The organism is Halobacillus ihumii (assembly GCF_902726645.1).
GTDB lineage: Bacteria > Bacillota > Bacilli > Bacillales > Halobacillaceae > Halobacillus_A > Halobacillus_A ihumii.
In genome coordinates, this window is sequence record NZ_CACVAO010000001.1 from 1,209,562 (window position 1) to 1,267,232 (window position 57,671).

General features: G+C 38.7%; 61 protein-coding genes and 2 pseudogenes (2 of these 63 only partly in view). 27 read left to right on the top strand and 36 right to left on the bottom strand.

Annotated features, from left to right (window positions below; genetic code table 11):
• Window positions 1–733 carry the 3' portion of a TerC family protein gene (locus G6R08_RS06115; RefSeq protein ID WP_163527170.1) on the top strand. The gene continues 32 nt to the left of window position 1, outside the view, so the window shows 733 of its 765 coding nt (coding positions 33–765); its start codon lies off the left edge, out of view; it ends in the stop codon at window positions 731–733.
• A gap of 110 nt (window positions 734–843) precedes the next feature.
• Here G6R08_RS06115 and G6R08_RS06120 read toward each other — a convergent pair whose 3' ends face one another.
• Entirely contained in the window at window positions 844–1,500 is a 657-nt protein-coding gene (locus tag G6R08_RS06120; RefSeq protein WP_163527171.1) for a carboxymuconolactone decarboxylase family protein, read from the bottom strand.
• Window positions 1,501–1,826: 326 nt separating this feature from the next.
• Here G6R08_RS06120 and hmpA point away from each other — a divergent pair, with 326 nt between their 5' ends.
• From hmpA to G6R08_RS06160, 8 genes are all read left to right on the top strand, one after another.
• Entirely contained in the window at window positions 1,827–3,047 is a 1,221-nt protein-coding gene (hmpA, locus tag G6R08_RS06125; protein WP_163527172.1) for an NO-inducible flavohemoprotein, read from the top strand.
• A gap of 46 nt (window positions 3,048–3,093) precedes the next feature.
• Window positions 3,094–3,249: a hypothetical protein gene (locus tag G6R08_RS06130; protein ID WP_163527173.1), complete on the top strand. Its 156-nt coding sequence runs from the start codon at window positions 3,094–3,096 to the stop codon at window positions 3,247–3,249.
• 249 nt (window positions 3,250–3,498) lie between these two features.
• Window positions 3,499–3,807, top strand: a complete 309-nt coding sequence (locus G6R08_RS06135) for a transposase (protein WP_163527174.1) — start codon at window positions 3,499–3,501, stop codon at window positions 3,805–3,807.
• Window positions 3,804–4,715, top strand: a complete 912-nt coding sequence (locus tag G6R08_RS06140; protein ID WP_163527175.1) for an IS3 family transposase — start codon at window positions 3,804–3,806, stop codon at window positions 4,713–4,715. The genes G6R08_RS06135 and G6R08_RS06140 overlap by 4 nt, the downstream gene beginning before the upstream one ends.
• Before the next feature lie 574 nt (window positions 4,716–5,289).
• Window positions 5,290–6,111, top strand: coding sequence for a pyruvate, water dikinase regulatory protein (locus G6R08_RS06145; protein ID WP_163527176.1), 822 nt, complete (start codon window positions 5,290–5,292; stop codon window positions 6,109–6,111).
• On the top strand, window positions 6,104–8,770 hold the full coding sequence (ppdK, locus tag G6R08_RS06150) for a pyruvate, phosphate dikinase (protein ID WP_163527177.1): 2,667 nt from the start codon (window positions 6,104–6,106) through the stop codon (window positions 8,768–8,770). The genes G6R08_RS06145 and ppdK overlap by 8 nt, the downstream gene beginning before the upstream one ends.
• A gap of 328 nt (window positions 8,771–9,098) precedes the next feature.
• Window positions 9,099–9,293, top strand: coding sequence for a hypothetical protein (locus G6R08_RS06155; protein WP_163527178.1), 195 nt, complete (start codon window positions 9,099–9,101; stop codon window positions 9,291–9,293).
• A gap of 313 nt (window positions 9,294–9,606) precedes the next feature.
• Window positions 9,607–10,560 (top strand): D-2-hydroxyacid dehydrogenase, encoded by a 954-nt coding sequence (locus G6R08_RS06160; protein ID WP_163527179.1) that lies wholly within the window; start codon window positions 9,607–9,609, stop codon window positions 10,558–10,560.
• Between the two features lie 122 nt (window positions 10,561–10,682).
• Here the strand turns inward: G6R08_RS06160 and gltC are convergent, their stop codons facing one another.
• The gene (gene gltC, locus G6R08_RS06165; RefSeq protein ID WP_163527180.1) at window positions 10,683–11,588 is read right to left on the bottom strand and encodes a glutamate biosynthesis transcriptional regulator GltC; all 906 of its coding nucleotides are present in this window, start codon (window positions 11,586–11,588) and stop codon (window positions 10,683–10,685) included.
• A gap of 166 nt (window positions 11,589–11,754) precedes the next feature.
• On the opposite strand from gltC, the gene gdhA reads away from it, so the two are divergent.
• Complete coding sequence (gene gdhA / locus G6R08_RS06170; protein WP_163527181.1) at window positions 11,755–13,134, top strand: NADP-specific glutamate dehydrogenase; 1,380 nt, start codon at window positions 11,755–11,757, stop codon at window positions 13,132–13,134.
• A gap of 263 nt (window positions 13,135–13,397) precedes the next feature.
• On the top strand, window positions 13,398–14,609 hold the full coding sequence (locus G6R08_RS06175) for a cystathionine gamma-synthase family protein (RefSeq protein ID WP_163527182.1): 1,212 nt from the start codon (window positions 13,398–13,400) through the stop codon (window positions 14,607–14,609).
• 148 nt (window positions 14,610–14,757) lie between these two features.
• On the opposite strand, the gene G6R08_RS06180 is transcribed toward G6R08_RS06175, so the two are convergent.
• From G6R08_RS06180 to G6R08_RS06200, 5 genes are all read right to left on the bottom strand, one after another.
• Complete coding sequence (locus tag G6R08_RS06180; protein ID WP_163527183.1) at window positions 14,758–15,717, bottom strand: alpha/beta hydrolase; 960 nt, start codon at window positions 15,715–15,717, stop codon at window positions 14,758–14,760.
• Complete coding sequence (locus G6R08_RS06185; RefSeq protein ID WP_240339654.1) at window positions 15,717–16,352, bottom strand: GNAT family N-acetyltransferase; 636 nt, start codon at window positions 16,350–16,352, stop codon at window positions 15,717–15,719. Before G6R08_RS06185 ends, G6R08_RS06180 begins: the two co-directional genes overlap by 1 nt.
• 145 nt (window positions 16,353–16,497) lie before the next feature.
• Window positions 16,498–17,802 (bottom strand): hypothetical protein, encoded by a 1,305-nt coding sequence (locus tag G6R08_RS06190; protein WP_163527184.1) that lies wholly within the window; start codon window positions 17,800–17,802, stop codon window positions 16,498–16,500.
• 227 nt (window positions 17,803–18,029) lie between these two features.
• A complete protein-coding gene (locus tag G6R08_RS06195; protein WP_163527185.1) occupies window positions 18,030–18,872 on the bottom strand; it encodes an aldo/keto reductase in 843 nt (280 codons plus the stop codon).
• A 178-nt stretch (window positions 18,873–19,050) separates the two neighbouring features.
• Window positions 19,051–19,317 (bottom strand): biotin/lipoyl-containing protein, encoded by a 267-nt coding sequence (locus G6R08_RS06200; protein WP_079527858.1) that lies wholly within the window; start codon window positions 19,315–19,317, stop codon window positions 19,051–19,053.
• On the opposite strand from G6R08_RS06200, the gene G6R08_RS06205 reads away from it, so the two are divergent.
• The 3 genes from G6R08_RS06205 to G6R08_RS06215 all read left to right on the top strand — a co-directional run bounded on the left by G6R08_RS06205 (window position 19,306) and on the right by G6R08_RS06215 (window position 20,586).
• Window positions 19,306–19,578 (top strand): hypothetical protein, encoded by a 273-nt coding sequence (locus G6R08_RS06205; RefSeq protein ID WP_163527186.1) that lies wholly within the window; start codon window positions 19,306–19,308, stop codon window positions 19,576–19,578. The two genes, G6R08_RS06200 and G6R08_RS06205, sit on opposite strands and share 12 nt — an antisense overlap.
• A 200-nt stretch (window positions 19,579–19,778) precedes the next feature.
• The gene (locus tag G6R08_RS06210; protein ID WP_240339655.1) at window positions 19,779–19,988 is read left to right on the top strand and encodes a PepSY domain-containing protein; all 210 of its coding nucleotides are present in this window, start codon (window positions 19,779–19,781) and stop codon (window positions 19,986–19,988) included.
• A 214-nt stretch (window positions 19,989–20,202) separates the two neighbouring features.
• On the top strand, window positions 20,203–20,586 hold the full coding sequence (locus tag G6R08_RS06215) for a hypothetical protein (RefSeq protein WP_163527187.1): 384 nt from the start codon (window positions 20,203–20,205) through the stop codon (window positions 20,584–20,586).
• Between the two features lie 79 nt (window positions 20,587–20,665).
• Here the strand turns inward: G6R08_RS06215 and G6R08_RS06220 are convergent, their stop codons facing one another.
• The 8 genes from G6R08_RS06220 to G6R08_RS06255 all read right to left on the bottom strand — a co-directional run bounded on the left by G6R08_RS06220 (window position 20,666) and on the right by G6R08_RS06255 (window position 25,919).
• On the bottom strand, window positions 20,666–21,343 hold the full coding sequence (locus tag G6R08_RS06220; protein WP_163527188.1) for a GumC domain-containing protein: 678 nt from the start codon (window positions 21,341–21,343) through the stop codon (window positions 20,666–20,668).
• Between the two features lie 187 nt (window positions 21,344–21,530).
• Window positions 21,531–22,589 carry a nicotinate-nucleotide--dimethylbenzimidazole phosphoribosyltransferase gene (gene cobT, locus G6R08_RS06225; protein ID WP_163527189.1) on the bottom strand — a complete coding sequence of 353 codons (1,059 nt, stop codon included), beginning with the start codon at window positions 22,587–22,589 and terminating at the stop codon, window positions 21,531–21,533.
• Window positions 22,590–22,658: 69 nt separating this feature from the next.
• Window positions 22,659–23,027, bottom strand: a complete 369-nt coding sequence (locus G6R08_RS06230; RefSeq protein ID WP_163527190.1) for a DUF1801 domain-containing protein — start codon at window positions 23,025–23,027, stop codon at window positions 22,659–22,661.
• 20 nt (window positions 23,028–23,047) lie between these two features.
• Entirely contained in the window at window positions 23,048–23,443 is a 396-nt protein-coding gene (locus G6R08_RS06235; RefSeq protein WP_163527191.1) for a VOC family protein, read from the bottom strand.
• A 134-nt stretch (window positions 23,444–23,577) separates the two neighbouring features.
• The gene (locus G6R08_RS06240) at window positions 23,578–23,748 is read right to left on the bottom strand and encodes a hypothetical protein (protein WP_163527192.1); all 171 of its coding nucleotides are present in this window, start codon (window positions 23,746–23,748) and stop codon (window positions 23,578–23,580) included.
• Window positions 23,749–23,878: 130 nt separating this feature from the next.
• Window positions 23,879–24,799: a phosphotransferase family protein gene (locus G6R08_RS06245; protein ID WP_163527193.1), complete on the bottom strand. Its 921-nt coding sequence runs from the start codon at window positions 24,797–24,799 to the stop codon at window positions 23,879–23,881.
• Between the two features lie 38 nt (window positions 24,800–24,837).
• Window positions 24,838–25,392, bottom strand: a complete 555-nt coding sequence (locus G6R08_RS06250; RefSeq protein WP_420810378.1) for a GNAT family N-acetyltransferase — start codon at window positions 25,390–25,392, stop codon at window positions 24,838–24,840.
• A 98-nt stretch (window positions 25,393–25,490) separates the two neighbouring features.
• Window positions 25,491–25,919 (bottom strand): group-specific protein, encoded by a 429-nt coding sequence (locus G6R08_RS06255; protein WP_163527194.1) that lies wholly within the window; start codon window positions 25,917–25,919, stop codon window positions 25,491–25,493.
• 313 nt (window positions 25,920–26,232) lie between these two features.
• Between G6R08_RS06255 and G6R08_RS06260 the strand changes: the two genes are divergently transcribed.
• On the top strand, window positions 26,233–26,886 hold the full coding sequence (locus tag G6R08_RS06260) for a pyridoxine/pyridoxamine 5'-phosphate oxidase (protein ID WP_163527195.1): 654 nt from the start codon (window positions 26,233–26,235) through the stop codon (window positions 26,884–26,886).
• An 80-nt stretch (window positions 26,887–26,966) separates the two neighbouring features.
• Here the strand turns inward: G6R08_RS06260 and G6R08_RS06265 are convergent, their stop codons facing one another.
• The 18 genes and pseudogenes from G6R08_RS06265 to istA (G6R08_RS06345) all read right to left on the bottom strand — a co-directional run bounded on the left by G6R08_RS06265 (window position 26,967) and on the right by istA (G6R08_RS06345) (window position 42,298).
• Window positions 26,967–27,440 (bottom strand): GNAT family N-acetyltransferase, encoded by a 474-nt coding sequence (locus G6R08_RS06265; protein WP_163527196.1) that lies wholly within the window; start codon window positions 27,438–27,440, stop codon window positions 26,967–26,969.
• Window positions 27,441–27,519: 79 nt separating this feature from the next.
• A complete protein-coding gene (gene ddlA, locus G6R08_RS06270; protein ID WP_163527197.1) occupies window positions 27,520–28,617 on the bottom strand; it encodes a D-alanine--D-alanine ligase in 1,098 nt (365 codons plus the stop codon).
• 526 nt (window positions 28,618–29,143) lie between these two features.
• Window positions 29,144–29,989 carry an SDR family oxidoreductase gene (locus G6R08_RS06275; protein ID WP_163527198.1) on the bottom strand — a complete coding sequence of 282 codons (846 nt, stop codon included), beginning with the start codon at window positions 29,987–29,989 and terminating at the stop codon, window positions 29,144–29,146.
• 473 nt (window positions 29,990–30,462) lie between these two features.
• Window positions 30,463–31,056, bottom strand: a complete 594-nt coding sequence (locus G6R08_RS06280; protein WP_163527199.1) for a YdeI/OmpD-associated family protein — start codon at window positions 31,054–31,056, stop codon at window positions 30,463–30,465.
• 445 nt (window positions 31,057–31,501) lie between these two features.
• A complete protein-coding gene (locus G6R08_RS06285; RefSeq protein ID WP_163527200.1) occupies window positions 31,502–31,876 on the bottom strand; it encodes a DoxX family protein in 375 nt (124 codons plus the stop codon).
• A 111-nt stretch (window positions 31,877–31,987) separates the two neighbouring features.
• Window positions 31,988–32,536 carry a hypothetical protein gene (locus G6R08_RS06290; RefSeq protein WP_163527201.1) on the bottom strand — a complete coding sequence of 183 codons (549 nt, stop codon included), beginning with the start codon at window positions 32,534–32,536 and terminating at the stop codon, window positions 31,988–31,990.
• 54 nt (window positions 32,537–32,590) lie between these two features.
• The gene (locus tag G6R08_RS06295) at window positions 32,591–33,115 is read right to left on the bottom strand and encodes a DUF6241 domain-containing protein (protein WP_163527202.1); all 525 of its coding nucleotides are present in this window, start codon (window positions 33,113–33,115) and stop codon (window positions 32,591–32,593) included.
• A gap of 331 nt (window positions 33,116–33,446) precedes the next feature.
• On the bottom strand, window positions 33,447–33,983 hold the full coding sequence (locus G6R08_RS06300) for a DUF5412 family protein (RefSeq protein ID WP_163527203.1): 537 nt from the start codon (window positions 33,981–33,983) through the stop codon (window positions 33,447–33,449).
• Window positions 33,984–34,116: 133 nt separating this feature from the next.
• Window positions 34,117–34,896, bottom strand: coding sequence for a hypothetical protein (locus G6R08_RS06305; protein ID WP_163527204.1), 780 nt, complete (start codon window positions 34,894–34,896; stop codon window positions 34,117–34,119).
• A 188-nt stretch (window positions 34,897–35,084) separates the two neighbouring features.
• Window positions 35,085–35,525: a lipoprotein gene (locus G6R08_RS06310; protein ID WP_163527205.1), complete on the bottom strand. Its 441-nt coding sequence runs from the start codon at window positions 35,523–35,525 to the stop codon at window positions 35,085–35,087.
• A gap of 442 nt (window positions 35,526–35,967) precedes the next feature.
• Entirely contained in the window at window positions 35,968–36,552 is a 585-nt protein-coding gene (locus tag G6R08_RS06315) for a hypothetical protein (protein WP_163527206.1), read from the bottom strand.
• A gap of 86 nt (window positions 36,553–36,638) precedes the next feature.
• Window positions 36,639–36,920 carry a hypothetical protein gene (locus G6R08_RS06320; RefSeq protein WP_163527207.1) on the bottom strand — a complete coding sequence of 94 codons (282 nt, stop codon included), beginning with the start codon at window positions 36,918–36,920 and terminating at the stop codon, window positions 36,639–36,641.
• A 123-nt stretch (window positions 36,921–37,043) separates the two neighbouring features.
• Window positions 37,044–37,304, bottom strand: a complete 261-nt coding sequence (locus tag G6R08_RS06325) for a hypothetical protein (protein WP_163527208.1) — start codon at window positions 37,302–37,304, stop codon at window positions 37,044–37,046.
• Window positions 37,305–37,917: 613 nt separating this feature from the next.
• Window positions 37,918–38,388, bottom strand: coding sequence for a DUF1648 domain-containing protein (locus G6R08_RS06330; protein WP_163527209.1), 471 nt, complete (start codon window positions 38,386–38,388; stop codon window positions 37,918–37,920).
• Between the two features lie 894 nt (window positions 38,389–39,282).
• Window positions 39,283–39,609, bottom strand: a complete 327-nt coding sequence (locus tag G6R08_RS22350) for a His/Gly/Thr/Pro-type tRNA ligase C-terminal domain-containing protein (RefSeq protein WP_338035452.1) — start codon at window positions 39,607–39,609, stop codon at window positions 39,283–39,285.
• Window positions 39,610–39,645: 36 nt separating this feature from the next.
• Window positions 39,646–39,972: pseudogene (locus G6R08_RS22355) on the bottom strand (ATP phosphoribosyltransferase regulatory subunit); the annotation flags it as partial.
• Between the two features lie 29 nt (window positions 39,973–40,001).
• The gene (gene istB, locus G6R08_RS06340; RefSeq protein ID WP_079526737.1) at window positions 40,002–40,754 is read right to left on the bottom strand and encodes an IS21-like element helper ATPase IstB; all 753 of its coding nucleotides are present in this window, start codon (window positions 40,752–40,754) and stop codon (window positions 40,002–40,004) included.
• A complete protein-coding gene (gene istA / locus G6R08_RS06345; protein WP_163531148.1) occupies window positions 40,754–42,298 on the bottom strand; it encodes an IS21 family transposase in 1,545 nt (514 codons plus the stop codon). Before istA (G6R08_RS06345) ends, istB (G6R08_RS06340) begins: the two co-directional genes overlap by 1 nt.
• Before the next feature lie 841 nt (window positions 42,299–43,139).
• On the opposite strand from istA (G6R08_RS06345), the gene G6R08_RS06350 reads away from it, so the two are divergent.
• The 8 genes and pseudogenes from G6R08_RS06350 to istB (G6R08_RS06385) all read left to right on the top strand — a co-directional run bounded on the left by G6R08_RS06350 (window position 43,140) and on the right by istB (G6R08_RS06385) (window position 49,594).
• Window positions 43,140–43,418, top strand: a complete 279-nt coding sequence (locus tag G6R08_RS06350) for a hypothetical protein (protein WP_205439398.1) — start codon at window positions 43,140–43,142, stop codon at window positions 43,416–43,418.
• 188 nt (window positions 43,419–43,606) lie between these two features.
• Window positions 43,607–43,891 carry a hypothetical protein gene (locus G6R08_RS06355; RefSeq protein ID WP_163527211.1) on the top strand — a complete coding sequence of 95 codons (285 nt, stop codon included), beginning with the start codon at window positions 43,607–43,609 and terminating at the stop codon, window positions 43,889–43,891.
• A gap of 384 nt (window positions 43,892–44,275) precedes the next feature.
• On the top strand, window positions 44,276–44,731 hold the full coding sequence (locus G6R08_RS06360; protein ID WP_275897949.1) for a GNAT family N-acetyltransferase: 456 nt from the start codon (window positions 44,276–44,278) through the stop codon (window positions 44,729–44,731).
• A 270-nt stretch (window positions 44,732–45,001) separates the two neighbouring features.
• Window positions 45,002–45,643, top strand: coding sequence for a CPBP family intramembrane glutamic endopeptidase (locus G6R08_RS06365; protein WP_163527212.1), 642 nt, complete (start codon window positions 45,002–45,004; stop codon window positions 45,641–45,643).
• A 146-nt stretch (window positions 45,644–45,789) separates the two neighbouring features.
• Window positions 45,790–46,203 (top strand): NUDIX hydrolase, encoded by a 414-nt coding sequence (locus G6R08_RS06370; RefSeq protein WP_163527213.1) that lies wholly within the window; start codon window positions 45,790–45,792, stop codon window positions 46,201–46,203.
• Window positions 46,204–46,536: 333 nt separating this feature from the next.
• Window positions 46,537–47,181 (top strand): annotated as a pseudogene (locus G6R08_RS06375) (ATP phosphoribosyltransferase regulatory subunit); the annotation flags it as partial.
• Between the two features lie 101 nt (window positions 47,182–47,282).
• Window positions 47,283–48,827: an IS21 family transposase gene (gene istA / locus G6R08_RS06380; RefSeq protein ID WP_163531148.1), complete on the top strand. Its 1,545-nt coding sequence runs from the start codon at window positions 47,283–47,285 to the stop codon at window positions 48,825–48,827.
• A complete protein-coding gene (gene istB / locus G6R08_RS06385; RefSeq protein WP_163531154.1) occupies window positions 48,827–49,594 on the top strand; it encodes an IS21-like element helper ATPase IstB in 768 nt (255 codons plus the stop codon). Before istA (G6R08_RS06380) ends, istB (G6R08_RS06385) begins: the two co-directional genes overlap by 1 nt.
• Window positions 49,595–50,323: 729 nt before the next feature.
• On the opposite strand, the gene G6R08_RS06390 is transcribed toward istB (G6R08_RS06385), so the two are convergent.
• Window positions 50,324–51,004, bottom strand: coding sequence for an MBL fold metallo-hydrolase (locus tag G6R08_RS06390; RefSeq protein ID WP_275897950.1), 681 nt, complete (start codon window positions 51,002–51,004; stop codon window positions 50,324–50,326).
• A 229-nt stretch (window positions 51,005–51,233) separates the two neighbouring features.
• Between G6R08_RS06390 and G6R08_RS06395 the strand changes: the two genes are divergently transcribed.
• Entirely contained in the window at window positions 51,234–52,469 is a 1,236-nt protein-coding gene (locus G6R08_RS06395; protein WP_163527216.1) for an IS110 family RNA-guided transposase, read from the top strand.
• A gap of 228 nt (window positions 52,470–52,697) precedes the next feature.
• On the opposite strand, the gene xerA is transcribed toward G6R08_RS06395, so the two are convergent.
• A complete protein-coding gene (gene xerA, locus G6R08_RS06400; protein ID WP_163527217.1) occupies window positions 52,698–53,540 on the bottom strand; it encodes a site-specific tyrosine recombinase/integron integrase in 843 nt (280 codons plus the stop codon).
• A gap of 194 nt (window positions 53,541–53,734) precedes the next feature.
• A complete protein-coding gene (locus G6R08_RS06405; protein ID WP_163527218.1) occupies window positions 53,735–54,355 on the bottom strand; it encodes a flavin reductase family protein in 621 nt (206 codons plus the stop codon).
• 210 nt (window positions 54,356–54,565) lie between these two features.
• Here G6R08_RS06405 and G6R08_RS06410 point away from each other — a divergent pair, with 210 nt between their 5' ends.
• From G6R08_RS06410 to G6R08_RS06420, 3 genes are all read left to right on the top strand, one after another.
• A complete protein-coding gene (locus tag G6R08_RS06410; RefSeq protein WP_163527219.1) occupies window positions 54,566–55,252 on the top strand; it encodes an ArsR/SmtB family transcription factor in 687 nt (228 codons plus the stop codon).
• 382 nt (window positions 55,253–55,634) lie between these two features.
• Complete coding sequence (locus G6R08_RS06415) at window positions 55,635–56,870, top strand: IS110 family RNA-guided transposase (RefSeq protein ID WP_163527220.1); 1,236 nt, start codon at window positions 55,635–55,637, stop codon at window positions 56,868–56,870.
• A gap of 205 nt (window positions 56,871–57,075) precedes the next feature.
• Window positions 57,076–57,671, top strand: partial view of a hypothetical protein gene (locus tag G6R08_RS06420; RefSeq protein ID WP_163527221.1) — the 5' portion only. Its footprint extends 253 nt past the window's final position; only the first 596 of its 849 coding nucleotides appear in the window; its start codon is at window positions 57,076–57,078; the stop codon falls past the right edge of the window.

Here is a 57,671-nt window from a genome sequence, read left to right on the forward strand (position 1 = left end):
ATTATTAATATTAATCGGTCTGGAAGGAATTTTATCTGCTGATAATGCACTCGTTATTGCGGTAATCGCCAAGCATTTACCTGATGAGCAAAAGAAGAGGGCCATCAATTATGGTATTTTAGGGGCGTTTGTTTTTCGCTTTGCTTCGATTTTTCTCATCTCATTTCTGGCAAATGTTTGGCAGGTTCAGGCAATCGGTGCGGTGTATCTAATTTACATTGGGGCCAAGCATGTATATAAGGAGTACTTACGTTCGAATGATGAGCAAAAAGAAGATCGCACTGACAAGAAAAAAGCCGGTTTTTGGCCGACAGTAGCACAAATTGGCCTGGCCGATATTGCCTTTGCGATTGACTCGGTCCTTGCGGCTGTTGCTCTTGCTGTCACATTGCCGCAAACAAACCTGCCTCAATTTGGCGGCTTAGATGGCGGACAATTTGCGATTATCGTTGCCGGTACTGTAGCAGGATTAGTTTTAATAAAATTCGCAGCTGACTGGTTTGTGAAACTTCTCGACAAACGTCCTGGTTTAGAAACCGTAGCTTTCCTTATCGTTGCATGGGTCGGCGTCAAATTGGCAGTGATTACACTTTCCCATGAAAACGTTGGGATATTACCTCATTCATTCCCCCATAGTACGGGCTGGACCATTATTTTCTGGGGTATACTCATTGGTATCGCTGTAATTGGATGGTTTTTATCAGGAAAAGGCTCCTCGGAGAAAGATGCTTAAAGACGGGGACATTTTATGGTTTCAGTCAATGACGTTCCGAACAAACCACAATTTTAGACACAAACATACTTATCCCACTTGATGAAGCATCAAGTGGGATAAGATTTCCTTTATTCATCAAAAGCATTTAAGGCGTTCACACCATGAGCAAGCGCTGAACCCGCTTTTAGTGCAGTGGCAACCATGATCGCTTCGGCAATTTCCTCTTTCCCTGCCCCTTGCTTTTTCGATCCATTTGTATGGATTCCTATGCAGTACGGGCAGCCCGTCGTATGAGCAACCGCAAGAGCAATTAGTTCCTTCTCCATGGCTCCAATTAAACCAGGTTTCATCGCTTGCTTGTCGAAGTCAACAAACGCCTTAAAAGCGTCGCCGTTCAACTCAGAGAATTCTTTCAATCTTTTGAAGTATTCTTTACGGTAAAGTTCCTCTTGACCATTTCCATCATAGGCATTTAGTGCGTTTACCCCATGGGCCATCGCAGACCCGGCCTTCAATGTTGTGGCTACCATAATCGCTTCAGCAACTTCCTCTTTGGAAGCCTCTTGTTTTTTCACATTTTTCACATGAAGGTCAATGCAGTACGGACAGCCGGTCGTGTGGGCAACAGCCACAGCGATTAACTCCTTTACCTTTGCCGAGAGTTTTCCAGCAGCTAAAGCCTTTTTGTCAAAATCTCCAAAGGCGCGAAAGGCATCAGGTGCAAGTTGTTCGAACTCTCCAAGTCGTTTGAAATTTGATTTTTGATACAAGACATCTTGACTCATGATTTCCCCTCCAATAATTTTCTGAAAAGATTTACTTCTTGTTTAAGAATACTATCAACTATTTTACGAGACAAATTAAAGACCTCAGTGTGAGTGAGGCGGTCATCTGATTCCAACTAAAACTATGATGCCTTGAGCAATAAGCCATACAAACTTTTTCATTTCCTCCGCTATCCATTCCTATCTGCTGAATCTTTTCCTGTGAAATTGTGAACGTTTTTTAAAGATGTATTAATAATACTTCTTTTTGAATGAAATATGATTTAGCCTTTTAAGTGAGGGTAATAATAAAAAGGTCATCCTACTTACATGGAAGGAGATTTTTTATGCTAGAGACAAAGACAATCGAAGTTGTCAAATCGACCGCTCCCGTATTGCAGGAGCACAGTCAGGAGATTGGAGAAAGATTTTATGAGTTGTTATTATCGCGTGTCCCTGACTTGTACAACATGTTTAACCAAACAAACCAAAAACGTGGCATCCAGCAAGGTGCGCTGGCGTACGGCGTGTATTTAGCTGGAGCTAACATTGACAATCTTGAAGAAATTCAATCTATGGTGGAGAGAGTGACCGAGAAGCACCGGGCGTTAGGGGTTCACCCTGATCAGTACCCGATCGTCGGGGAAACGTTACTTCAAGCTGTGAAGGATGTGCTTGGAGATGCGGCGACAGACGAGGTCATAGAGGCCTGGGAAGAAGCCTATCAAGCTATTGCAGACATTTTCATTGATATAGAAGACAAACTTTATCAGGAAACGGAAGAACAGCCAGGTGGATGGATCGGAAATCGGTCTTTTTATGTAGACAAAAAAGTGAAAGAAAGCGAAGTCATTACATCATTTTACTTAAAACCTGAAGATGGGACCACGATTCCCCCTTATCAAGCCGGGCAATACCTTACTTTACAAGCCGATATCGAAGGTGAAAAATATTCCCATATGAGACACTATAGCTTGTCAGACGCTCCTAATGAGGAATATTACCGCATCAGTGTCAAACGTGAGGATCCTCAAAACGGTGCACCTGCCGGAATTGTATCGAACTATCTTCATAATCAGGTTTCCGAAGGTGATTCATTAAAGGTCGCCGCACCTGCTGGCGATTTCACGGTTTCGACCGAGAAGAAGCCAATTGTCTTATTGAGCGGCGGTGTCGGAATTACACCGATTATGAGTATGTTTAATACGTTGGTAGAAACAGATCCAGACCGTGAGATCACGTTTATTCATGCAGCCGCGAATAGTGAAGTTCATGCGATGAAGGATCACGTCGAGGCATTAGCGACGGAATATCCGAATGTCACCTCTTTCGTCTGCTACTCCGAACCAACGGAGCAGGACCGTGCTGAAAACCGTTTTGATAAAGAAGGACTGATTGACTTGGATTGGCTGCAAACTGTGCTTTCCAATAGCGAGAAAGACTTTTACTTTTGCGGCCCTCTTCCCTTTCTAAAAGCGATAAATCAGGCGCTTAAGGATTGGGGAGTTCCAGAAGAATACCGCACCTTTGAATTATTCAGCCCAATGAGCACGCTTGAGGAAAAATAAATTTTTCACCAAACATAAATGGCCATTAGGAGAGGAGAATATTCAAATGGAAACAAAAGAAGATCCAAGGGCACTCCGCTTAGAAAAAATGTTGCAGGATGCGCTCAATCCGATTACAACAAAATTGGAGCACCTCGAACAAGAAGTTGAATCGATGCGCAGAGAACAAAAAGAACTTAAGAAGATGTTAGAAGAAAAATAATTGTCGGACGTTGTGAGCGTCAAACCCGGACAAGGAGAGCCCCTCCTAGTTCGGGTTTTTTACGTTAGGTCAGAATCTTCTCATCGTTTCGGCCGGTTCTCAGGCGTTAAGTCGAATCTTCTCTTGTCAGGGCCGAATCTTACCGCGTTAGGGTCGAATCCTCCCGCGTTAGTAAAGTTAGTATAAAAAGTGGACACACGTATTGAGCCATGTTTTAATCATTACAACCCTTTAAAGGACGTGTTCACATTGACCAAAAAGTACAAAAGTTATGATCCCGAGTTTAAGCTTTATGTTTTGAAGTTAATCGAATTGGACGGCCACAAAATGAAGGATATTAGTCAGAAACTCGATATTCCCTACGGCAACCTTAAAAGATGGATGAGAGAATATCGTGATCAAAAAAAGAAGGAAGAAAAAGAAGCGCAGAATCAACTGTTGACCGCCTCTGAATACAAAGAAATGTATGAAAAAGAGAAAAAAAGTAACGTAGAACTTCAGGAGGAAGTCGACATTTTAAAAAAGGCCATGCACATCTTCAATCAGGAAAAGAAGTGAGGTTCAAGTTCATTCATGAACACCGACACGAACACACCATTTCGAGGATGTGCCAAGTTCTTGGTGTGTCTAAATCTGGTTATTATGATTATTTGAATCGTCTGGACAGAGAAGAAACGGAAAGAGAGGCTTGGAACCGTTATATCGATGAACGGATCCTCTTCCATTATCATGATAATTATGGGTGTTACGGCAGCCCTCGCATTCACTTTATGCTTCGAGAAGTGGATCAGATTGAGGTTTCTCAAAAGAAAGTGACGAATCGAATGAGGGAACTGGACCTTTATGCCACACCACCTAAGAAGTTCATCCATACAACAGACTCTGATCACGATAAAACCATTCACTCCAACCATTTAAACCGTGACTTTCTTCCAGAGGGTCCAGACCAGGTTTGGGCTACCGATATTACTTATATTCATACAGGAGAAGGTTTTTTATATCTGAACCCTGTCATCGATTTATCTTCCCGTCGAGTGATTAGCTACCAAGTAGATGACCATATGAATCATACCCTGTGTTTGAAAGCTTTGGAAAAGGCTTTGGCCATTCGCAACCCTAAGTCGGGTTGGATTCACCATTCAGATCGTGGCTCTCAATACTGTTCCAAGGCCTATTTAGATACGCTTAAGGAGGCAGAAGCGACCATAAGTATGAGTCGGAAGGGAAACCCCTACGACAATGCGTGTGCAGAGAGTTTCTTCGCCTCTCTGAAAAAAGAATACCTATATAAACATGTCTATGAGACAAAAGCAGAAGCCAAACTAGCCATTCAGTTTTACATCAAGTTTTATAACCAAAAACGAATCCATTCTACATTAGGCTATTTAACACCATTAGAAAAAGAAAAGAGCTATAAAATGGACCATGATAAAAAGCTCAAAAAGAACCAAATGTCCTCTGCCTAAAGGAATGAATTGGTTTTTGATTCTTTCCTTTAGGCGGAGGCGTCCAAGCGTCTCGAAAGAGGACGCGCGGAAGAAACAGAATGGTCCAAATACCGGTCCATGAATGTCCACTATATTGACAGATCTCCATTAGGGCAGAATCCTCGAGCCTTAGGGGCGAACCTCGATGCGTAAAGTTACAACCCTCATGCTTTAGGGGCGAACCTCGATGCGTAAAGTCACAATCCTCATGCGTTAGGGTCGAATCTCGGTGCGTTAATAATAGATCCAAAAAGACACACCTAGATCCTCTCCTGTAAAACACCATCATAGTTTCATAAAAAAGATTGTAACGAATCAAAATTAATGATAATATACTATTCAACTAAACAGTATGACATATTAAAACACAAACCCCAAATTAGTATGTCACTTTACTTTATCCAGGCAAATTTTTTAAATTAAGTAGCCTTCGTTTACTTTAAATGGTACATACAAGGTGCTTATCTAGCAGACTAGCAAACCACCACATACTACCAAGAACAGCTTAACTAAGTGAATAACACAAAACTCTAAAAGAATGGGAAGGTCGGATGTGAAAAATAAAGAAATCGTCTATGTCGTTTCTGATTCCGTTGGGGAAACGGCCGAGTTGATGGTAAAGGCTGTTTCAAGTCAATTTAAGAGAGATGTTCAGATCCATCACATTTCCTATGTGGAGGATACACAGGACCTGAATAATGTCATTGCTGTCGCAAAATATAGCCATGCCATCATTGCCTACACGATCGTCATTCCAGCATTAAAGCAATACCTTGATCAGAGAACACGTGAGGAAGGGATAATTGCGGTAGATTTAATGAACCCATTAATGCAGGCATTTATGCAAAAGTTTGAGGCGACTCCCGAACGGCAGCCAGGGCTAATGAGAAAGTTGGATGATAACTATTTTCGAAGAGTTGAAGCCATTGAGTTTGCGGTCAAGTATGATGATGGCCAGGACATACGGGGGATTAAGCGGGCAGACATTGTCTTAATTGGAGTATCTAGGACATCCAAGACTCCCCTCTCGATGTATTTGGCTCATAAAAAGTTCAAGGTGGCCAATGTACCGCTAGTACCGGAAATTCCGCCTCCTGATGAACTTTTTGATATCCCCAAAAACAACTGTATTGGCTTAGTGATCACGCCAGATAAGTTGAATGAAATTCGTGAGGAACGATTAAAACATTTAGGATTAACAACCCAGGCAAACTATGCAAACTTAGAACGGATTCTTGAAGAGCTGGATTATTCAGAGAAAATTATGAAACGGATAGGCTGTCCGATCATTAACGTCTCCAATAAAGCAGTAGAGGAAACAGCCGATTTAATATTAGCGATGCTAAAAAAGAGGGGAGTTATGAATTATGAGTAAATTTGTCTATATGTTTGATCAAGGAGGAAGCGACAAAAAGGAGCTGCTAGGCGGCAAGGGTGCCAATTTAGCCGAAATGACCCGAATTGGCTTACCCGTTCCTTTTGGGTTTACCCTTACTACCGAGGCTTGCAATTCGTACTACGATGCAGGGGAATCTATTCCCGCTGAAATCGAAATTCAAATACTGGAATCACTCCAAACTCTTGAAGAACAAACAGGGAAAAAACTCGGGGACCCATCTGATCCCCTGCTCGTTTCCGTTCGTTCCGGTGCCGTACATTCCATGCCGGGAATGATGGATACTGTTTTAAATTTAGGCATGAACGACGAAACGGTAAAAGGTGTCGCACACCTTACAGACAATGCTCGTTTTGCTTATGATTCTTACCGCCGTTTCATTCAAATGTTCAGCGATGTTGTCCTTGATGTCGATAACTTTTATTTTGAACAATTATTAGAAGAATATAGGGAAGAAAAAGGCTATGCCTCAGATCCGGAAATGTCGGCAGAAGATTGGCAGGAAGTCATTCAAGGATACAAGGATATTGTCAAAAAACACACGAAGCGAAAATTCCCGGAGAACCCAAGGGAGCAATTATTCCTTTCCATTCGAGCTGTTTTTGATTCCTGGAATAATCAGCGTGCTGTTGTGTACCGCCGTCTGCAAAAAATTCCTGGCCACCTTGGAACTGCTGTAAATATCCAAAGCATGGTGTTCGGAAATATGGGCAACGATTCCGGAACAGGGGTTGCTTTTACCCGTAACCCGTCTACGGGTGAAGCAAAACTTTATGGTGAATACTTAATCAACGCGCAAGGTGAAGATGTAGTGGCCGGCATTCGCACACCTCAGCCGATCGCGACCCTTCAGGATGAAATGCCAGACGTCTACCAGCAGTTTGTAGAGACTTGTAACCTGCTTGAAGCACACTATCAAGACATGCAGGACATTGAGTTCACAGTCGAACGCGGCCAGCTGTTTATCCTTCAAACACGAACAGGGAAACGAACGGCGCAGGCAGCGATTACGATTGCCGTTGAATTAGCGGAAGAAAATATTATTAGTAAAACTGAAACGCTGCTGCGTGTTGACCCTGATCAGCTTAGTCAGCTGCTTCATCATCGAATTGATGATGCTTATGAACGGAAACAGCTAGCCAAAGGCCTCCCAGCTTCTCCTGGAGCCGCAACAGGTCAAGTTGTGTTCGATGCAGATGAAGCGGAACAGTTAGCGAATGATGGCAAAAAAGTAATTCTCGTCCGTCCCGAAACGACTCCTGATGATATTCATGGGATTGTTGCCTCTCAAGCCACGATCACAAGCCGCGGCGGAATGACGAGCCATGCTGCTGTTGTAGCCAGGGGTATGGGTAAAGCCTGCATATGTGGCTGTGAAGCTTTATCAATTGATTTAAAAGGAAAGCAGTTTAAAGTAGGCGATACGATCGTAAACCAGGGGGATCAGATTACCATTGATGGTTCAACCGGCGATATCATGTTAGGTGAAATTCCGATGATTGAACCACAGCTGTCTGCAGACTTTCAGCAGTTGCTTGAGTGGGCAGATGAAGAGCGAAAGCTTGGGGTCAGGGCTAATGCCGATAACCCAGCCGATGCTGCCAAAGCCCTTGAATTCGGGGCAGGTGGAATCGGGTTATGCCGGACAGAACATATGTTTATGGATGCCCGCCGCATTCCTATCGTTCAAGAGATGATTCTGGCTGAAACCTACTCAGAGCGGGAAAAAGCTCTGGCCAAACTATTACCGATGCAGCAGGAGGATTTTGAAGGAATCTTTGAAACGATGCAGGGCCATCCGATCACGATTCGTTTACTGGATCCCCCTCTTCACGAGTTTTTACCTGATAAAGAAGAACTGATTGTTGACGTAACCAAGCTGCAAATCACAGATCCAGACTCTAAGGAATTAAAAGATAAGGAAGAGCTGTTAAGAAAAGTCCGTCTGTTAGATGAATCGAATCCAATGCTCGGCCACCGTGGCTGCCGATTAGGAATGATTTATCCTGAGATATACGCTATGCAGGCAAGAGCCATCTTTTATGCCATTTCCAAAGTGACGGAAAAAGGAATACACGTTAATCCGGAAATCATGATTCCTCTAGTCGGCCACGTTAACGAGTTGAAAGAAATGCGTCAGCTGGTGATTAATACAGGTGAGCGTATTCAAGAGGAAACAGGAGCGCACTACGATTATCTCGTAGGTACGATGATCGAAGTTCCGCGAGCCGCCCTCACCGCAGACCAAATTGCACAAGAGGCAGACTTTTTCTCCTTTGGTACCAATGATTTAACGCAAACGACGTTCGGATATAGTCGTGATGATGCAGAGGGTAAATTCTTGCAAACCTATATGGAACACAAAGTGCTGCCGGAAAATCCGTTCGCCTCTCTCGATCAGGATGGGGTTGGAAAACTGGTAGAGACAGGTGTAAAACTCGGAAGAAACACAAAACCGGGATTAAAAACAGGCATTTGCGGAGAACACGGCGGGGAAAAAGATTCGATCCAGTTCTGCCATGAAACAGGTCTGAATTACGTAAGCTGTTCCCCCTACAGGATCCCGCTTGCACGTCTTGCAGCAGCTCAAGCCACAATTAAACAAGAACAGAAGCAGGCCGTTAAGGAACTTATATAAAAGGATGGTTTACTAGACGAAAAGATAAAATAGAGTACTACAAGCAAACCAGGCAAACCGTTAAGAAGAGAAATTCACTCCCCTTTTTCAACCTTAAAACAAATCCTAAAAGAAGGAATCCCGTACCACTTGAAATAGTGATACGGGATTCCTTGTCTATTTAATCATCAAAAACTTCCTATTTATTTAATAGAATTTTTCTCCGAAGGTAATGTATTGCCGTCAGATGTAATACTTATAATATATATCACTAAACAATGTATTCTTTGCACATATTCCGGAAACAATGAAACTATCAATTACAGTTTACAAAGGAGATGTGGATAAAATGAAGACGGTAGATTACACATTAGCTGATACCGGTTTATCGCTAAGTCAAGAAGAGCGGGAAAATCTCCTTCCGGAAGAAGAGTATTGGGTTCTAAATGGAAAGTTTGTCCAGGCCCTTCGCAATGTAGATGCTTTATTTCAATCACAACACAGAGACCCTCAAGAACTGTACCGTCCTTTTACAAAATCCTAATTTTCTAATCTACCACTTTGAAGAGACCTTATCCAATAATGGAGCTATTCTTGGATGAGGGCTTCATGTGAAGGTGGCCGCCACGAAGCTGATGAGCTGCTTAGTCGGCAGCTCCCTTCACAAGGTGTTTCCGCGGTGATTCTTAAGTAACGTGATGGAATTCTTAAATAACTAAGATTATTCTTAAATAACCAACTAGGATTCACAAATATCTGATGTCAGCTTCTGCACAAACCATAGTTTCATAGTTCAAAAGAGAATCTCTACCCTTTATAATGAGTAGTTAGAACAGAAAGACAAAAGGAGAGATTCAATGAATACATACCAGCCTGACATTCTTGTGTTTCACCCCGAACAGTCGGAAGAATATGCTGCCTGTATCCGCGATTACGGGTTCACTTCCGTACGGATAGCCTCAACTCTGGAAGAGGCGGAAAACCAATTACCTGGTACTGAAGTTATTCTGGGCTGGAATTTTCCTACCCCATTATTAACTAAACCTGGTGCTTCCTCCGTCCGCTGGTTTCAGTCGATCGGAGCAGGAGTTGACGATTTAATCGCTGATTCATCAATTCCTGAGAGCATCACACTCACCCGAATTGTCGATCAGTTTGGTGCTTATATTTCTGAGTATGTCTTTACGTTTCTTTTGCACCTATTAAAAGATGTGCCTCGCATAACCCAAGCACAAATAGACCGCCGCTGGGATCCTTTCACCTCTGAATCTTTAGCCGAGAAAACAATTGGGGTGGCCGGGATCGGATCAATCGGAGCCGAAGTTGTCCGCAAAGCTAGAGCGTTTGATATGAATGTACATGGGTTAAGTTTCAGTGGAAAACAAGCTCATCTAGTGAACCGCCATTTTACACCGGATGAATGGGGAGATTTTGTAAAAGAGCTTGATTATTTAGTCTTGACGCTCCCTCTTACAAGTTCAACTCACCATATCGTTAACCGTGACGTTCTTTCAGCCATGAAACCAAATGCCTGCCTTGTCAACGTCGGTCGGGGTGAATTAATCGATGAAGAAGAGTTACAAACCGTGATGCGCTCAGGGCATCTACAGGCCGCCGTCCTGGATGTTTTTGAAAAAGAACCGTTACCAGCAGACCATCCCTTCTTCTCGATACCAAATGTGTATGTGACTCCTCATCTATCAGGACCAAGCACCACAGAGGGAGTCAGTCGTTTTTTTGCAGAGAATGTAAAACGATATGTAAATGGACAGTCTTTACATGGAGTAGTGGATCGGCAACGCGGATATTGACTCGAAGTTTCAGGCGAGAAGGCTCCCGCCCTCAAGGAATGCGAAGCGTGTAGTCCCGACAAGTGGTGGGAGGTGAATCGCCTTTTTTAGCGAATAAACATACATACCCGTCATAGAATACCTTAATTTCTAAAGCCTTCTAGCCTTGTGAAGAATTGCTGAAGAAATTGATAAAACCTTTGTTCAGTAGGAAGTAACTGACGTTCGCTTGAACTGATTACCCCAACCGTCCGGGTCATTTTCGGTTCATGCAATTCAATTTTGACTGTGTCTCTAGGTAAATTGTCAACCAAAGTTATTTCAGGAATAAGAGTTATGCCAAGTCCAGCAGACACTAACCCTTTAATCGCATCAATATCTTCCCCTTCGAAAGAAACATTTGGCTTAAAGCCATGTTTTATACACGCTTCAAATGTAATGTCACGTAATATGAATCCTTCAGGAAACATAACAAAAGCCTCTCCCTTCAAATCACTAATGTCAATGGCTGATTCGCCAGCGAGTGGATGGTCAACCGGCAATAAGGCAACTATATTTTCTGAAAAAAGAATATCACCTTGAATTTTTTCTTTTTTACTAGGAACAGGAGCCAGTAAAGCCATGTTTACATCGCCCTTCACAACCTTGTCTATGAGCTGGTGATAGGAGCCTTGACTTAAATTGAATTTAACCTCCGGGTAACTCCTCCGGAAAGCGGATATAGCCATTGGCATAGTAAACGCGGCCATACTGCTCGGAAAGCCAATATGTACCGTACCTTTTGCCGGCTCCAAGTACTCCATTACTTCTCTACGGGCGTTTTCGATGACCATTGTGGCATTTTTCATATGTTCATAAAATATTCTTCCGACCTGGGTCAGGCGTACACTCCTCCCCTCACGAATAAAAAGATCTACTTCTAGTTCGGACTCCAAATTGAAAATCTGCCTGCTTACCGCAGATTGTGCAATATCTAAATGGAGTGCAGCTTCTGTCACATGCTCACGTTCCGCTACTTCCATAAAATATTTGATTTGTTTTAATTCCAACCCAAATCCTCCTTTTGCTGATTGATCTAATTATAGCATCAATTTCATCTTTTTATTATATTGATTAGATTAGTTATAAACTGTAAAATATTTTGGTAACTGTAGAAATTATTTAATTTATCTATATATTCAAAAAATAGATTGAATCGAAAGGAGTCCTCCCTTTATGGCTATTCAAGGAGAACTTAAAAATCCTGAGACACAAGTGGCGGAAAAATACGTAGAAAAAGTACTGGAAAAGGTTAAGCAGCGCAGCCCGCATGAACCGGAATTTCATCAAGCAGCGGAAGAAGCGCTCCACTCATTAGTTCCAGTTTTAGCTAAGAAACCCGAATATATGGAACACGGCATCCTCGAAAGATTAGTTGAACCCGAACGAGTAATCAGCTTTCAGGTACCATGGACAGATGATCACGGAAAAGTACAAGTGAACCGCGGATTCCGCGTTCAATTCAATAGCGCCATCGGTCCTTATAAAGGGGGAATTCGTTTTCATCCGTCTGTTAATTCCAGTATTGTAAAATTCCTTGGCTTCGAACAAATTTTCAAAAACTCCTTGACCGGGCAGCCCATCGGTGGAGGAAAAGGCGGATCTGACTTCGACCCTAAAGGAAAATCAGATCAGGAAATCATGCGTTTTGTCCAAAGCTTTATGACGGAACTATCTAAACATATTGGTCCGGACATTGATGTTCCTGCCGGGGATATCGGTGTTGGCCCACGTGAAATTGGCTATATGTTTGGCCAATACAAAAAGCTTCGCGGTGCTTATGAAGCAGGTGTGTTAACCGGTAAGGGGCCAGGCTATGGAGGAAGTTTAGCACGTACTGAAGCGACAGGATATGGAACGGTCTATTTTGTAGAAGAAATGCTTAAAACGAAAGCGTTAAGTTTTGCCGGAAAAACAGTAGTCGTCTCCGGGTCTGGTAATGTTTCAATCTTTGCCATGGAAAAAGCCCAACAGCTTGGCGCCAAAGTAGTCGCATGCAGTGACTCTGGCGGATACATCTACGATGAAAATGGTCTTAACCTGGAAACTGTGAAACGACTGAAAATCGATCGCAATGAACGAATTAAACAATATATTGATGAGCATCCAAACGCCTATTACTTTGATAACTGTCATAATATTTGGTCTATCCCTTGCGACATTGCTCTGCCCTGTGCAACTCAAAATGAGATTGATGCTAAAGCAGCAGCTGTTCTTGTTTCAAACGGGGTAACTGCTGTCGGTGAAGGGGCAAATATGCCTTCTACTCTTGATGCGATTGAAGTTTTTCGTAACAATGACGTGCTGTTCGCACCGGCAAAAGCAGCAAATGCCGGCGGGGTAGCTGTATCAGCCCTCGAAATGGCTCAAAATAGTGCACGCCTCTCCTGGTCTTTTGAAGAAGTGGATGCACGCTTGTACGAAATAATGGTTAACATTCATGAAAACAGTGTGAAAGCAGCAGAAGAGTACGGGCATCAAGGGAACCTTGTAATAGGTGCTAATATCGCTGGGTTCATTAGAGTAGCAGATGCTATGGTCATGCAAGGAGTATAAAAAATATTACAAATTGAATAAGCAGCAGGAAATGGTGCGACTTGGTTTCCGAAAGATTGCGTGCCATCCCTTCCATTGACGTGGGTTCATTGATTAGAAGCCCGCGTCATTTTAATTTTCACCAAAAGTGCAGATAAAATATTGTGTCTAGTTTCTATGCGTAATATTCATACACTTTGTCGTATTGATGATTCAGTATAAACCGGTACACTTAAGGTGTATCCATATGCTGGGTCATTTACTATTACAAAGGAGTGGTATGGATGACAAGGAAAGAACAGTTAGCAAATGTGGGCACTCGATCTGTATGGGCTGGTGAAAAGAAATACCTGGTTCATGGTGCCACACAAGTTCCTGTTGTTCATAGTGTATCTTTTGGCTACGACGATATGGACCATTGGTTTCAAGTCGCGACCGGCAAAGAAGAGGGCCATATTTATGGCAGGAATACCAATCCGACAGTTCAAGCATTTGAGGATAAAGTTAAAGATCTGGAAGATGCCAAAGCAGTTACAAGTTTTTCAACTGGAATGGCAGCGATCAGCAATGCACTGGCGGCGGTATTAGTTCCCGGGGACCGGATCGTTTCCATCAAAGACACGTATGGCGGGACGAACAAAATCTTTTCTGAATTTTTACCGAAACTCAATATGGATGTCACGTTATGTGAGACGGGAAATCATGAAGCAATGGAGGCCGAGGTAAGGAAAGGCTGTAAACTTCTTTATTTAGAGACCCCTACGAATCCAACAGTTAAAATCACAGATATCGAACGAATGGTAAAGGTCGCCCATGAGGTAGGTGCACTTGTGTTTGTCGACAATACCTTCGCCACACCTATACTACAAAATCCGCTTGAATTTGGAGTTGATCTTGTACTTCATAGTGCAACGAAGTTCTTAGGCGGCCATGCAGATGCTCTTGGAGGAGTGGTCTGTAGTAATGACGAAGATTTAGTGGAGAGAATTTATCACTATCGTGAAATCAACGGTGCAAGCCTTGATCCGATGGCAGCCTATTTACTTCTTAGAGGCATGAAAACACTCCATTTACGAATTAAGCAACAGTGTGAAAGCGCAGAGAAAATTGCCCATTTCTTACAACAACACGAAAAAATTGAGGCCGTATTCTACCCTGGATTAGAAACACACTCAAATCATGAAATTGCCAAAAAACAAATGCGAGGATTCGGCGGGATGCTAAGCTTTGCTGTCAAAGGTGAGTTAGATGCGGTTCGTCAATTTTTACCACGTTTAACCTATGCCAATAAGGCTGCAAACCTCGGTGCGGTTGAAACAACTGTTGGTCCTGCTCGAACAACAAGTCATATAGAAAATACACCTGAAGAACGCGCAGCCCTTGGGATACCGGAAGGCCTTGTCCGTTACTCGGTCGGAATTGAGGATGTGGATGATCTAATTCATGACTTAGAGCAAGCATTAAGTTATATCAACTTGCCAGAAAAAATGAAGTAAAACGATCGAGCAGAGGGATTTACTCCCTCTGCTTCCAAAGTTCCATTGGATTTTCCTGCCCTTCAAAATAAATACTGTATTATTACCATATATAAATTTGAAAGTTATAACAACCTAATAGTAACTTTTCCATGGAGGTACCTTAGCTTCAGTTATGCAGCAACTCACGAAGTTTTATCGTCATTTCATCGAGCGCTTGTTTCGCCCCGTCTACAGTCCCGACCATATTAATAAAACTGTGAACCAAATCATCGTAATGCAATAGCTCTACATTCACCCCTGCCTTTTTCAAACGTTCTCCGTAAGCGAACCCTTCCTCTCTTAGAGGATCATATTCAGCAGTTACCAGTAACGTTTCTGGCAAAGATTCCGCACAAGTCACCTTAAGAGGGGAAACGAATACATCGGAGCCTTCAGAAGAATCGTTCAAGTAGTGACCCCAAAACCATCTCATCTTCTCATTGGTCAGATTGAACTTGTAGTTCGCCTGATATGACAGCGTGTCAAAGTTGTAATCCAATACCGGGGTAATCAGAAATTGATGGGACAGCTGAAAGTGTTCATCACCTTTTAAAAAGATGACCGCTGCAGCTGCGAGGTTTCCACCAGAGCTTTCACCTCCAACCGCAATCCGTCTTGCGTCGCCATTCAACTTGTTCACATGGCTAAACGCCCATTTCACGGATTCGATCGCATCATGAAAGGCGGACGGGTATTTATGTTCAGGGGCTAAGCGATAACTAACCGAGACAACGACGATGTCAGCTTTACTTGAAAAGTAGCGACATACATTATCCGCACTATCCAAGTCTCCAAACACCCAACCTCCTCCATGAAAGTAAACGAGAACCGGAAAAGGACCTTCCCCTGGAGGTGTGTAAATCCGCGCTGGTAAATCGTGTCCCTTTGCAGAAACGATGGAAGTATGTTCTACCGTTACACCATCGACCGGAATCGATATGAAATAACTTCTGGCGGCTTGATAGAACTCCCTTGATTGTTCTGGTGTCAGCACATCCAGGGGTGGATGCTTCAGTTCAATCATTTTTTCACTGATGGTCTTCAGCAACTGAGTTACTTGCGGATTGACTGCTGTTTTAACCCCCATCAGACCAGTTCACTCCCAGGTACAGCAGTCTTGTTTGTCATCTCAACTCGTATGCCATGTTCTTTCAATTTTTCCTCAACAGGTAGTCTCCCCCCAACGATTAAGGAGGCTTTCTTTTGCGGCAAATCGATCCGATCTATCACTCTTCCACCTAACTTTTTCAAAATAGGTATGACGATTCGATTGCGGATATCCGGTTCCCCGATAATTCTGTCCGCCCCATATTGATCAAACAAGAAGATAATCATCGCCCTGATGATAGAAAGTCCGTCTTCCTTATTTAAAAATGAACGTGGCCCGACTAGCAGGTGCATGCCTAAGTCACCTTTTTGATAGTCGTAATAGTTTCGAATTGGATCCTCCTTGACGGAGTAAGCAATCAGATAGCACACAGGGGTGCCGTTGAACGTGCCAATGTAAACATCCTTATGTTCCGCTTCAATTGATTTATGTAACCATTCTTTGAACTCGGCCATTGGCAGATTTAGTTTCCAAAACGGTGCAATGTGTTTCTGGTGCATCCATTCATAAAGCATCTCCAGGTCTTTTTCATAGTCAACTGGGCGGAATATAAATTTTTCTACCTTCTTTCCATCTATAACAGAAAATTCCGTTTCACTTTTCATGTTGAGCATGACTTTCCTCTCCCTTAACTCAATATGTTGATAATGATTATCACTATCAACTATAAATGATTTAGGAGATAAAGCCAACCTTTAACCTGTTTTAAAAAAATCAGAGCATCACCACTTATGGCAATGCTCTGATTTATTCCTCACATTATTCTATTGCTTTCGCCGCTGCCTTCACAAGCTCGACCCCTTGATCGACAATCACCCTGCGCTGCTGTTTCAATGCTTCATCAATATAAGCCATCGGATCTTCAGGGTAATCAAGTGAAGCTACGTGTAGATGTCCACCTGGAAGCTCCTCTGCACCGAAACCAAGCCGGAGACGATTCGAGCGATAGCCTACTTCATTCGATAGATAGCTTCCACCACCACCAGCACGTGCCTGTGAATTCGGGGCAGGACCATCGTCACTGCACACATACGGTTCAGATTTATAGTCAGGCGCGAGCCATTCACACACATGGTCATCACGTTTAACAGGCAGCGGCCCTGTATCCGCTTCGACCATCGCCTCAGCAGGAAGAGTTGTTTCAATAAATTCCGGAAGCTCTTCAGGCATTGGCCAATCGTTGACGGTCGGTATTACGCCTTCTCTCCATTTACCATTATTATCTGTTCCTACATGCCATCTGCCATGGTACCCCTCAATTTCCATATCACCAGGGCCACCCTGGCTGATCGTCATCATCAGATCCAGCTGCGGCAAGTAAGGACCAAATGCATCCTCAACAATTCCTTGTTCAAAATCCTTCCAACGGACTGGGAAATTCACAGCCTGAACAACAGCTGGACCTTCCTCCGTTTGAACACGAAGACCATCGAGCTGTAAAGCAATAGCACCAGACGGATTGCTGTGGCGAGCACCATATTCTGTCCCAAACCCGTATGGATCAAAACCACTAACCAGAATCCGCTGTACTCCATTTCCTTTAGGAAACTGAACAGAAGTAATCCCTCGCGACGTATATTCGAGCTGCTTGATCAACGCTTGACGCTGGTCGTCCGTCACCTCAAAGTTTGGACTCCATTGCCTTAATGCCCGCGTCATAGACAAACGAGCCCAATAAAGGGGACGATCATCATATTGGTCTAAATCACCCATATTCGGACGCTCGCCTTGCGCACGAGCGACAGCCGCCTCCCATATTTGGGAACCATGCTTGTCAATAATGTTCTCCGCATTCTTTACATTTGGAGCAGAACAAAGCTGCTTCTCAAACTTCTCTACGAATTGGTCAAATTGACTAGCTTGAAGGATAGCTTTTGCATAAGGACCCCCTTCCGTAATACGCTGCTCCTCAAGCGTCAACGAAACACTAGAATCATAGCAGTCAGCCTTCTCTTTAGCGGAAGACTTCACAGGTAAAAATACGAGAAATACTAAGGAAACGAAACTTAAACAAGCCAGCACCTTGTAAACTGGCTTTTGTAACCAACGACTCTTTGAAACCATATAGATCCTCCTTTTAAAAATGAGAAAATTACTAGAAATTCTCTAGCAAAACAAACTAAAAGTCTGCTTCACAAGACAAATTGTGGCATCTATTCATAGTTTCTCCATGGGGATCAGTGATTCCTTGCGTCGAAAGTTGGCTTTTGGGATGAGGCTTTTGATAGATTTTTGGCATAAAAAAGCCCGCCACTTATCCAAACAAGTGGCGGGCTGTTCATTTCATCTCGTTAAAACTCTTCATAAGCAGCTGGATCCAGATCGTTCATTCTGCCATCCGGTCGAGTCAACTCTGCAATCATGCCCATTTCAGTCTCGTCTAGTGAAAAATCAAAAATTGATAGATTTTCAATTTGACGTTCAGGAGATGAAGATTTAGGAATTGAAATAGAGCCTAGTTGATAATGCCAACGCAAAATAACTTGTGAAATCGTCTTATTATGATGCTCGGCAATCTTGCTGATCGTTTCATTTTGTAACACGTCATTAGCTCGAGCTAACGGACTCCAGGATTCCGTTTTAATATTATTTTCTTCGTGCCATATTCTTTGTTGTTCCTGATTGAAAAACGGGTGTAATTCAATTTGATTGATGCTCGGCTTAACACCGGTTTCCTTTTCTAGTTGCTCCATATGCTCGGGCAAAAAGTTACAAACACCAATCGAACGAATCAGTCCCCATTTTTTAGCGTCTATCAATGCTTGCCAGGCTTCAACATAAAGACCTTGCTTAGGATTTGGCCAATGAATCAAGTATAAATCATAATAATCGAGATTAGCGCGATACAAGGATTCCTGAATAGCAGTGACAGCTTTATCATATTCCTGATAACGACCTGGTAGTTTAGAGGTGATTCTTAATTCTTCCCTTGGAATCGGACTGCGCCGTACGGCTTCACCTACAGTGCCTTCATTTTCATAATTATAAGCCGTATCAATCAGTCGATACCCTGTATCAATTGCACTATTGATCGCCTGGGCACCTGCATTTCCATTAAGCTTGTATGTACCCAATCCTATAACTGGCAAAGTTACACCATCATTAAGGGTAATCTCTGGGATAGATCTACCCATGACCCATCACTCCTTTCTATTATATGTAAAGATTATCACCTACCTGGGTCGAAAAACAATTATTCGTCACATGAAGATACTTAAAACGAACAAGAGTTGTCCCGCAAGTCGTAAAATAAGACTTGCGGGACAGCACCCATTTTGAGATCTATTCTATTCCTCAAACTTGCGTGTTTGATTAATCCAAGTCGTCTCTAATAAAAATCAACCCATGCCCATGGATCACCATATCTCCTTTCTGAACGTTCAACGCATCGATTACACCAGTGATTCCAGCTGCAATTTGCTCTAAACCACCCTGTTCCTTTTTTATGACTAATAAAGGCTGCCCTTCATAAATTCTCTCCCCAAATTTGACACAGACGTCTTCAACTTTCCCGATAATAGGGCTGGTTACAATCTCCCTGCTATCCCACTTGATGGGCATCACTTCATGAATCGTCATGGGGCTCACCTTCCTTTTACTAAGATCTTCACTGCACTAGACTACATCGTCCATATTTACATATTTATGTTTTCCAATCCTGACAAATCCCTCTCCTTTTTAGAAATTTGCTTAAATCCTATATCCAAAATTATGAATCTTATTACAAGTGAAATGAAATTATTCAACATTGGAAAGAACTTATTTTTTCAGGTGATTGAGGATCAAGCGATCTCCAATGAAGAATTTTCCGCTCATTTAATTGAACGAAAAACAGTTTAATTTTTCCTTACTTGGTGAGGGATGTGTCAAAGGATCTAAAGGGGAGTCTTTTGCAAGAGGCTATCAGTGTTGCTCGACCATAAAAATGTTCCTTCTACAGAGGTACAACGGAAAAGAACCAGCTTTGAGTTGCACTTGTAATTTGCCCATTACATATGATGAATGACTACATTTTTTCAAATGAGGAGGCTTAAGCTTTTATGTTTAGGCAAAGGTTAACGATGGAACAAGCACAAGATATTGCTCTTCAAAGGATACCTGGACAAATTCTTCACATCGATATGGATTTGGAACATGGGGTTTTAGTTTATGAAATTTTCATACTAACATCACAGAATAGAGTGTATGAAGTAGAAGTGCATGCAAGTAATGGAAATATTATAAAAATCGAACAAGAAGATTTCGATTAATAAAGGTTGGATGAAGGGGAGCAGTCCTATTGAAGTGTTCCTATTCATTATCCGGGCGCTTTTCTATAATAAGGATTAGCGCTCTTTTTCGTTTAAAAAGGGTAGATTGTGTAGGAGATCCATACCATAATTAACTACTATGTTCTCTTTTACTTCTCGATAACAACTCTTGGACATACTATATACTAACTATCCGGATGAAATGGGGTTTAGGATGAAAAAAATCCTTCTTGGAGTTTTAGCAGTTAGTTTGATTCTTGGAGTTATGTTCATCTTTATGAATAAAGATGAGACACGACATAATCAAGTTAATGCAGAAAACTCTACAGAAATTGAAAGTGTAGATAAAACTCACTCTGCTCTTAGGAAACAATCTGAATTTGTAAAAGCAGTTTCTGATAAATTAAAATCTAAAGGTTATGATTCGACTGGGGTAATCATGAGTCAGGACTATGGAAAAAAGGTAAACTATATTGTGCTAATCTCCAAAGTTGAACATAAAGGTGAAAAAAGTGGAAAGATTATAAAACAATCCTTTGAGGAAGTAGCTAAATTATATGATATTAAGCCATTTACTGTTCAGTTGCAGCAAAAGTAATAGAAACTTTAGGCGAACAAAGAATATAAGGAAGCCTTAGGGGATGAGGGTTTCTGTAAGCCTTTGGTTAAAGAGCATTTTATGATTGTTTTAACTTATATATGTCTTTTTCTAATTGCTGAACTTTGCTGGATAAAAACTTCAATTCATTAGAATGATTTTCAATTACAGCATTACTTGTTTGTTTCGTGAGTAAATCTATTTTCTCGTTTAACTTCTTGAATCCAGCCTGTGTTTCTTGTCTAAAATCATTTATTTTTTGACTAAAACCGTTCATTTCTAACTTTGTGTCTTGCCTAAAATCTTTCATTTCTTGTCTGGAATCATTTAATTCTGTTTTGGTTTCTTGTCTAAAGTCACTCATTTCCTGCCTAAAACCATTCATTTCTATCTTTGTGTCTTGCCTAAAATCATTCATTTCTTGCCTGGAATCATTTAATTCTGTTTTGGTTTCTTGTCTAAAGTCACTCATTTCCTGCCTAAAACCATTCATTTCTATCTTTGTGTCTCGCTTAAAATCATTCATTTCTTGTCTGGAATCATTTAATTCTGTTTTGGTTTCTTGTCTAAAGTCACTCATTTCCTGTCTAAAACCATTCAATTCTAACTTTGTGTCTTGCCTAAAATCATTCATTTCCTGTCTAGAATCATTCAGTTCTAGTCTAAAATCGTTCATTTCCGCTTTGAAGTCCTGCTGTCCTTTTTCCAGTGTTTCTAATTTTTCAAAGATACGACTCACCAATGTTTCATTTTCCAACAAAATCACCTCCCTGTTCATATTTTATATTATTCTACTCCAGCATTCCAGCTGAATTGTGAAAAGAAAATTCTAGATAGACCTTTGATGAATCCATATAAAGAGGAATCCATTTTGCTCAAAGTGGATTCCTTTTTCAGAAGATATAATGTTAACCAGCCAATTCATGTGTGATCTCCCATCCTACTTACTTGTTGTCTTTTGAAGAAACACCTGCCGATTCAAATGTGGCCATTTCTTTCAACAATAAAGTAGCTGACTTTAAGATAGGGAATGCAACTGCTGCTCCTGTTCCTTCGCCAACTCCCATCCTCATATTGATCAGTGGCTGCTTTTCAAGTAATTCAATCGCTTTTCTATGACCAGGTTCAATAGACTGGTGACCGACAAACATATAATCTATTACTCTCGGCGAAATCATTTTTGCAATAACCGCCGCTGTCGTTGAGATAAAGCCATCCACCAGTATTGGAACGCGGTAACTGGCTGCAGCAAGCATGGCTCCCGCGATACCGGCAATTTCCAACCCACCAACTTCCGATAATAAATCAATCGGGTCATGTCGATTAGGTTTTCTGTCTTCAATCGCCTTTTCTATGATGTTCTTTTTATGTACTAGGCTTTCTTTTGTAAGACCTGTTCCCCTGCCTATAAGAGTATCAATCTGTTCACCGCTCACCACTGAAATAATAGCCGAACTAGCAGACGTATTTCCAATTCCCATATCACCGAGAATCAGGCATTTCGCCCCTTGTTCAATCATCTTCTTCCCTTGCTCATAACCTATTTCCAACGTTTCGATGGCTTCATTCCGTGTCATAGCATTTTCTTTTGCAAAATTCCCTGTCCCACGTCGTACCTTTTTAACAGTCAATCCTTTCCCAGCGAAATCCGAATCAATCCCAATATCGACAATATCAAAATAAGCGTCTATGGACCTGCTTAGAACATTTATAGCCGCTCCATCGTTTAGAAAATTGCGGACCATTTGTTCGGTTACCTCTTTTGGATAAGCCGAAACTCCTTCAGCCGTCACACCATGATCGGCTGCAAATACGATTACACCAGGTCTTGAAACTTCCGGAAATGCACTTCCGGTCATCTCAGCCAACTCGACGACCAACTCCTCAAGCCGACCTAAGCTGCCAAGCGGTACAGTGAGCGAGTCTACATGGCTTTTCACTCGTCTACCGACATACTTATCCAATTCAGGGATGGAAAAAGCCGATAATTTAGTTGCTGTCAATCTAATCCCCTCCAAAATCTGAATCCTTCAGTAAAAAAAGGAGTCGTAGAAACTACTCCTTAAACTAAGCTAATTCTCGTTCAAAGCTATCGCTTCTTGAATGAGTGAAGTATAAGCTTCTGGCTGAATATCTTCAGCCTTCTTTACTTTTATATGTCGCATTGTTTTCCCTGTACCTTCTAATAACTCGTTCATGTCCTTATCTTGAAGTTCATTTCCTCTGTGAAAACCCAGATTAACATGTTTCTTGGCAGGTTGAAGATAACAAACTAAGCCATTATACGAATAGTTGGGCATAGACCATTTGTACTCTTCTATAAGCTTAGGTGAAGAATTAAGGATGATCTTTCTCAAAGAAAGTACAATAGTTTGTATATCATTTGGCAATCCTTCAATCAACTGATCAACTTCTTCAGTTGTTCTTTCTTTATCAGCCATCTTTTTTCTCCTCCACCATATTATTTTGTAAAGTTCAATTCCCAGGAGATTCCGTTTCTGTCCTTAACAATAGCATGTTTCGCTCCCCAGAATGTATCTTGCAGTTCCATTTGAACTTCTCCGTCCTTCGCAAGCTCGTCGTAAATTCTGGTGATCTCTTCTTCGCTATCGAGGTCAGGGCCAAGAAGGAGGTCACTGCCTTGAACAGTTTTCTTACCGAATACATCAGCCATGTATAAGATGCAATGCTCGTTGATATGTAACTCTGCGTGAATATACTTCCCCTCATGGCCTTTAAACATTTCAATGCCGTCAGATAGCTGTGTATTCTTAATTTCTCCACCGAACACTTTTTGATAGTACTCAATTTCTTCCTTACAATTCTCGATTCTGAGATGAGGTACAATTTTTTTCATTACTTTTTCCTCCCTTGAAAGTTTTATGGTCCATTGTACTATGCATTATATAGAACATTATCTTCTAATCAAAATTTTGTTGAGAAAAATCACTTCCTAATCCAGAACAACGAGCAAATTACTAAGCTCCGCCCTTAACGATAAATAATCGTAATGGCAAAATAAAAAACCATGACTACGGTGATAAACGTGATAGCTTCAATAGTCTCATGTGTCGTATATTCCGATAAGTATAATAGAAAATAAAGTATCCAGGAAACGTATGAAACGCCGCCTAGTATGTAAAAAAACTTTTTATCCTTCATAACGATACCCCTTACAACTCTAATAATTGCTGCTAGTAGGATATACGATCGAATTTCACATCGGTTTCGTTATTTTTCTCCTGGTCATGGTGAGGGAATGAGAATAACCTGGTTGCATATAGGAAGAAAGCTATTTCATCATTATTCTTCTAATCTCACCAATTTTAAATTCGGTTATTTTTTTAATTTCATCTTCAGATGTATACCCTTGAAAATACTTCTCTATTTCCCAAGCCAGCATCATTGTTGTATGGTCTACATAAAGAAACTCAAAGTCTTTTTTGTAATCTTCTTTTTCAATAAAATACTTCTTAGCCTCTAAAATATCTCTATAAGATTCAAACACAAATTGAATCAAGTCAGGGTTATAAATGTCCTGTAATAAAATCGTTATGTCCCTCAAGGGTGAACCATATGCCGCCCACTCCCAATCAATTAACCAAATCTGGTCTTTAGAACGGAATATATTTTCTAAATGAGGATCCCCATGTGTTAAAACTAAAGGACTTCTCACTTCAAAGTTATATAAATCTAGTTGTTTATAAGTATCTTCTAATGTTTGTACCCATTCAGGTTCTGCCCATTTATGATGAGCACACAATTTCTCCGTTTCCTCTATACACCAGTTACGCCATTCTGATGTTATTCGGTGAGTAATTAATTCACTATCAGGCAGGTTGAGATTTGTGGTATGTAGATCTGATAACCTTTGTAAGATTTCTACAATTAAACTTCTCTTATCTTTTATAGATAATTGGTCAAAAGTGATTTTTAGAGATGACCCTAGATCACACATAAGAATGGCTTGAGGAGAGGAATCCCAAACTTCAATTAACTTACTGAACGGCGTAATATGATTTGATAGTGCCCCGTATATACCTACCTCATTATTCCGTTCAGCTGCGAATTCTTTATATATGTATGTTCCTCTTTTATTTTCCTCATCTAACACATCAATTCTGAAAATACGACCTGCATGAGCACCGTCAATAATTTTTTTGTGAAGAAGCTCCCATCCTTTTTCTTTAATTCTCTGTTCTAAATGTGTCAAAAAACCTTTCCTTTCATTTTAGTTGATACAGATGTTTTCTACTCAATCCGTTCGTGTTCCAAAACACTATATAGTAAAGAATCTCTCCAGCCATCCTTTATTAACATATCCTCACGAATTCGCCCTTCTTTAGTCATTCCTACTCTTTCTAATACCTTTATTGAGCCTATATTCCTAGGGTCACAAGTAGCATATATGCGATGAAGATTCAGTTCTTCAAAACCAAAATTAATCAATAGTCTGGCAACATCTGTCGCTATTCCTTTTCCCCAATAATCTGGATGAACAATATAGGCAATTTCCCCGGTTTTATTGGTAAAATCCCTAATATTAACCTCGCCAGCCCCAATCATTTCTTCACTATCCTTATTAACTATAGCAAGTACATACCTTGTTCTTGATTCTTTATTTGCATCGTTTAGGATTTGATTAACAAAGTATTGTGATTCCTGTTCTGTATTAGGCCCCCATGGTTGATATTGACAAACTTTCTCTTGTGATGCATATTTATGGACTTCTACCCAGTCATTTTCGCTAATCTCTCTTAACAATAATCTATCGTTCGAAAGTGAAATTGTGTAACGGTTGATCAAGATCCCCTCCATTTAGCCCAGTTTACAGAACTAGCAACACTATCATAATTCAGTTGAAAAGCTACTTAGTTAGTAGAGAAATTATTGACTCAATCCTCTTACTTAACTGAGTGGACGTGCTTAGTGTACTTGAAGGTCTCCTCTGCATTAGCTGTTAAAAATTCAACTAACCCATCTAACGAACCTATAAACTTTTCAACCTCAGACAGCTGATAAAATGTGCTAGTGGTAGCAAAGTTATCAATTTCATTGCTGGGTGAATAAAGGATAACTCTTTTATTGAGTCCCAGTGCTAATCCTAATTCAATATGACTCCCTTTTCCCGCCGGTAATAACAAAACGATAAAGTCAGACTCAGCCACAGCATTTTTTTCTTGTTGACCAATTTCCTTAAGGTCTTCAAGTGTTGATACTTTTTTATGCTGGGTCCAATCATATGTTTGTACATACCCTTGACTTTTCAACTGTTCACTCAAGTACCGTACGTTATCTATATTTTTGAAACTTGACGCAACATAAAACTTCATCCTTACCCTCCGTTTCTATTGCCCCGTAACCCCATAATTGCTCCATATAAATTTTGTAAGTATCAGACATTCTATAGAATGGTTCGACTTACCTACTCAAAACTCCTTTATAAAAAAGCTTTGAACCTTAATCTCGAATGAATTTTTTCAAATCCCACCATCTGCACAATTACTCCACCGCATCACCCTTCATCCAACTAGGGAGTACCCCCTTTTCCAAAAATAGTCTATTACTATTTAATTCTATAATGGATTTAAAAAATGATTTCCTTTACATTAATATAGGAGACAATAGTACAGAAGGGGTGAGAACATGAAGCAAACAAAGGATTTATTAAGAAGCTTAAAGTCTTTGGCCGGCCCTTTCCCTGATTTTCACAATGAAGATTTAACCGATAACCCTACAGATTTATTCTTGCAATGGCTGCATCTTGCGATTGAGGAAGGTGTTCATGAACCTCATGCGATGACATTATCTACTGTTGATGAGAATGGGGCACCTGATGCGAGGGTCCTCATTCTAAAAGATGTTTCTCGTAATGAATGGTACTTTTCAACATCATCCACTAGTAGAAAAGGCGAACAATTGCAATCAAACCCAAAAGTTGCCTTAACGTTTTATTGGCCAGAAATGGGGAGACAGGTTCGGATACGCGGAACTGCTTCCGAAATGGCCACAGAGGAAAATTCAAAAGATTTCTTGGAAAGGTCAAGCGAGGCTCGGGCTCTAGCTTTACTAAGAAAACAAAGCAAAGAAATGATACAACGCGAAGATCTGGATGAAGCATTATTGGGAACGAATGAATGGTTAAAACAAAACCCCAATATGGTAAGCCCAAACTGGAAACTGTTTGCTGTCCTTGCAGATGAGGTGGAATTTTGGCAAGGGGATCCAGGCCGCAAACACAAAAGGGTACAATATCTTCGTAATGGTGGTCATTGGAATCATCGTTTGTTATGGCCTTGAAAGTTATAAAAATCCCCCTCATAAGACAAACGCGCCCGCATATGTAAGTTAGGAAGTTACCTTTATTGAAGGTAACCTCCTCAATTAATCAATAAACTATAATAAAAATGTTTCTCATCCTTCTCATACCCAATTAATTCATATAAATGTTGTGCCTTATGATTGCTGCTGGCTGTTTCAAGTGTTAATTCTCTTGCACCTGATTCTAAGGCGTGTTCTTTGGCCTTTTGCATTAAACTCTTAGCTACTCCCATTCTTCTCGCAGATTGATCAACGTACAGATCATTTAAGATCCATATTTTTGCTAGGTTGACTGATGAAAAGGATGGATAAAGCTGCACAAATCCTAATGGTTTTTCAAAGCTTTCTTGTTTTTCGATGGCCAGAAAAATCACGGATTGTTGATGTTCCATTCTTTCACGAATAAACTTTTTTCCTTCCTCTACGTTTGATGGCTGTTCGTAAAAGACCCGATATTTGTCAAAAAGTTCGGCAACTAAATCTATTTGATCCAGGTCTGCTTTTATAAGCACAATGTTTTCATCATTAGTCATAGTATTTCCTCCAAGGTTAAAGTTAAGGGTTAATTTGGATGGTTTGCAAGTACTGATAACATTAGAATAACTAACATACTTAGTCCACAGAATTTTTTAACTCATGGTCTGCTTTATGGCGCTCTATAGCCAATTCGATTAACCTTTCAATCAGTTCAGGATACTTGATTCCACTTATTTCCCACAGCTTAGGATACATACTGATTTTTGTAAAACCAGGCAACGTGTTGACCTCATTAATCACAAGCTCTCCATTTTCCAAAAGAAAGTAGTCGACTCTTGCTAGGCCTTGGCATTCTAAAGTTTCAAATGCCTTCACAGAGTTTTCGCGTATCATATCCTCTTGTTCTTTGCTTACATCGGCTGGTATTTTTAATATAGCTCCACTCTCATCAATGTACTTTGTCTCATACGAATAAAAGTCCCCATTCGTAAGAATCTCGCCGGGTAATGATGCTTCGGGGTCTTCATTACCTAATACCCCGCATTCTATTTCTCGACCTATCACGTTTTCTTCAAGCAATACCTTGTGGTCATATAACATAGCCGTCTTTAATCCATTTAGGTAATCTGTTTCGTTTTGCACTTTACTTACACCAACTGAAGAACCTTGATTTGCAGGTTTAATAAAAAACGGCGTACCTATTTTCTCTTTCACCTGTTCAAATGCAGGGTATTTTTTCTCGGACTTTTTCACAGATATCCATTTAGCCACTTTGAATCCTGAGGCAGCTAAAAGCCTTTTTGCTAAATCCTTATCCATACAGATAGCTGAGCTAAGAACATTAGGACCCACATACGGGATATTGGCCATACGAATCATGCCTTGCACACTTCCGTCCTCACCTAAAGGACCATGTAAAATAGGAAAGATAACATCTAATTGTTCAAAAGCCTCCGAACTATTCACATTGAGAATTTGATTATTTTCCCTGCCTGGTACAACTGCAATATTCTTATTTGTTTTGTTTAGTTCAATAAATTTAGGATTATCTTCATTGAGTAAGTACTGTGTGTTGTTCGTTAAATGCCAGTTCCCTTGTTTATCAACGCCAATGAGTGTAACTTCATATTTTTCATGATCAATGGCTTCCATAATGTTTTTAGCAGATTGAAGTGACACTTCATGTTCTGAAGATTTCCCTCCAAACAGTAAGCCAACTTTAATTTTCCCCATTTTATCTGACTCCTTTTTCGTTAAAATGCTCACAAATAAAGACTTCTACATACAAGCTTACTCCACAGGACTTCCCGCTCTTAATGTACTTATTCAAATTATGCAGTTGCCATTCTCCTTATTTTGTTCCCCTAATCATGTGCTTAGATTTTACTTGCCACATAAAATCCCCGTGTGTCTGTAACTTACAACTTTGATTAGACAGGTATTCGAGAAACAGATCAGATTTAATATTACTGCAAATTTTATTGTGTTAATATCACTTCAAATGACTTAAAAGATGGTAGTGATGATAAATATCAGATTATACTGTTTACGAAAAGCTCAAATAGCCCACTTTAGTGCTCACACTCCGCCCAACTTCGCTCCGCTCCCTGATGCCCATAAACTCTTATCTATAGGAAATCAACCATTATGTGGGCTGTACATGATTCCGATGCTTTTTCTAAATGAATTAGTGCCTTCATTTTCTAAACCATAAGCGTCCGTAAATGTAGGGTGGGAGTTCACCGCCGCAAATGAAACCTCAATTGCCCAAGCCTACTTGTTGCTCGCTCCAGTTCCATAATTTTTCTGCCATTTCTTTGCTTTGTGCTTTTGCCGGTAAAGAGTTGGTTTTCTTTTTATAAAAATATTCACCGCTTATATGTTTCACTTCCGGGCTTGTGGCTAAATAAACTGCCGTCTCTGCTCCTTCTGCCGGAGTGAGAAAAAATGGCCTTAACAGAGCATGGATTGTTTTACCAAACCCTGTTTTTCTATTGACACCAAGACTCGTTCCAACAGCACCAGGATGAAGGCAGTTCGCTGTTACATTTGTGTCTTTTAATTGATCTGCCATTTCTTTTGTAAATAAAATGTTGGCCAGTTTGGATTGTGCGTATCCCTTCCATACACTAAAACGATTTGAAAGATGAGGGTCATCAAAATGAATGCGTCCAGCCTTATAAGCTCCCGAAGATACCACAACAATTCTCCCTTCTGAGGCCGACTTTAATGAATCAAGCAGCAGGTTGGTCAACAAAAAATGTCCAAGATGATTTACTCCCATCATCGATTCAAACCCATCCGAAGTAGTTTCCCGCTTCAGCGACACAACACCCGCATTGTTAATCAGGACATCCAGCTGACAGTAACGTTCCAAAAAAGTATTCGCAAATGCCCGGATGCTCGCCAATGAACCCAAATCACAGATCATCAACTCAATGTGGTCGGTGCCGCTCTCTGTCTTAGCCTTTTGCAATGCATCTTCTCCACGTTCAGGGTTTCGGCAAACCATAATAACCTGGAACCCTTTCTTAGCCATGGCCACGGTTGTGGCTAGCCCCATTCCTGAATTTGCACCAGTAATTATGGCGATTTTGTCCTGCATGATCTATCCCTCCTCTAAAAAATGACACCACGGTCAATGCCTGCATAGTATTTATTTCTTCAATAGGTCCCTTGCCAAAAGGCAAACCAGTACAAAAATAATGAAGAACATAGAAATCCAAAAAGGGACAAATTTTAACAACCAAAACGAAACAGTGATCGTTGCAACCCCTAAGTAACCTATCATTTCTTCATGTTCCCAATCTTTCCGGTGAAGAAAAACATGAATATAACCAATGGGCGGCGTAACAAAACATAAAATATAGATCCACCCTTTCTTCAAATACCACGGCTTTTTTTGCATTGTATGTATTCACCACAGCTTACCTATAAGTATATAAAGATCATCTCAAAAAACAGCTTAGTGATCCATGTGAAAGTTGAAATATTATAATTACCCCTCACTAAGACTGCATCAAAAATAAAGGAGAATCCAATAGACAGGACTATTAAGGATTCTCCTTATCCTATATACTAATCGTTTAATCCCTTTCCATCGAGAATGTGCGGCATATATTTTTCAACTCTTGACTCTCGAGTTTGGGGTTTTTTGGCTTTAGAAAAATAAAGAATGTAGGCTCTTTGCCGTCCAGGCGTCAATTCTTCGAAGGCCGTTTTCAAGGCAGGGACCTCGTCGAATTTAGCTTGAAGTTCTTCAGGAATAGTGAATTTTTTATCCTTTTTAGGAACTTCCAACCCGGCTTTTTCAACTTCAATCGCTTCATTAATATATTCTTTTAAGATGGCTTCCTTTTCCACTATTTCTTGCATATTGGTGAACCGAATCTGGCGCGCCGACTGTACATTCTCCGTTTGTTGGATTAAAATTCCTTGAGAATCCCGTAATAAAGCACCTTTGTGAAACAGAAACGCACAATATTCCTTAAAGCCGTGAATTAGAACTATGTTTTTTCCATCAAGGGTGTAACAAGGATGGCCCCACTTAAATTCTTCGGTCAGCTCATCACAATCAAGAGCGATATTTCGCATCTTCTCAAATTCTTCCTGCCATTTGGCAGCCTTTTTTAAATAGTCATCTACCTTAGGATTCATTTTACTATGTGTCATTAAGAACACCCCTTTTATTTTTCACGATTATCCGACAGTGATCATTCTCTAATTATTTCGGCTTCTTTTTAAAAATATCCTGCCCACCTTCAGCAGAAAGGCACTCCAGATGGAAATTCAGCGCTAATACTTTTTACAGAAAAGTGCCCGTGTCTTTAATTAAGAGGCTAAGAAAAAATGATATTTACTATGACTAAACCTATTAGAGAAAAGCTATACAATGACCAAGCAATTCTTCTATTAACTTTTGGTACCTCTTTGTTTCTTAGCACCTTAACAAATTTATAGGTTAGAAATACCAATGCTAGAATTGAAACTAAAATCAATTCATTCATCTTATTTTACCTCCAACATATCCAACAATTGTGTTCCACTTCCATAGTTTCCTACAAACACATACACTATAGGCTTGGTCTCTATTATTGTTTCACCGATCCTGGCATAGTTATCCGTTACCTTTTCTTCCCAGCGTTAACGCCCCAACAATCAGTGGAAGTTGCAGAGGTAAACGCAGCCATAGGATCCAAGGATTCGCTTCTTCTCCGGGCCGGAATGATATCCTTCTCACAGCCATATACACATTTGCTGGAAAAACAGCGGTCATAAAAAGTGCTAAGAGTTTTCCGGTGATATCTTGTCCTTTTTTCACCCAGAGCAAGACAGAAAAAATCATTTCAAAAATACCTGAGACTAGTACGATAGTTCGTCGTAAGGGAAGTGTTTCCGGAACACTCCTACGGAAACTTTGTTCATGGGTAAAATGCAAGACACCCGCTCCAAATAAGAGGATCGAATATAGTGATCGTAAAAATAACTTCATATGTACGCACCCTTTTCATTTACAATTTATTACTCCTGTTACTTCGGAAGACCACCTGTCTGCTGTAACTCTTCAATGGTCTACATACATCTTTATAAATTAATCCCCACATTAAGCCATGATCATAATAAATGTGATAAAGAAAAAGATATTGAGTAGAATGAGCCCCCATTCCTTCCACCCTTTTACCCAGAAAGCACTAATAAAGCCAATCAATGGGCTTAGGAACAGTATCACTATCCAAAGAAAACCAATCCACCCGCTAATATAAGAGTGAAGAAAGAAGATACTCAAATAAGTAATTAAAAACAGGGCAGTGAAAAACAAAGAGACATGAAAGCTTTTTAAGATTCTGCCTGCCCAGTTTCTAGCTACCCGTAAATGAAATTCCTGCTCATCCTCTTCAAATAGGCAGCGATTTATTACAAATGCCTTTATTAATTTTCTAGTTGATTTAGTTGAACCTGGTACTGGCCCTTTGGTAAGATCTTCATTCAGTTGATGAGAATCAATAAAGGTTTGTCGTGCTCGTCTCATTAAGTTTTGGATGTCTTCAAATACATCCATCTTTTTAAGTTTATCACCATACATAGTGAATAAAAGCTTTAATAGAAACCTCATAAAATCTACCATAAAATTGGAATAAATCTTTTTAATCATATAATCTTACCTACCTTGTCTCTGCAGACCTCCCCAAAAACATTGTAGAGGACCTCATTTTTCACTATTAATATAGACTCTTTCTTCTTCTTCGCTTAGGATTCTTGTGGCTTTACCCACAATTCCATCTTCTAGTCCCCAAATAAAATTATGGTCTTCAACAACCTGAGAGAAGTCTCCCTCTTGCCACCTTTCAAGGATCACTCTGTATAATTCATCATTACTAATATCTGATTCATCTAAACTATGTAATAACCATTCAATTCGTTGATCGCTAATCTCATAAAACCACCATTTTTCGTTAGCTTTCACCTTTTGATGTGACATCCCGTGAATGTACCTTCTAAGATCATCACCTGTTAGCTCATCTACACCTATATTTTGACCAAATGGGTTTTCCTCATTAGATTGTTTTCCTTCTTCTTTAGTGCCTGGATCGCCTGTAATCTCTCCAGATTCTTCTGCAGACATGTCTTTCTTTTCCTCAGCACTTGAAAATAAATTTCCTTGTGCCGCCCAAACTGTTCCAACCATCATTAAAACTACAATTGTTAAGACTGATATAGCGATTTTCATCATATTGTCTTGCCCCCAATTTCACTGACCAACCATAGTCGTGCGCCTGTTTCACAAGACCATGTGGTTAACTTAAAATAGTTACATCTTCAATTTCTCTTTATTCACTTTAAGTATCTCCTTTAATGTGGAATGAATATTTTGCAGGCAAGTTAGAATAAATCCCAGCATAATAAATGTCACTATTTCTCCAGTGAATATAGAAGCTAATGCTAAGAGTAGAGCATATAAACTATAAAGCCATTTTTTCACTTTATAACACCTCGATCGTTAAAACTCCGTTCATTTTAACATTTAAATAAGAAATACCTATAAAGAGTATCCAGTTATCATTCTAATAACCATATGTATCTCCTTTATCCAAATTCAAAATATGATTATTTATCGACATAGTATCATTGCCTTTCCATTCAACCTCTACATCCTCAGTTCTTTTCTGGAAATAGATTCTTTTTTTAAACCGTAGCGGTCCATTTAATTCTCCTCTTATTCCAAATGTGCCTGCAGCACCTGCATCCCAATGGTAAAAATCAATTCTATATTCATCATTAGGTGAATGGACGGTTTTAATATGTTCATTCGCTCCAAATGAGGACGCTAAAATGGAGAGTGAACATGCAAGAAAAAGGCTAATAGATAATAACAAAGATAACGTTACCGATACCCAACTTCTTAATTTTGAAAACCAATTCGTTTTATCTTTAAAACCCTTTATCCCTAAAGTAAATGCAACTATGGAAAGTAGAAGGACAATGTAATTTGGAGGTGCGATTAACCAAATATTGTTTATATGGGAATAAAAGGAGTATAAAGAAATCCCCAGGCAAAACAGCGATAAACTAAATGAGCCTACATTATATTTCCTTTCCAACAAAATCCCCCTTTTACGAGATCACTTCATCCAGTGAACCGCTCCAACTTGCTAATTAGCAGCAAGTTTACAAAAAAACTTTTCCCTTACAAATACCTGACACTGGATTGATTTCAAAAGAATCTAGTAAACTTCAGTACTGCGGATTTCTATAGTACGGAGACGAACCTCCTGTACTTCCTTTTAATGTTAAACTTCCCCGGCTAACTTTGTAAGAAAGAGTCCTAGAACCTTTCTCTTGACCCTTGCTCCACTGTTTAGTGAACTTAACCAAATACACTTCCTCTTTAATTTCTTCGATGCTCGTTTCTTTTATGACTTGATATCCTCCAATATTGCTCACCTTCTGTCCAATTTCTTGAGGAAAATCATCAATAACAGTACCTTCACCCTTCGTAGCAAAACCGACCGCATCTTCCTTTGTGAAAGGGGGCAAAGACGGAGAACTTATTTGCAAAACTCCCCAGGATATTAGTAAGGCACCAACAGGGATGAGAAGGATCAATCTCACTCTCTTGTTCCCCCGAATTCTCTTGTGAGCCCACTTATCAATGATTCCATAAAGAATAGCAGCTGCCATACCACAATACGCAAGGAACATCTCCTGAAAGAAGACGCCATTCACTAAGCCAAACACTCCGAGGATTAATACATACAGCCAATCTAGATTCCTAAACCACTTTCTTTGCAGGTGCTCTATTCCAGCAGAAACCAGGTTTCCATAGACCAGAATAATGGCCCAGATATAAACAAAATAGACAAAAAACCAAGCTATTAATTTATTACCTTGATTATATGTAGAATTAGGCTCTTTCAATATGTAAAACAATGCAAAGAAGAACGAAATAATGGTTGTTGATGCAATTGTTGCTATAAGTTTTCTTTGAAAACACTTTTTTATCTTTCTATCCATACCCTCTCCCCTTCTTCTTGCTGCAGTAATTTATGTACCATTTTTTAAAAGACTACACCTTTCTGTGAGCGACTGGAAAGTGTATTCTTTTTTGTAATGTATCAATAATAACCCTCCAGTAAACACAATTTAAATACAGAGGAACGCTCTCCCTTACAAAAAAGGCACCTGGTTGCGGAGAACTACTTTCACTTCTTACTTTGCAATTCTATTTTTTCCTTGTTATTACCCCATTTTACGATAACTTTAATAACTTCGTCTTTACTCAATTTGGCTCCGTTTATTGAACTACCTCTACGTGTAAACTGTAAATCCTGAAGTGAATAATCTAAGTTTAATTTGCTGCTTCCACCACCTGAACTTGTTCTAAAGGAATACTCAAGTTTATTAAAAGATGCCAATTTAGTTAACGTACCTTTATATTCAAGCAAAAACTCATAACTATCTTCGTGGGAATACGATATACGGTTTCCTTCTTCGTCTTTCCAAACTTCGGTTCCCTCTACATCGTATTTGGCTTTCCAATGTTCGCTTTCCCCTACAAATATATAGTGGTAATTACTGGTTTCATTTGTTGAGCAACCAGCTAAAACTAACAACAGGATCAGCAATGAAAAAACTTTTTTCAATAAAAACACCCTTTTTATTTTCTCTTTGATCCTTTAATAAAATGGGGAAAATAACCGTACGATTTATCATATGGATTTATTCCTGCAATGACACTTGTTGTACTCAAGATGAGCTGCCTTTTTTTGGAATAGAACCTAAACTTCCGCTACCGTAGCTTTTTACTCCGTTTTTCTTTTCCGAAGAAGTGATAAAAACTAATCTCAAATATCATAAATGCAACAACAAGACTACCTATGAATGGCGATGGAGAATTGATCTCTAAGAAAATAATTAAACATAAGGAAAAGGTTACCATACCAGTGATCATTGAGTATCCTATAAATTTTTTACCCAAACTGCTCACTTCTCCTTTACCATGATCTCAGTAGGGTGAATCAGAATTTGAACCAGCCTCAGAGCTCACTTTATTCTACGGCCCAATGATACAAGAAAGGACACGATTTATTCTTGAAATTCTGCTTTAAATAAATACACAACATCATATTTTTGTAATTCGCTAGGATCTTCATAAAAACTTGACCGTAAAGATATTGTATCCTTTTTGTCTTCGGAATAAATAATTCCAGCCAGCACTGCTTCCTCTTCTTCTACAGATTTTTCATTTATTTTAAAGCTACCCGAAAAACTCAACTTCTGATCTACATCATTATCCAGTCTGACAGTTGAGCCCGTGCTCCCATTACTACTAATCCCAATATTAAATGTACGTTTCTTTTCTTCACCTTTTTCCTTTGGTGTTGTAAATATAATGGCTCCATTTCCCTCAGCCATAAGTGATAGCTTATTTAATTTATCATCAACTAACTCCCCATCTTTATATTTTTCAATCCATACAGATACTTTTTTGGATTCACTGGCTAAATGGAAATCAAATACAAATGAGTGTTCTGAAGCAGTAGAAAGAATAGCGGATTCCCTCTCCGATAAATCAGCCGCAGAAATAGTATTTGCTTTGGAATTGCTACTACAAGCACCTAAAACAAATATCATCAAAGCGAATATTAAGACTCCAAATAACTTTCTCAAAATTAAATATTCCCCCTTGGCAATGATAATTTTTGTCTACAATCGAACTTAGGAAGGATGCCTTTTGATTCAAGGAGAGCGCGCCTTTAATTCAATACCCCGAACTTTAAAAATGCAAAAATAATATTTCCAATGAAGAATACAGGTGGTAAAGCACTGATAATCAACCCATATTTTGCTGTTTTTCTATTAAATGAAAGCACAGCTCCAATTGTCCACACTACTATAACTAAAAGAAATTGAGGGTAAACAAAAACATTACCAGTAAAATTCTCACCTAAGCCTCCACTTGCTACAAAAAGAGTAATAGGAATAGTGATCATTCCTGTTAAAACAAGATGTATTATTCTATATATCTTATATTTCATCCAAGCACCTCTATTCTTGTTTTATTAACCTGGCTGCTTAGTTTAGTCTCTTGGTGGACTCTCCACTTGTTTTTTCAAAAGGATTGAATCAAATACTTTTTTACTCCCATTAAAAATTTTTTACTAGTTATCACTACTTTCATCAGTAAAACTGACCCCATCAGAAAAATCATCATAGTCAGTATCAAAGGTACGGTAGTATTTGGCATCTGGATTACCTAATACTGCCCCTCGTCTCTTATCATATGTCCTTATAAAATGTAATATTGAAAAGCCGATTCCTCCAGCTAAAGCTATGTAAATTATATAATCAGCCTTATAAAACAGGTATGTACCAACTCCAATCATCGCGATTATAAGCAATAATACTTCTACTGCTTTCATCCTCTATCTCCTTCCGTTATGGATGACAAATGAAATAACCAATCATTTTCATCAGATTCTTGTGAATATGCGTTCACTAAAGTGATCGTTAAACTGAATCCAGTAACTTACACCCCATAAAATGTAAATCACACTTAAAGCAACGTGTTCCGCTGTATAAGGATCAGGTTGTTGCACAAAATGAAGTCCAAATATCAAAAAAACTCCTAAAAAAAATAATAGAAGAAGCATTATTATATTTATCGCATGAATGATAGTTTGTCTAATAAAGATTCTCTCTCCATACTCATCCAAAGAAATAGAGGCGATTATTACTCAAAAATTCCCTTTTTATGGAGTACACTATTAAATTTGATTTAAAGCCTATACATTTTTCCTCGCAAGGATTTTCTCTTCCCTTCTAATTTACTGATTTTCCTTAGGGATAAGAGACTTAATATATTGATAACTAGATATTTACAAGAAACATTTCCCCAGTCCTGGTCAATAATTTTTTCCATTTAGAACTCTCCCTCTTATATAGCAGTAAAAGCTCTTCTTAAAGGAATTTCTAGGGGATCTGAATCAACCGTAGTTCTTTAAAAATTGCATATTTGTACAAAGAGTCCAGTTTCTAACTTAAACGTGCAGCCCAAACCAGGTTGAAGAAGCTCCCCAATGGAATCAAGAGCAGTGAAGCGATAGATAGGAAAAAGAAAATATCATTTTTAGCACCAAGAACATCTCTTAGAAATGCTTCATTAGCCAATATAAATGTAAGAAAAACTAGGTTTTGCATTATTTCCATGGTCTTCCGCATCATTTTGTATTGCCTATCTCGGTTTTCTTCAGTTAAATTAATGTAATTTAACTTTTCGGGATATTTAGTTAACCTCCCTAACAACCACCATGTTAAAACACCTATTACTGGCATAATCAGCAAATACCATTTTGCCCCCCCATTACCTGGATCGCCATTCATAAAGTGGATTGCGATACGGTCAGGAATATCTGGCCATAACAAAATCAAATGTATCAAATGGAACCCCAGTACAATCACGAAAAAGAACGTTAATATTTTTGTCCAACCTTTACTTTTTTCCATATTATCTCCTCGCATCAAAGCCTATTAAGGAAAATACCTGAATATAGGTTTATCTCAGCTAGTGGTTATTGCAAAATTATATATGCGCTTCTTTTTAATCCCCTGATCTCTAATAAGATAATAGCAGCGACAAGAGTTAGTAACCTTGTGAGAAAGGTTTAATTTTTGAAAAGTCATTTGCATTTTAACACAAATTGGAAACTTTTAATTAGCTTTCAATAAATCAACCCAGATCTACACAAAAAGAGCGCAATTCAAGACTTCGGAACGCGCTCAATTAGCTAGGCATCTATGGTCCTACACAAAATTTACTGTGATATTCTTTTTGATTATCTATTACCTGGTATTGATTAAGATACTTGATGTCACTATTAAATTGATGATTACCAAAAATAGAATCTAGCAATTAATATCAGATAAAGAGTTGCTGGGATTAATGCTACGATAATCCCCCACGCCCTGGTGATACGCTTAAGCTGCAAAGCAAAACCAAGAGACCATACTATTAAAGGTAAAAGAAATATGTAATTATAGTCATTATCACTCTCACCCATTCCACTTAACCCCCAAAATATAATTGATAATGGGATGACTATAAGTCCCGATATCACAAAGTAAATTAACCTTTTCCGTTTATTCATAATGAGAAGGGAATTCCTCCTTGCTAATGTTTTAAACATAAAGCTCATAATCTCCAACCTTACATTAACATAAATATCCAATTTCATTGAGGTCATTTAAATAAGTGGCTCAATTCAAGCAAGTCGGCTTCTATAAACAATGTCTAATAAAAATAAATTACTCACATCCATTCCAATTACTTACGCCGGAAATGAGGCCTTATACGGGTAACTCAGTATCAAGTTAATTTTCAAAACAGCATTAACTACTCATTCAATTAAAATAGAAGGGCTCGATACTTTCCACTCCAGAATCCATATTTTTGATTTTAAGTTGATTCTTTCTTACTTCTTCCTCACCAATGATAATTACATTACAGAAATTTTCTTTATTTGCTTTATCAAGTGCTTTACCTAATTTCTTGTTGCTTAATTCCAACTCAATTTTAAAACCTTGTTTTCTAAACTTACTTGCCACAAGTAACGATTCCTTAGGTGTACCTAGTGGGATTATATAGTAATCTATATCAGTATTCTCTTGTGTCTTTAAAAATTTACTTAAAGCAGCATGAAGAACATCTAAGCCAAACGATATACCCACTGTTGGAAATTTCTCATTTGACTCAATAAGACCTCCTATTGCATTATCGTATCTTCCTCCACTACCTATACTCGAATTTATGGATCTGTCAGTCAAAAAGATCTCGTATATTGTACCTGTGTAAATCTCTAAACCTCTTGCTAAAAAAGGATTGAAAATACACTGTTCTTTAATACCAAGAATGTCTAAAAAAGCTTCAAGCTCTTTTAACTCGTTTAATCCTTGATTCACGAACTCATTTCGTTTTGCAAAGGATTCAAAATAGTTAATAGTGGTGTTTTTTTCATCAGTCAAAAAAGCTCTTATGTGATCAATTATTAAATTGGCTACACCTCGTGTAGACGTCAAGTTGAATTTTACACTTTTTGCTCGTTTCCCTTTTACACTTCTGCTTAAAAGATGCTTTTTCTGTTTTTCATACGATAACTTTCCTCATTCTCTCCGCCCTGTATAACTTCCACACGATGGAGTAAACGATCTAAAATCGCTGTCGTAATCCCCTGATCACCAATCAGATTCCCCCATTCCTCTGGACTTTTATTTGAGGTTAAGATGATCGAACTTCGTTCGTATAAATGGTTAATCAAATGGAAAAACAGATTTGCCTCTCGCTGATCCATCGCCATGTACATCAAATCATCAATAATCACAAGGTCAGCGTTTCTCATTCGTTTCAGTTGTACCTTTGATTTGTTCAGATATTCTTCCGTCTTTAAGAGCTGTACAAGCTCACCCATTGTAGCGAAGTAAACGTTGAATCCTCTGGAAACAGCTTCGAGACCCAGTCCAATTGCGATGTACGTTTTCCCAATGCCAGGTGGCCCAAGAATAATTAGGTTATACTGCTGTTCCAGCCAGCTTAATTCTCTGAGTTGTGTTAGCTGGCGGGCAGTCAGCACGTTTTGACCATTCAGTTCAAACTCATCTAATGACTTCACGAAAGGGAATCGTGCCCATTTCATTCTTTTTTCAAAGCTTTTGGCTTCCCGTTTTGCTAGTTCATATCGCGTAATAGATTCTAAGAATTCTAAGTAGGTCCATGAAGATTTTTCAGCTTCGCGAAGAAGCTGTGGAAGCTCCTCCGCAGTTTCTGATAGACGTAACTGACGAAATTGATCTTGTAATTCATTCACGGTCTTCTTCATCATGATAGACCTCCTAATATGCTGGTATAAGCATTTATAGAACGGGTAGAGGTCTTAATGTGACTATATTTTGCGGGATAGGTATAAAAGGATTTTGCCTCTTTTACCGGCTCATGAGGCAATCTATTAATGTGCTTGGCCATATCACGAAAGTCATTTGCACTAAACAGCTTTTCTCTCATACACTTGGTCAATACGGTCTCGATTACCGTTGGATACTGTTTGATGACCTGATGAATGATCGCAAACTGGTCTCGACGATACCTTGGGTATCTTTGGCTGATCTCATCAAAGTAACCAGATGCCTGTGTTTTATTTTCAAAAAAGGAGATCAAACGTCGTTTAAACTCTTCAACACCTTTGGATCGATCACGGATATGATTGCGATTTTGAATGAGTTTCCCTTTTTCTAAGCTGATAACGTGTTCCGCAATGATTTCACTTTCTGCTTCTTTTCGAATCACGAGCGTCGGTGGTTCTTCACCTGTAACTTCAATCAAAACATGGTTATCAGCGTTTGTTTGATAAGTCCCGAGAGGGACGGAATATCGATTGGACTTATACCGGATTGTATTGTCCTTGCTTACACTTCTTGTTATACTTTGATTATTGGTACTTTCATATGAAAGTAGGGAAGAGACTGGCTTTAAGTGTTGCTTTTCGACGAGAAACACTTCAGCTGGTCTTTTTTTTGTTGTCTGATGAACTTGATAATTTCCGGTACGCATTAGCCATTGTAGCCCCCGCTGATTCCAATCCTCTATATCACTGAACACTCGACTGTCTGCGAAATTACCTTTTATGTACTTCACTACATTTTCAATCATACCTTTAGACTCCGGATCAGCTCTTCTGCACAAATGAACCTTAAACTTACGTTCATTCACATAACTTTGAAACTCAGCTGTTAAAAGCAGCTGTCCTGCATTTTCACTCACTGTAATTAAGTGATCCTGATCGTATACGATTTCTTCTGGACATCCTCCATAGAATTGAAATGCATTTTCATGACATCGGATCGCATCTCTCGTGGTAAATGGCCTTGTTTGCCATTCCATATACTTCTGTCTGGAGTGAGCGAGGACAAACGCAATGAAATACAACTTGATCTCTTTGCTCTCCGTTGTCTTCTGTTTTGTTTCACCCCAGTCTACCTGAAGTTGTTTCCCCATTGGTTGTTCAGGTATTGCTTCGTATTGGCGAACCGTTACCTTCTTCTCAATCTGGTAGAATTCCCTGATATCTTTAACATATGATCTCACCGTACTTCCACCGACCGCCAGGTTCGGGTATCTCTCTAGAAGCCAATCATGTATTTGTGCAGCACTCAAGTGAGGGTATTCTTCTAACCAGGCAAGGATCCAGTCTTTGTAGCTGTCTAATTTCTTTTTCTTCCCAATAGGCAGTTCTGTATAAGCTTTTGCTTCATCAAAAGTCATCTCTAAATATTTATAGACAGTTGGTCTTGAGATCTTAAGCTCCTTAGCGATTTGTGCTACTTTAAACTTCCGTTTATATAGGTCCTTAATTTTTAAATACAACACTAATTTCTCCTCCAAAATCCTAACCCCCAGTAAAATAACGTCACCAACTATTTTACTAAAGTATTAGGTTGATAGAGCAAAAGTGTAAAATCCTATCAAGCGAAAACTGTCAACTTTATTCTAGCGTTTACAACCACTTATGGTGGTGGGTTTATCCGCGGGAAGCAGGCTACCAAAAAGGACCATACTTTCTCAAAATTACAGTTAATGATAAAGACGTTACAAGTCAATTTGATACCGATGAATTGATGTGGGAGTCTGTTAAGCTGTATGCACCGGGGACAGAATTTACGACGGTCTCTGCAAGTTCAACGATTAAAAATATGTATGCACTCTTAAGTCCGTCACCGAATTTACACATTCGCCGACACCCAACGGTTTACCAGGAGGATATCCTATTGTTCTGAGTAATAAAGGAGCAGAACTTGCATTACCAGAAGGAATTACGGAAGACGAGGCGATTCAAATCAATGAAGAGTCTGCTAAACTTGATGGAATTGAGAGAGTGGAGTCTGATGGTACGGTAGTCTTTGCAAATTACGCACATGAGATTTTGAAGGATATGATTGGATTTGATTGAAAGTCTTTCAAACCAGAAGATAGTTATGAAATTGGACTTGAAATGATGGCGAAGTACAAAGAGTTTGCAGCGTAAATTGTTTTTTAAACAACTTTAAAATATGATTTCCTTATTAATGACCCGAGCGCTATTCTGTAACTAGGATTAGCGCTCATTTTTTATTTGAGGGTCATTTTGTATTACTGAAGGTAATAATCTTTTTCCATTTTGTGTTAAAATAAAGTGAATTTTCATATTCTTCAAACGAGGAGGGGATGACAAATGATTGAAGGGCCGTTTCTCGTAGCCATTGTACCAGGGGCACTCGTTATCTTGCTTACTTGGTGGTTTAGAAGATTAAACTTTCCCTTATTTGTACGACTTACGCCAAGCATTCTAACCGTCATTGCCGCAATCATCTTGTTCTACATTGGATTCGTAAACGTCAGGGGATTTGAAGGAGCAGCCTACTTAATTCTGGCTTTCTTTTTGATTTTTTATGCCATAGTGTCTTTTATTATGGCAACTAAAAAGAAGCCAGTTTCAAGGAGAGAGCGGTGATCTGAGAATACGAAACCAGAGTGTATCCATTTCGTAGTATATAAAGGAGTTAAGTTGAAAGTTTAATGGAAAAGAGAACGCAAGAGAAAACCTTTATTGTATGTTTACTTAATTAATGACGTTAGCTGCTTATATAGGATCTGAATTCCCTTGTTGTGGTTGTGTTTCTTTAAGGGAGGCGATTTAGTATGTTGTTATTTTTGCTTGCACTTTTATTAATATGTGGTGGGTGGCTTTGGTTTTCTTATAACCACAAAAATGAAAAGTCACATTTATTGCTATTCATAATTACCATTGGAGCACCTTACCTTAATTATTACATAGGGCTTCAATACGCTGCTTATCTAGGTAGTCAAGGAGCGGGTTATGTTACAGGGTTCCTGACACTTGTTCTTTTTGCTAATAGTATAATTATGATTATATCAATAGCAGTTAGTACTGCTAGGAAAAACAGAGGAAATACAGATGGTTGAAAGTAATACATTTCAAATTCCTTAGCTTGTCCTAAGCTTGTCCTAAGGAGAAGTATTGTTCATTTAAGTTATCTTGAAAATCAATTCTGTTAATGGTCATATTGCTGAATATTAAAAAGGAGCTAATTCATCGAGTATATTTTAGAAGTTCAAAAATATATATCATTTATTCTAATAATTTTTGTTCTGTCGAGTCGTTTAACAGATCTTAGGCAAACAGACGTTTTAACTGAATAACACAATCAGGAACTGCTCAACTCTCTGTAACAATGGTCAGCGTTCTTTTTATTTATAAGGCCAAATTTTGGAGTAACGAATTGTGAAGGTGATTTTCTTGAAATTTGGGGTGATTTTATAGAAACAATTAGATGTTTACTTTATGTAATAAAGCAATCGAACTATTCAAATATTAAAGAGCTATATCAAAACAAAAAGGTAAGAGAGTTTCTTGGAGGCGTCAGAAAAGAAGATTCTATTCACGAAATACTAAATGAAATGCTTAAATCTGATGATGGTTCGTGGTATTGGATAATAAAAGATAAAAAATTAAACGGATTTATAGGCTTGGTATCGCTGACTCCTCATCATAATGGCGAAGATATTGAAGTTTCTTATCAACTTCTTCCGAAATGGTGGAGAAACGGTTACGCCACTGAGGTAGTAAGTGAGGTAATGAATTTTGCCTTTGAAAAATTAAAAGTTAGAAGTGTCGTTGCTGAAACACAGACTGCAAATCTCGCTTCTAGAAAACTCCTAGAAAAGTTAGAAATGCAATTAGTCAATACATTTCGGAGGTTTGGTGCAGAACAATCCTTTTACACTTTAGACAGAGATTCATAATAAGAATTGTTTTACGTATTGAATAACTCTTTAGGTGAAACATGGGAAATTAAATATTGTTAAACTAAAGGCCTTATAACAGTTATTAGAGGCTGCAAATTTTTCCTTTTCCAAGGAAGAGTCTCAATATATTCACCTTAATCTCATTTTATACAACCTTGTTTACTAATATCGCCAATGTTGAACCATAAGACATGATTTCGGGAAATAGGAACTTTCTGTAAAATCAATCGTAGTTCTATTAGTTGCATTATTTCGGGAGGTTGAAGGATGGACAAAAGTTATTCCTCGGGAGCAGAGAAAACAACTGGGTTGGTATTAGGAAGTTTATCCCTTGCGTTAACTGGTAGTATTGTTTTTTGGTATTTAGGAAATCCAACACAGTTTATAGAGCAGCGCTTGGGAGTAAACTCTGAGGCTTTTAATAGTGTAATTGTTTGGTTATCTGCTTTCATCATTGCAATCGGATATATCATGTACACTGTAAAAGCCATTCCTTTTGTAAGAGAACATTTATTTACCTTTTCATGGCTTAAAGTAATTGGTATATGGGCGGCATTTGCATCGAGTATTGTGGAAGAAATCTTATTTAGACAAGTATTGATGGATTGGCTAATGAGCTTAAATTATGGAATCATTGTACAAGTAGTAGCTTCAGCTCTTATTTTTGGCTTAGCGCATGGTGCCTGGGTTCTTCTTAGAGGTGAGTTTAAAATTGCTCTACCAGTGATTCTGTCCACCACCATACTTGGCGGCTTACTTGCTATTTTATATTTGATAGCCGATCGAAATTTATTAGCACCCATTGTGGCTCATATCATAATTAACTTATTTATCGAGCCGTGGCTTATTCTTTCCGCAGTTACAGGTAGTTGGGATAAAGAGAAGAAAGAAGATAAATTAGTTAAATAGAAACGAAATTACCATATCGATTAAAACTCTCGCGAAACAGTTAATAAAGTAACTCAGTCTTATACTCATGTAGTTTTTGCATTTTAATTGGAGAGGGTGGTATTATCTCAGATTACATAATGGAATTACGGAAAAAAGTCGGTTCTATGCCTTTAGTTGTAAGTGTAGCAGGATGCTTAATAATTGATAAACAAAACCGGATTTTGTTACAACACCGAACAGACAATAATTTGTGGTCGCATCCTGGAGGTGCTGTAGAACTTGGTGAATCAGTAGAAGAAGCCGTTGAAAGAGAGGTTTACGAAGAAACTAATCTAAAGATACAACATATTGAATTATTCAATATCTATTCTGGGGAATCGCAGCATTATATTTATCCTAATGGCGATGAAGTTTACTTTCTAAATGTCATTTATGTGTGTAGAGATTTTATTGGTGTTCCAATTTCAAATGATAATGAGAGTAAGGAAGTGAAATTTTGGGATATAGATAATTTACCACAGATGACGCCTTCTAACAGAAAGATCTTAAATGATTTTAAATCGTACTTGGGCAAATAGAGAGTCTTTATCACTTGTTTCATTCCGGAGAAAGGCGTGGTTGTAACATACATCGCTATAAAGAGTAGTTTTAAAATAAGTTATGGGAATGTTTGAAAAAATTGGGGATTTGGAGTATGATACATTACAAGAAAATTGAGGTGAACAAAATGCCGTATAATATTTTTATTTACTGTTCACAACTCCATCATCATATGTATTAACCTTGCTATTCGATTTAATTATCGCATATAGGAAGGTTATTTATCATGAACCGCATTTGATTAAGTTTCACGCTTAAATCAAGTGCGGTTTTTTTATACTCAAATTATTGGAGGTATAGCAATGAAAAAAATGAATTACCAAAACGTAAAAGGAACACAAGATTATTTGGGGGATGCCGAAATAGTAAGAAGAAATATAAAAAGAACATTAGAAGATGTATTTATTCAATATGGTTGTAAACCACTAGAAACACCTATTTTAAATTATACAGGATTGCTTGCTTCTAAATATGGCGGGGGTGCAGAGATATTAGAAGAAATGTATACGTTAACTGACAGAGGAGAAAGAAATTTAGCCTTGCGATACGATCTTACTATCCCTTTTGCCAAAGTGGTGGCAATGAACCCTACTATAAGAATGCCCTTTAAAAGATACGAAATTGGAAAAGTATTTAGAGATGGACCAATCAAAGAAGGAAGGTATCGAGAATTCACCCAATGTGATGTAGATATAGTAGGTGTGGAGTCTCAGATAGCTGAGGCTGAACTAATGAGCATGGCACTGGTTGCTTTTAATAAGCTAGATGTAGGTGTGACTATTCAGTATAACAATAGAAAGTTGTTAGTCGGAATGCTTGAGGAATTTGGAATGAAAGAAGAAATGACTAGTAACGTAATATTAGTTTTAGACAAGCTCGAAAAAATAGGAGTAAATGCCGTAATTTCTGAACTTATAGAGCGAGGTGTAAACGCTAGAATAAAGTTGACAGTTTTCGCTTGATAGGATTTTACACTTTTGCTCTATCAACCTAATACTTTAGTAAAATAGTTGGTGACGTTATTTTACTGGGGGTTAGGATTTTGGAGGAGAAATTAGTGTTGTATTTAAAAATTAAGGACCTATATAAACGGAAGTTTAAAGTAGCACAAATCGCTAAGGAGCTTAAGATCTCAAGACCAACTGTCTATAAATATTTAGAGATGACTTTTGATGAAGCAAAAGCTTATACAGAACTGCCTATTGGGAAGAAAAAGAAATTAGACAGCTACAAAGACTGGATCCTTGCCTGGTTAGAAGAATACCCTCACTTGAGTGCTGCACAAATACATGATTGGCTTCTAGAGAGATACCCGAACCTGGCGGTCGGTGGAAGTACGGTGAGATCATATGTTAAAGATATCAGGGAATTCTACCAGATTGAGAAGAAGGTAACGGTTCGCCAATACGAAGCAATACCTGAACAACCAATGGGGAAACAACTTCAGGTAGACTGGGGTGAAACAAAACAGAAGACAACGGAGAGCAAAGAGATCAAGTTGTATTTCATTGCGTTTGTCCTCGCTCACTCCAGACAGAAGTATATGGAATGGCAAACAAGGCCATTTACCACGAGAGATGCGATCCGATGTCATGAAAATGCATTTCAATTCTATGGAGGATGTCCAGAAGAAATCGTATACGATCAGGATCACTTAATTACAGTGAGTGAAAATGCAGGACAGCTGCTTTTAACAGCTGAGTTTCAAAGTTATGTGAATGAACGTAAGTTTAAGGTTCATTTGTGCAGAAGAGCTGATCCGGAGTCTAAAGGTATGATTGAAAATGTAGTGAAGTACATAAAAGGTAATTTCGCAGACAGTCGAGTGTTCAGTGATATAGAGGATTGGAATCAGCGGGGGCTACAATGGCTAATGCGTACCGGAAATTATCAAGTTCATCAGACAACAAAAAAAAGACCAGCTGAAGTGTTTCTCGTCGAAAAGCAACACTTAAAGCCAGTCTCTTCCCTACTTTCATATGAAAGTACCAATAATCAAAGTATAACAAGAAGTGTAAGCAAGGACAATACAATCCGGTATAAGTCCAATCGATATTCCGTCCCTCTCGGGACTTATCAAACAAACGCTGATAACCATGTTTTGATTGAAGTTACAGGTGAAGAACCACCGACGCTCGTGATTCGAAAAGAAGCAGAAAGTGAAATCATTGCGGAACACGTTATCAGCTTAGAAAAAGGGAAACTCATTCAAAATCGCAATCATATCCGTGATCGATCCAAAGGTGTTGAAGAGTTTAAACGACGTTTGATCTCCTTTTTTGAAAATAAAACACAGGCATCTGGTTACTTTGATGAGATCAGCCAAAGATACCCAAGGTATCGTCGAGACCAGTTTGCGATCATTCATCAGGTCATCAAACAGTATCCAACGGTAATCGAGACCGTATTGACCAAGTGTATGAGAGAAAAGCTGTTTAGTGCAAATGACTTTCGTGATATGGCCAAGCACATTAATAGATTGCCTCATGAGCCGGTAAAAGAGGCAAAATCCTTTTATACCTATCCCGCAAAATATAGTCACATTAAGACCTCTACCCGTTCTATAAATGCTTATACCAGCATATTAGGAGGTCTATCATGATGAAGAAGACCGTGAATGAATTACAAGATCAATTTCGTCAGTTACGTCTATCAGAAACTGCGGAGGAGCTTCCACAGCTTCTTCGCGAAGCTGAAAAATCTTCATGGACCTACTTAGAATTCTTAGAATCTATTACGCGATATGAACTAGCAAAACGGGAAGCCAAAAGCTTTGAAAAAAGAATGAAATGGGCACGATTCCCTTTCGTGAAGTCATTAGATGAGTTTGAACTGAATGGTCAAAACGTGCTGACTGCCCGCCAGCTAACACAACTCAGAGAATTAAGCTGGCTGGAACAGCAGTATAACCTAATTATTCTTGGGCCACCTGGCATTGGGAAAACGTACATCGCAATTGGATTGGGTCTCGAAGCTGTTTCCAGAGGATTCAACGTTTACTTCGCTACAATGGGTGAGCTTGTACAGCTCTTAAAGACGGAAGAATATCTGAACAAATCAAAGGTACAACTGAAACGAATGAGAAACGCTGACCTTGTGATTATTGATGATTTGATGTACATGGCGATGGATCAGCGAGAGGCAAATCTGTTTTTCCATTTGATTAACCATTTATACGAACGAAGTTCGATCATCTTAACCTCAAATAAAAGTCCAGAGGAATGGGGGAATCTGATTGGTGATCAGGGGATTACTGATCAGGGGATTACGACAGCGATTTTAGATCGTTTACTCCATCGTGTGGAAGTTATACAGGGCGGAGAGAATGAGGAAAGTTATCGTATGAAAAACAGAAAAAGCATCTTTTAAGCTGAAGTGTAAAAGGGAAACGAGCAAAAAGTGTAAAATTCAACTTGACGTCTACAGTGGTGCGCAACCAAATGGACTTTTACTAAATCCTGTGGGACGTTCAAATTACGAGCAACATTGACTCGAACTGATGGCTCGATCAATTCAACATTTCCAATTCCTATTGTTAGCATATCCTTCGTAAATTCATGCCCCATTGCTCTTACCTCACTCCTGAAGAATTTTCACGAGAGCAACAGTATTCGTATGTTCTATTAATGGATCGCTACAGCCCCCTTATCATCACTTGCACAATATGTTACTCTAATATATTCGAAAAATAGGACATAAATCCGAATAAATTGGGGGTTATTTAACAAATGTTATAAAAACAATGTCACAGAAAGAGGCGAAAAGATGACAAGAGCAATAGAAGCGATTACGAGTGTTGTAAGAAGTTTGGTCGACGATGAACCAAAACAAATCCCATCTTTCGTAATGGTCACCGTATTACTAGACTTATCATACTGGATATAGTTTCCTTTGAAATAAAGCACATCTCCGTAATCAGACACCCCCAAAAGCAGACCAGATCCATTTGTGAAAGTATCTTCTTTTATAGCTAACATCAAGGCAATATAAATCAAACATAAAAAGACCGGAATTCTATACGCTAACGAATTCTGGTTCAGTCAACGCGCCCGTTTGAAACTGAAATAAGTTACTTCGTACTATTTTAAATACCCCAGCTTACTCATTACTTGCCAGAAGTGCGAGTTGTTCATTAACGTTTTTATTCATGACACCACCATGATAACAAATAATTGTTTCAATATCGTAGTGAGTAAGTTTTTCAATGGATGATTTTGCCTCATCCATATCAATTGTTGTTTCTGATGCAGCAAGTTGTAACTGTCCGTCTATAATACATACCGCATCACCAGTAACTAGTGTTTTACTCGGTTGGTGGTATAAACTGATATGCCCTGGTGTATGTCCAGGCGTTTCAATTATTGTTATGCCGCCACAATAAGAAAGTTCATCACCTTCCTCAATAGTTTCATTGACGGGTACACTAACGTTAAATTGTTGTCTAGATTGAGCCATGCTCTTTCTAAACTTTTCTGGAAACATTGATAAAAATTGAGGCAATCGCTCAGGTGTAAGTTTCATCAATGTTTTGTCACCTTCAATATAAGGTTGCTCTTTTTTATGTGCGTAGATTTCTACAGGATGAGGGACATAATTTATAACATCTCGTAAACTACCAATATGATCAAAGTCTTGATGTGTGATGATAATCTTTGTTATTTCCTTTAAAGATAAACCTATTTTTTCAAATTCATCTTGAATACATTGCAATTGATTGGGTGTACCCGTGTCTCCTTTATTCCGGAAATGCGCCCGTTCGTAATATAAGGTTAGCCAGATTTTTTACTGGTTGACCTTTTTTAATATGGTCTTATTATTAACGGTAGTCGGGGTAGAACGTAGCGCCCGTGGGGCTAAGATCCCGTCCGCAAAACTGTTCACCCCCTACTTGTATAAACGTGTTTCAGGCTGGTTGGGACAATGATCCCGTTTAACAAGCGAACCTACGACGTTACAAGAAGCCTTAGGGGATACCGACATTACGTACATTTAAAGGAGGAGAAATCGTATGAATCCAGTCATTGGTCTGGATGTTGCCAAAGGGGAAAGTCAGATTCAAGCGTTTTTAGATAAGGGAGAGCCTTATCGTAAAAGTTTTAGTATCCTGCATAATGTTAAAGAGCTTAATAAATTTCTTGACTTCTTAAAGGAGATTGAGTCTCTAGCTGGGGGAAAACCTTCGGTTATTTTGGAATCGACTGGACACTACCATACTCCTATTATTCAATTTTTAGAGGAACAACAATATATGTATATTATTGTTAATCCATTGATTGCACATCGAGCGAAAAGTTCAAGTTTGCGAAAGGTGAAAACAGATGCCATAGATGCCTACAACCTGTGTGAGCTTTATTATAAAGAGGAACTGGAACCTAGTAAGAAAAGAGGGATCCGCCTCTTAAACCTTCGTAATCTAACAAGACAGCACGAAACTATTTCAAGTGTAGCAGCACAAACCAAACTACAACTTCAATCGATATTGGACCAAGTATTTCCTGAATATAGAGGAGTATTTGGGAACCTGTATTCAAAAGTTTCTTTACAGGTACTTTTAATATTTCCAACATCGAAATCAGTTTTAAGTGTCACTGGTCCTGTCTTAGCAGATAAAATAGCTTCACTATATAAGAGTCGTTCAGATAAATGGGCTAAGGAAAAGGCAAAAAAGCTACGAGATGCAGCAATTCGTAACCCATTTCAAAATAACTTGTATCAAAGTCATATTATTAACCTAGAAATAATGATAAATATTGTTCTTCAATACCAAGAGCATCTATCAAAGTTAGCTGCTGAAATAGATGCCCTTGCCAAAGAAGTTGAAGAATATGAATTAATCCAATCTATCCCAGGTATCGGAGAAAAAATTGCGGCAACGATAATTTCTGAAATTGGTGAGATAGAAAGGTTTAATCATCCCAAAAAGCTCGTTGCATTCACTGGAGTCGATCCTAGTGTGTACTCCTCTGGTAAGTTTACAGCTTCCGTAAACCGTATTACCAAAAGAGGATCTAGCAGATTAAGACAAGCTCTATTTATGGCTGTTCAATGCGGAATACGAGACGCTCGTAAAAAGAAAACAAGCGTGGAAATCATTCCACGTAATAAAAGATTAAGAGAATTTTACGATAAGAAACGCGATGAAGGTAAACCTTTTAGAGTAGCGATCATCGCTTGTGTTAATAAGCTTTTACATTGGATTTTTGCAATGCTTAAAAGTAATACAACTTTCCTAGATATAGCTTAAAAACTATATTAATCAATTTAAATACAAAATCTTCCAACCAGAGCATAACGGAAGGTTATTTGGCATGTTCATTTTTAGTATAGCATGGAAAACTTAAGATTTTTAATGAAAAATGTTGACAACTATTAGCTGGTTTTGCTTAATACCAATTATTTCAAAACCGGAGAATTAACTCAATCCCTTCATTTCATAAAATATAAAAAGCACGCCCTCTAAAGAGCGTACTAACTAAAAGTATTTGCTATATAAATCCTGTCTCAACTTACCACTAAGTTGGGCATATATTTTCGTAGTCTCACTCTTCTCATGACCAAGTAAACTCTGAATGACTTCAAGTGGTGCTCCATTGTTGATCATATGAGTCGCATAACTATGTCTTAATTGGTGCGGATGTATGCTCTTCTTAATACCAGCTCGACTAGATATACGCTTAATGATGTATCTCATCAGGTCGATACTCATCCTTCTTTTAGGCTTTCTCTCCGTTATAAATAAGCAGGGATCTTGGTCCTCACGTTCGTCTAGGTAACGCTTCAACCAAAGGGAGCAACGAGTATTGAAGTACACTTCCCGTTCCTTATCCCCTTTTCCATGTACAATAACAGAGTTTGTGGTGAAGTTAATATCATTACGATTAAGCTTTACAACTTCTCCAATGCGACAACCGGTTGAATAAATGAATTCAAATAATGCGTTTTCCATAGAGTTTTGGCAAGCTTCTCTGAGATGTTCAATTTCGAGTTCGGAAAGAAACTTTGGAATTCTCTTCCCAAGCTTTGGCTCTTTCAACTTAGCTGCAGGATTTTTATGAATGAATCCCTCGTCAAAAGTCCATTTAAATACGGATCGAATACACCGAATCCGATGCCCCAAACTTGATGGTTTTAAATGTTCTCCTACCTTTACCAAATAGCCTTTTAACTGATCTGTAGTTATTTCATTTAAATCCATATCGCCAAAATATCGCAGTAACAAATTGTACTGAAAGCTATACGTTTTTAACGTTAAAGGTGAATATCCCTCAATCTTTTTGTCAAGGTGGTACTTCTCCCAAGCTTCCGATAAATACATATGCTTCACCCTCTCCCAGGTTACGAACCAAGTAATCTTGATTCTAGTATGGCTAGGAAGAGTAAACTTTATACTAAAGTTATTCAACAATCTAATAGATTCTCCTTATGGTCAAAGTCTCGAAACCATTGGGAAACATGAAATTAGGTACTTTCCTTGTTCAGGAAAAACACCATGTTTACGGAAGATATCTCTTAGATTTCTGCACGAAATGTTTTCCCTAATTCATCACCAAGTCCAAAGTAATGACGGAAATTATAAATTAACGGACTCCACTTGCTTGGGTCAACATGATGATGATCCATAATGATATTTTTATGAGCATGTACATGAACAGCTTGTACTTCCACAATACCAAACACTGGATTATGCTCTGGAATCCTAATGTTTTTTACTTGTGCTTCTATTTGTAAGGGGCACTCATCGATACGAGAAGGCTTTACCGTTTTGGATTCCTTTGGTGTTAACCCTGAGGCGCTGTATTTATCTTTTTCATAGCAAAATCCCGAATCCTGTTTAGAGTCGGGAACAGGATTACGTCCTGTGAAAGGCGCTAGTGCTTCTACATTTCTCCATAACGAAGGGTCTGGAATATTAACCACGCATTCAGGCTCCCTTTGCAAGTTTTCAATAGCCTTTCCTCCTAATCCAAAGCCCATTACAATACAGTCTCCAAGCCCCCATGAAGAAGAAATAGGCGTAATATTCGTTGTTCCATCCTCATTAAGAGAATTAAGTAAGACCACGGGAGTGCCGTAATAAAGAATTTTTGGCTTAATTTCCTGGTCTCTTTGTGACATGCTATTTTGAATCATTTATATCCCCTCCTGTCTTGGACCATTGGATACCCTTACAAGGAAAAAGGTGGCCAGAGTGATGGCCTTGTAAGAACTCCCAATGATGTATATAGTATAATCTTGTAAAACTACAACATTGATCGAAATATGAATGTTAGAAAAAATATTGTGACTTTTAAAATTTTGCTTTATGATCGAAGTATGATTGCAAGTAGGGGGGAACCAAAAATGAATACAAGTCCTAATGTAGCAGAGGTTGCTTCCATTCTTGGAGAGCCTTCTAGATCTTTAATCCTAACAAGCCTAATGGATGGACGTTTCCATACGGCTACTGAATTAGCCTATATGGCAGGAATTAAGCAGCAAACGGCAAGTTTTCACTTATCCAAGTTAATGAAAGCTAATTTAATCGTTATGGAAAAGCATGGTCGCCATAGGTATTATCAAATTACTGATGGTGAAGTAGCTCAAATCCTAGAGTCTTTCCTAACCCTCTCACGCCCCCCAGAAGTACGTTCATTGAAGCAGTCTAATCAAATGAAAACACTTAAATCAGGACGTACTTGTTATGACCACTTAGCTGGTGAATTAGGAGTGAGTTTGACTGAGTCCATGGTCCAGGAAGGACTCATTGAAAAAGCTGACAAGGAATTCATGGTTTCTTCAAAAGGGGAAAAGTTTTTCGCGGAATTTGGATTGGATATTTCTACATTACGTGAAAAGCGACGTTCCTTCTCGAGAGTATGCTTAGATTGGAGTGAACGACAACATCACCTTGCAGGAGCATTAGGTCATGCAATTGCCATAAAACTTTTTGAAATGAATTGGATAGAAAGAATTCCATCCAGCCGTGCGGTCAAAGTAACTGAAAAAGGAAAGGAAGGCCTTAAAAAGCAATTTAATATGAAGTTCTAAAAAACCAAGAATCGGTCTTTATTTTTCATTCTAATCCTTTGATAACACCTGATAAAAAGGTACCCCATCCTTTAATCAAAAGGATGGGTTTTTCATTTAAGATGAATTGATCTTCCATTAAAGCGCCCGTTCGTAATATAAGGTTAGCCAGATTTTTTACTGGTTGACCTTTTTTAATATGGTCTTATTATTAACGGTAGTCGGGGTAGAACGTAGCGCCCGTGGGGCTAAGATCCCGTCCGCAAAACTGTTCACCCCCTACTTGTATAAACGTGTTTCAGGCTGGTTGGGACAATGATCCCGTTTAACAAGCGAACCTACGACGTTACAAGAAGCCTTAGGGGATACCGACATTACGTACATTTAAAGGAGGAGAAATCGTATGAATCCAGTCATTGGTCTGGATGTTGCCAAAGGGGAAAGTCAGATTCAAGCGTTTTTAGATAAGGGAGAGCCTTATCGTAAAAGTTTTAGTATCCTGCATAATGTTAAAGAGCTTAATAAATTTCTTGACTTCTTAAAGGAGATTGAGTCTCTAGCTGGGGGAAAACCTTCGGTTATTTTGGAATCGACTGGACACTACCATACTCCTATTATTCAATTTTTAGAGGAACAACAATATATGTATATTATTGTTAATCCATTGATTGCACATCGAGCGAAAAGTTCAAGTTTGCGAGAGGTGAAAACAGATGCCATAGATGCCTACAACCTGTGTGAGCTTTATTATAAAGAGGAACTGGAACCTAGTAAGAAAAGAGGGATCCGCCTCTTAAACCTTCGTAATCTAACAAGACAGCACGAAACTATTTCAAGTGTAGCAGCACAAACCAAACTACAACTTCAATCGATATTGGACCAAGTATTTCCTGAATATAGAGGAGTATTTGGGAACCTGTATTCAAAAGTTTCTTTACAGGTACTTTTAATATTTACAACATCGAAATCAGTTTTAAGCGTCACTGGACCTGTCTTAGCAGATAAAATAGCTTCACTATGTAAGAGTCGTTCAGATAAATGGGCTAAGGAAAAGGCAAAAAAGCTACGAGATGCAGCAATTCGTAACCCATTTCAAAATAACTTGTATCAAAGTCATATTATTAACCTAGAAATAATGATAAATATTGTTCTTCAATACCAAGAGCATCTATCAAAGTTAGCTGCTGAAATAGATGCCCTTGCCAAAGAAGTTGAAGAATATGAATTAATCCAATCTATCCCAGGTATCGGAGAAAAAATTGCGGCAACGATAATTTCTGAAATTGGTGAGATAGAAAGGTTTAATCATCCCAAAAAGCTCGTTGCATTCACTGGAGTCGATCCTAGTGTGTACTCCTCTGGTAAGTTTACAGCTTCCGTAAACCGTATTACCAAAAGAGGATCTAGCAGATTAAGACAAGCTCTATTTATGGCTGTTCAATGCGGAATACGAGACGCTCGTAAAAAGAAAACAAGCGTGGAAATCATTCCACGTAATAAAAGATTAAGAGAATTTTACGATAAGAAACGCGATGAAGGTAAACCTTTTAGAGTAGCGATCATCGCTTGTGTTAATAAGCTTTTACATTGGATTTTTGCAATGCTTAAAAGTAATACAACTTTCCTAGATATAGCTTAAAAACTATATTAATCAATTTAAATACAAAATCTTCCAACCAGAGCATAACGGAAGGTTATTTGGCATGTTCATTTTTAGTATAGCATGGAAAACTTAAGATTTTTAATGAAAAATGTTGACAACTATTAGCTGGTTTTGCTTAAGGACTACATCTGTATTAAAAAGGAAATCTCCTCTTCGAAGTCATTAATAGGACAAGGAGGGGTTGTATATAGTAAGAAGTAACAAACATACAAAGGGTAGTGATATTATCCATAAGAAAAAAATCACCTTAGCCGTTGTTACATCCTTGCTTTTAGCCTTCTTGTTAATTCACACAACATCTGCTAGTGAGATAAAATTTAGCGATGGGAAATCTTCAGATCAAATAACGAAAACATATCAAGATTCTAAAATTAGGGTTAAGGAAATATCTAGTAAATCAGGATTGACTCATGTAAAAGTTGATGTAACAAGGGCGCAATTTAAATTTCCTTATGCAGAGGACGTTAGTTTTCAAGTATGGGATGATTCAGGTAATATGTTAACCCCTACTGCTCAAGACTCAAATAGTAAGGCTAAGGGGAATAAAATTGTGTACCATTTAAACATGTCTGTCGAAGAGTATCCGAAGGAAACGGAATATCTTAAGATTAAACCAGTTATTGAAAAAATTGAATTTAATAAAGAGGATAAATCATCAGCAACAGTTACTCATGAAAAGCGTTCAGATGAGGAAATAGTTTCGAAAACAGTAAATGGAGATTTCCCTGTCAAACTCGACCAAGGAAAAATAGGATACGTTCTTATTACTAAGATTGA

Coding starts and splice junctions, on each gene's coding strand:
- hmpA (WP_163527172.1), top strand. CDS start 1,827: ATGCTAGAGACAAAGACAATCGAAGTTGTCAAATCGACCGCTCCCGTA.
- G6R08_RS06325 (WP_163527208.1), bottom strand. CDS start 37,304: ATGAAAGCAGTAGAAGTATTATTGCTTATAATCGCGATGATTGGAGTT.
- G6R08_RS06180 (WP_163527183.1), bottom strand. CDS start 15,717: ATGGGGGTTAAAACAGCAGTCAATCCGCAAGTAACTCAGTTGCTGAAG.
- G6R08_RS06285 (WP_163527200.1), bottom strand. CDS start 31,876: ATGAAGTTATTTTTACGATCACTATATTCGATCCTCTTATTTGGAGCG.
- G6R08_RS06290 (WP_163527201.1), bottom strand. CDS start 32,536: ATGATTAAAAAGATTTATTCCAATTTTATGGTAGATTTTATGAGGTTT.
- G6R08_RS06215 (WP_163527187.1), top strand. CDS start 20,203: ATGAAAAAAATCCTTCTTGGAGTTTTAGCAGTTAGTTTGATTCTTGGA.
- G6R08_RS06210 (WP_240339655.1), top strand. CDS start 19,779: ATGTTTAGGCAAAGGTTAACGATGGAACAAGCACAAGATATTGCTCTT.
- ppdK (WP_163527177.1), top strand. CDS start 6,104: ATGAGTAAATTTGTCTATATGTTTGATCAAGGAGGAAGCGACAAAAAG.
- G6R08_RS06265 (WP_163527196.1), bottom strand. CDS start 27,440: ATGACTAATGATGAAAACATTGTGCTTATAAAAGCAGACCTGGATCAA.
- G6R08_RS06280 (WP_163527199.1), bottom strand. CDS start 31,056: ATGACACATAGTAAAATGAATCCTAAGGTAGATGACTATTTAAAAAAG.
- G6R08_RS06190 (WP_163527184.1), bottom strand. CDS start 17,802: ATGGTTTCAAAGAGTCGTTGGTTACAAAAGCCAGTTTACAAGGTGCTG.
- G6R08_RS06370 (WP_163527213.1), top strand. CDS start 45,790: ATGCCTTTAGTTGTAAGTGTAGCAGGATGCTTAATAATTGATAAACAA.
- G6R08_RS06275 (WP_163527198.1), bottom strand. CDS start 29,989: ATGCAGGACAAAATCGCCATAATTACTGGTGCAAATTCAGGAATGGGG.
- G6R08_RS06410 (WP_163527219.1), top strand. CDS start 54,566: ATGAATACAAGTCCTAATGTAGCAGAGGTTGCTTCCATTCTTGGAGAG.
- G6R08_RS06260 (WP_163527195.1), top strand. CDS start 26,233: ATGAAGCAAACAAAGGATTTATTAAGAAGCTTAAAGTCTTTGGCCGGC.
- G6R08_RS06155 (WP_163527178.1), top strand. CDS start 9,099: ATGAAGACGGTAGATTACACATTAGCTGATACCGGTTTATCGCTAAGT.
- G6R08_RS06365 (WP_163527212.1), top strand. CDS start 45,002: ATGGACAAAAGTTATTCCTCGGGAGCAGAGAAAACAACTGGGTTGGTA.
- istB (WP_079526737.1), bottom strand. CDS start 40,754: ATGAAGAAGACCGTGAATGAATTACAAGATCAATTTCGTCAGTTACGT.
- G6R08_RS06255 (WP_163527194.1), bottom strand. CDS start 25,919: ATGAAGTTTTATGTTGCGTCAAGTTTCAAAAATATAGATAACGTACGG.
- G6R08_RS06355 (WP_163527211.1), top strand. CDS start 43,607: ATGTTGTTATTTTTGCTTGCACTTTTATTAATATGTGGTGGGTGGCTT.
- G6R08_RS06230 (WP_163527190.1), bottom strand. CDS start 23,027: ATGGCTGATAAAGAAAGAACAACTGAAGAAGTTGATCAGTTGATTGAA.
- G6R08_RS06395 (WP_163527216.1), top strand. CDS start 51,234: ATGAATCCAGTCATTGGTCTGGATGTTGCCAAAGGGGAAAGTCAGATT.
- G6R08_RS06195 (WP_163527185.1), bottom strand. CDS start 18,872: ATGGGTAGATCTATCCCAGAGATTACCCTTAATGATGGTGTAACTTTG.
- G6R08_RS06120 (WP_163527171.1), bottom strand. CDS start 1,500: ATGAGTCAAGATGTCTTGTATCAAAAATCAAATTTCAAACGACTTGGA.
- G6R08_RS06350 (WP_205439398.1), top strand. CDS start 43,140: ATGATTGAAGGGCCGTTTCTCGTAGCCATTGTACCAGGGGCACTCGTT.
- G6R08_RS06160 (WP_163527179.1), top strand. CDS start 9,607: ATGAATACATACCAGCCTGACATTCTTGTGTTTCACCCCGAACAGTCG.
- G6R08_RS06295 (WP_163527202.1), bottom strand. CDS start 33,115: ATGATGAAAATCGCTATATCAGTCTTAACAATTGTAGTTTTAATGATG.
- G6R08_RS06235 (WP_163527191.1), bottom strand. CDS start 23,443: ATGAAAAAAATTGTACCTCATCTCAGAATCGAGAATTGTAAGGAAGAA.
- xerA (WP_163527217.1), bottom strand. CDS start 53,540: ATGTATTTATCGGAAGCTTGGGAGAAGTACCACCTTGACAAAAAGATT.
- G6R08_RS06205 (WP_163527186.1), top strand. CDS start 19,306: ATGAATCGTCATGGGGCTCACCTTCCTTTTACTAAGATCTTCACTGCA.
- G6R08_RS06415 (WP_163527220.1), top strand. CDS start 55,635: ATGAATCCAGTCATTGGTCTGGATGTTGCCAAAGGGGAAAGTCAGATT.
- G6R08_RS06200 (WP_079527858.1), bottom strand. CDS start 19,317: ATGACGATTCATGAAGTGATGCCCATCAAGTGGGATAGCAGGGAGATT.
- G6R08_RS06130 (WP_163527173.1), top strand. CDS start 3,094: ATGGAAACAAAAGAAGATCCAAGGGCACTCCGCTTAGAAAAAATGTTG.
- istB (WP_163531154.1), top strand. CDS start 48,827: ATGAAGAAGACCGTGAATGAATTACAAGATCAATTTCGTCAGTTACGT.
- G6R08_RS06185 (WP_240339654.1), bottom strand. CDS start 16,352: ATGCTCAACATGAAAAGTGAAACGGAATTTTCTGTTATAGATGGAAAG.
- gdhA (WP_163527181.1), top strand. CDS start 11,755: ATGGCTATTCAAGGAGAACTTAAAAATCCTGAGACACAAGTGGCGGAA.
- G6R08_RS06240 (WP_163527192.1), bottom strand. CDS start 23,748: ATGAAGGATAAAAAGTTTTTTTACATACTAGGCGGCGTTTCATACGTT.
- G6R08_RS06330 (WP_163527209.1), bottom strand. CDS start 38,388: ATGGAAAAAAGTAAAGGTTGGACAAAAATATTAACGTTCTTTTTCGTG.
- G6R08_RS06305 (WP_163527204.1), bottom strand. CDS start 34,896: ATGGATAGAAAGATAAAAAAGTGTTTTCAAAGAAAACTTATAGCAACA.
- G6R08_RS06320 (WP_163527207.1), bottom strand. CDS start 36,920: ATGAAATATAAGATATATAGAATAATACATCTTGTTTTAACAGGAATG.
- G6R08_RS06405 (WP_163527218.1), bottom strand. CDS start 54,355: ATGATTCAAAATAGCATGTCACAAAGAGACCAGGAAATTAAGCCAAAA.
- G6R08_RS06175 (WP_163527182.1), top strand. CDS start 13,398: ATGACAAGGAAAGAACAGTTAGCAAATGTGGGCACTCGATCTGTATGG.
- ddlA (WP_163527197.1), bottom strand. CDS start 28,617: ATGGGGAAAATTAAAGTTGGCTTACTGTTTGGAGGGAAATCTTCAGAA.